At 64.8% G+C, this 57258-nt stretch carries 51 protein-coding genes and 2 pseudogenes (1 of these 53 only partly in view); 39 read left to right on the top strand and 14 right to left on the bottom strand.

Annotation, left to right across the window (positions count from 1 at the left end; translation table 11 throughout):
- Positions 1-253: 253 nt before the first annotated feature.
- The 3 genes from A7X97_RS11360 to A7X97_RS11370 all read right to left on the bottom strand — a co-directional run bounded on the left by A7X97_RS11360 (position 254) and on the right by A7X97_RS11370 (position 4597).
- Entirely contained in the window at positions 254-1462 is a 1209-nt protein-coding gene (locus tag A7X97_RS11360) for an acetyl-CoA C-acyltransferase (protein WP_005409292.1), read from the bottom strand.
- Between the two features lie 69 nt (positions 1463-1531).
- Complete coding sequence (locus tag A7X97_RS11365; protein WP_111007936.1) at positions 1532-3904, bottom strand: 3-hydroxyacyl-CoA dehydrogenase/enoyl-CoA hydratase family protein; 2373 nt, start codon at positions 3902-3904, stop codon at positions 1532-1534.
- A 39-nt stretch (positions 3905-3943) separates the two neighbouring features.
- Entirely contained in the window at positions 3944-4597 is a 654-nt protein-coding gene (locus tag A7X97_RS11370) for a TetR/AcrR family transcriptional regulator (protein ID WP_061477903.1), read from the bottom strand.
- Between the two features lie 342 nt (positions 4598-4939).
- Here A7X97_RS11370 and ndk point away from each other — a divergent pair, with 342 nt between their 5' ends.
- The 13 genes and pseudogenes from ndk (at position 4940) to A7X97_RS11435 (ending at position 21662) form a co-directional block, all read left to right on the top strand.
- Positions 4940-5365 (top strand): nucleoside-diphosphate kinase, encoded by a 426-nt coding sequence (gene ndk, locus A7X97_RS11375; RefSeq protein ID WP_005409295.1) that lies wholly within the window; start codon positions 4940-4942, stop codon positions 5363-5365.
- Positions 5366-5375: 10 nt separating this feature from the next.
- The gene (gene rlmN / locus A7X97_RS11380; protein ID WP_005409296.1) at positions 5376-6581 is read left to right on the top strand and encodes a dual-specificity RNA methyltransferase RlmN; all 1206 of its coding nucleotides are present in this window, start codon (positions 5376-5378) and stop codon (positions 6579-6581) included.
- Positions 6568-7362, top strand: coding sequence for a type IV pilus biogenesis/stability protein PilW (gene pilW / locus A7X97_RS11385; protein ID WP_111007937.1), 795 nt, complete (start codon positions 6568-6570; stop codon positions 7360-7362). The genes rlmN and pilW overlap by 14 nt, the downstream gene beginning before the upstream one ends.
- An 18-nt stretch (positions 7363-7380) precedes the next feature.
- Positions 7381-8250, top strand: coding sequence for a RodZ domain-containing protein (locus A7X97_RS11390; protein WP_111007938.1), 870 nt, complete (start codon positions 7381-7383; stop codon positions 8248-8250).
- Between the two features lie 65 nt (positions 8251-8315).
- Complete coding sequence (locus tag A7X97_RS11395; RefSeq protein ID WP_111007939.1) at positions 8316-8954, top strand: YfgM family protein; 639 nt, start codon at positions 8316-8318, stop codon at positions 8952-8954.
- A complete protein-coding gene (gene bamB, locus A7X97_RS11400) occupies positions 8954-10162 on the top strand; it encodes an outer membrane protein assembly factor BamB (RefSeq protein ID WP_111007940.1) in 1209 nt (402 codons plus the stop codon). Before A7X97_RS11395 ends, bamB begins: the two co-directional genes overlap by 1 nt.
- Positions 10163-10180: 18 nt before the next feature.
- Positions 10181-11578: a ribosome biogenesis GTPase Der gene (gene der / locus A7X97_RS11405; RefSeq protein WP_111007941.1), complete on the top strand. Its 1398-nt coding sequence runs from the start codon at positions 10181-10183 to the stop codon at positions 11576-11578.
- A 184-nt stretch (positions 11579-11762) separates the two neighbouring features.
- Entirely contained in the window at positions 11763-12899 is a 1137-nt protein-coding gene (moeB, locus tag A7X97_RS11410; RefSeq protein ID WP_111007969.1) for a molybdopterin-synthase adenylyltransferase MoeB, read from the top strand.
- Between the two features lie 218 nt (positions 12900-13117).
- Positions 13118-14950: a monovalent cation:proton antiporter-2 (CPA2) family protein gene (locus A7X97_RS11415; protein ID WP_111007942.1), complete on the top strand. Its 1833-nt coding sequence runs from the start codon at positions 13118-13120 to the stop codon at positions 14948-14950.
- Between the two features lie 376 nt (positions 14951-15326).
- Positions 15327-16205: a bifunctional methylenetetrahydrofolate dehydrogenase/methenyltetrahydrofolate cyclohydrolase FolD gene (folD, locus tag A7X97_RS11420; RefSeq protein WP_049402332.1), complete on the top strand. Its 879-nt coding sequence runs from the start codon at positions 15327-15329 to the stop codon at positions 16203-16205.
- A 765-nt stretch (positions 16206-16970) separates the two neighbouring features.
- Positions 16971-18428: an IMP dehydrogenase gene (gene guaB, locus A7X97_RS11425; RefSeq protein WP_032958143.1), complete on the top strand. Its 1458-nt coding sequence runs from the start codon at positions 16971-16973 to the stop codon at positions 18426-18428.
- 103 nt (positions 18429-18531) lie between these two features.
- Positions 18532-20097 carry a glutamine-hydrolyzing GMP synthase gene (gene guaA, locus A7X97_RS11430; protein ID WP_019661318.1) on the top strand — a complete coding sequence of 522 codons (1566 nt, stop codon included), beginning with the start codon at positions 18532-18534 and terminating at the stop codon, positions 20095-20097.
- Positions 20098-20407: 310 nt separating this feature from the next.
- Positions 20408-21662 (top strand): annotated as a pseudogene (locus tag A7X97_RS11435) (tyrosine-type recombinase/integrase).
- Positions 21663-21687: 25 nt separating this feature from the next.
- Here A7X97_RS11435 and A7X97_RS11440 read toward each other — a convergent pair.
- Complete coding sequence (locus tag A7X97_RS11440; protein WP_111007943.1) at positions 21688-22053, bottom strand: helix-turn-helix transcriptional regulator; 366 nt, start codon at positions 22051-22053, stop codon at positions 21688-21690.
- Between the two features lie 419 nt (positions 22054-22472).
- Here A7X97_RS11440 and A7X97_RS11450 point away from each other — a divergent pair, with 419 nt between their 5' ends.
- The 9 genes from A7X97_RS11450 to A7X97_RS11490 all read left to right on the top strand — a co-directional run bounded on the left by A7X97_RS11450 (position 22473) and on the right by A7X97_RS11490 (position 31241).
- Complete coding sequence (locus tag A7X97_RS11450) at positions 22473-22886, top strand: type II toxin-antitoxin system RelE/ParE family toxin (RefSeq protein ID WP_227837157.1); 414 nt, start codon at positions 22473-22475, stop codon at positions 22884-22886.
- Positions 22886-23206, top strand: a complete 321-nt coding sequence (locus A7X97_RS11455; RefSeq protein WP_065199104.1) for a helix-turn-helix domain-containing protein — start codon at positions 22886-22888, stop codon at positions 23204-23206. The genes A7X97_RS11450 and A7X97_RS11455 overlap by 1 nt, the downstream gene beginning before the upstream one ends.
- Positions 23207-23346: 140 nt before the next feature.
- Positions 23347-24081: an RNA polymerase sigma factor gene (locus A7X97_RS11460; RefSeq protein ID WP_196769183.1), complete on the top strand. Its 735-nt coding sequence runs from the start codon at positions 23347-23349 to the stop codon at positions 24079-24081.
- A complete protein-coding gene (locus tag A7X97_RS11465; RefSeq protein WP_111007944.1) occupies positions 24081-24644 on the top strand; it encodes a hypothetical protein in 564 nt (187 codons plus the stop codon). The genes A7X97_RS11460 and A7X97_RS11465 overlap by 1 nt, the downstream gene beginning before the upstream one ends.
- Positions 24645-24689: 45 nt before the next feature.
- Complete coding sequence (locus A7X97_RS11470) at positions 24690-28019, top strand: UvrD-helicase domain-containing protein (RefSeq protein ID WP_218958785.1); 3330 nt, start codon at positions 24690-24692, stop codon at positions 28017-28019.
- An 86-nt stretch (positions 28020-28105) separates the two neighbouring features.
- Positions 28106-28861, top strand: a complete 756-nt coding sequence (locus A7X97_RS11475) for a multiubiquitin domain-containing protein (protein WP_065199100.1) — start codon at positions 28106-28108, stop codon at positions 28859-28861.
- Positions 28836-30017 carry a ThiF family adenylyltransferase gene (locus A7X97_RS11480; protein ID WP_065199099.1) on the top strand — a complete coding sequence of 394 codons (1182 nt, stop codon included), beginning with the start codon at positions 28836-28838 and terminating at the stop codon, positions 30015-30017. Before A7X97_RS11475 ends, A7X97_RS11480 begins: the two co-directional genes overlap by 26 nt.
- Entirely contained in the window at positions 30014-30493 is a 480-nt protein-coding gene (locus A7X97_RS11485) for a ubiquitination-like system serine protease family protein (RefSeq protein ID WP_065199098.1), read from the top strand. The genes A7X97_RS11480 and A7X97_RS11485 overlap by 4 nt, the downstream gene beginning before the upstream one ends.
- A gap of 88 nt (positions 30494-30581) precedes the next feature.
- Positions 30582-31241, top strand: a complete 660-nt coding sequence (locus tag A7X97_RS11490) for a GIY-YIG nuclease family protein (protein WP_065199097.1) — start codon at positions 30582-30584, stop codon at positions 31239-31241.
- A 380-nt stretch (positions 31242-31621) separates the two neighbouring features.
- Here the strand turns inward: A7X97_RS11490 and A7X97_RS11495 are convergent, their stop codons facing one another.
- Together A7X97_RS11495 and A7X97_RS11500 are read right to left on the bottom strand one after the other, a co-directional pair.
- A complete protein-coding gene (locus A7X97_RS11495) occupies positions 31622-31978 on the bottom strand; it encodes a hypothetical protein (protein ID WP_111007946.1) in 357 nt (118 codons plus the stop codon).
- A gap of 548 nt (positions 31979-32526) precedes the next feature.
- Positions 32527-33444, bottom strand: a complete 918-nt coding sequence (locus A7X97_RS11500; RefSeq protein WP_111007947.1) for a LysR family transcriptional regulator — start codon at positions 33442-33444, stop codon at positions 32527-32529.
- A gap of 97 nt (positions 33445-33541) precedes the next feature.
- On the opposite strand from A7X97_RS11500, the gene A7X97_RS11505 reads away from it, so the two are divergent.
- Positions 33542-34381 carry a type 1 glutamine amidotransferase domain-containing protein gene (locus tag A7X97_RS11505; RefSeq protein ID WP_111007948.1) on the top strand — a complete coding sequence of 280 codons (840 nt, stop codon included), beginning with the start codon at positions 33542-33544 and terminating at the stop codon, positions 34379-34381.
- Between the two features lie 93 nt (positions 34382-34474).
- Here A7X97_RS11505 and A7X97_RS11510 read toward each other — a convergent pair whose 3' ends face one another.
- Complete coding sequence (locus tag A7X97_RS11510) at positions 34475-35050, bottom strand: 5' nucleotidase, NT5C type (protein ID WP_111007949.1); 576 nt, start codon at positions 35048-35050, stop codon at positions 34475-34477.
- Between the two features lie 398 nt (positions 35051-35448).
- On the opposite strand from A7X97_RS11510, the gene A7X97_RS11515 reads away from it, so the two are divergent.
- The 4 genes from A7X97_RS11515 (at position 35449) to A7X97_RS11540 (ending at position 40325) form a co-directional block, all read left to right on the top strand.
- Positions 35449-36801 carry a DUF1963 domain-containing protein gene (locus A7X97_RS11515; RefSeq protein WP_181503438.1) on the top strand — a complete coding sequence of 451 codons (1353 nt, stop codon included), beginning with the start codon at positions 35449-35451 and terminating at the stop codon, positions 36799-36801.
- A 91-nt stretch (positions 36802-36892) separates the two neighbouring features.
- Positions 36893-37624 (top strand): hypothetical protein, encoded by a 732-nt coding sequence (locus A7X97_RS11520; protein ID WP_069139953.1) that lies wholly within the window; start codon positions 36893-36895, stop codon positions 37622-37624.
- Positions 37625-37702: 78 nt separating this feature from the next.
- On the top strand, positions 37703-38182 hold the full coding sequence (locus A7X97_RS11525) for a hypothetical protein (protein ID WP_245884991.1): 480 nt from the start codon (positions 37703-37705) through the stop codon (positions 38180-38182).
- Between the two features lie 1360 nt (positions 38183-39542).
- Positions 39543-40325 carry a 3-hydroxybutyrate dehydrogenase gene (locus A7X97_RS11540; RefSeq protein ID WP_111007952.1) on the top strand — a complete coding sequence of 261 codons (783 nt, stop codon included), beginning with the start codon at positions 39543-39545 and terminating at the stop codon, positions 40323-40325.
- Here A7X97_RS11540 and A7X97_RS11545 read toward each other — a convergent pair.
- On the bottom strand, positions 40322-40693 hold the full coding sequence (locus A7X97_RS11545) for a DUF4180 domain-containing protein (RefSeq protein ID WP_072168958.1): 372 nt from the start codon (positions 40691-40693) through the stop codon (positions 40322-40324). The two genes, A7X97_RS11540 and A7X97_RS11545, sit on opposite strands and share 4 nt — an antisense overlap.
- A gap of 143 nt (positions 40694-40836) precedes the next feature.
- Here A7X97_RS11545 and A7X97_RS11550 point away from each other — a divergent pair, with 143 nt between their 5' ends.
- A complete protein-coding gene (locus A7X97_RS11550) occupies positions 40837-42123 on the top strand; it encodes an alpha/beta hydrolase family protein (protein ID WP_111007953.1) in 1287 nt (428 codons plus the stop codon).
- A gap of 54 nt (positions 42124-42177) precedes the next feature.
- Here A7X97_RS11550 and A7X97_RS11555 read toward each other — a convergent pair whose 3' ends face one another.
- From A7X97_RS11555 to A7X97_RS11565, 3 genes and pseudogenes are all read right to left on the bottom strand, one after another.
- Positions 42178-42636, bottom strand: coding sequence for an SRPBCC family protein (locus tag A7X97_RS11555; RefSeq protein WP_088497286.1), 459 nt, complete (start codon positions 42634-42636; stop codon positions 42178-42180).
- Positions 42637-42638: 2 nt separating this feature from the next.
- Positions 42639-42953 (bottom strand): ArsR/SmtB family transcription factor, encoded by a 315-nt coding sequence (locus tag A7X97_RS11560; RefSeq protein ID WP_005416268.1) that lies wholly within the window; start codon positions 42951-42953, stop codon positions 42639-42641.
- An 11-nt stretch (positions 42954-42964) separates the two neighbouring features.
- Positions 42965-43274 (bottom strand): annotated as a pseudogene (locus tag A7X97_RS11565) (SRPBCC family protein).
- Between the two features lie 233 nt (positions 43275-43507).
- Here A7X97_RS11565 and A7X97_RS11570 point away from each other — a divergent pair.
- Positions 43508-44095, top strand: a complete 588-nt coding sequence (locus A7X97_RS11570; protein ID WP_061477881.1) for a TetR/AcrR family transcriptional regulator — start codon at positions 43508-43510, stop codon at positions 44093-44095.
- Positions 44096-44187: 92 nt separating this feature from the next.
- A complete protein-coding gene (locus A7X97_RS11575; protein WP_072168954.1) occupies positions 44188-44688 on the top strand; it encodes a hypothetical protein in 501 nt (166 codons plus the stop codon).
- An 11-nt stretch (positions 44689-44699) separates the two neighbouring features.
- Here the strand turns inward: A7X97_RS11575 and A7X97_RS11580 are convergent, their stop codons facing one another.
- From A7X97_RS11580 to ftrA, 3 genes are all read right to left on the bottom strand, one after another.
- Positions 44700-45116, bottom strand: a complete 417-nt coding sequence (locus A7X97_RS11580) for a chemotaxis protein CheW (protein WP_245884996.1) — start codon at positions 45114-45116, stop codon at positions 44700-44702.
- Positions 45117-45264: 148 nt separating this feature from the next.
- On the bottom strand, positions 45265-45708 hold the full coding sequence (locus tag A7X97_RS11585; protein ID WP_111007954.1) for a BLUF domain-containing protein: 444 nt from the start codon (positions 45706-45708) through the stop codon (positions 45265-45267).
- 95 nt (positions 45709-45803) lie between these two features.
- Positions 45804-46805, bottom strand: a complete 1002-nt coding sequence (gene ftrA, locus A7X97_RS11590) for a transcriptional regulator FtrA (RefSeq protein ID WP_088497289.1) — start codon at positions 46803-46805, stop codon at positions 45804-45806.
- 338 nt (positions 46806-47143) lie between these two features.
- Here ftrA and A7X97_RS11595 point away from each other — a divergent pair, with 338 nt between their 5' ends.
- The 9 genes from A7X97_RS11595 to A7X97_RS11635 all read left to right on the top strand — a co-directional run.
- Positions 47144-49720: a TonB-dependent receptor plug domain-containing protein gene (locus A7X97_RS11595; protein ID WP_111007955.1), complete on the top strand. Its 2577-nt coding sequence runs from the start codon at positions 47144-47146 to the stop codon at positions 49718-49720.
- 116 nt (positions 49721-49836) lie between these two features.
- Complete coding sequence (msuE, locus tag A7X97_RS11600) at positions 49837-50418, top strand: FMN reductase (protein ID WP_088497291.1); 582 nt, start codon at positions 49837-49839, stop codon at positions 50416-50418.
- A gap of 156 nt (positions 50419-50574) precedes the next feature.
- On the top strand, positions 50575-50937 hold the full coding sequence (locus A7X97_RS11605) for a DUF3088 family protein (RefSeq protein ID WP_061477874.1): 363 nt from the start codon (positions 50575-50577) through the stop codon (positions 50935-50937).
- A gap of 14 nt (positions 50938-50951) precedes the next feature.
- Positions 50952-51929 carry an MsnO8 family LLM class oxidoreductase gene (locus A7X97_RS11610; protein ID WP_088497292.1) on the top strand — a complete coding sequence of 326 codons (978 nt, stop codon included), beginning with the start codon at positions 50952-50954 and terminating at the stop codon, positions 51927-51929.
- A 19-nt stretch (positions 51930-51948) separates the two neighbouring features.
- Entirely contained in the window at positions 51949-53292 is a 1344-nt protein-coding gene (locus tag A7X97_RS11615; protein ID WP_111007956.1) for an LLM class flavin-dependent oxidoreductase, read from the top strand.
- Positions 53293-53296: 4 nt separating this feature from the next.
- Complete coding sequence (locus A7X97_RS11620) at positions 53297-54517, top strand: M20 aminoacylase family protein (protein WP_088497294.1); 1221 nt, start codon at positions 53297-53299, stop codon at positions 54515-54517.
- Positions 54514-55065 (top strand): GNAT family N-acetyltransferase, encoded by a 552-nt coding sequence (locus A7X97_RS11625; RefSeq protein WP_065185134.1) that lies wholly within the window; start codon positions 54514-54516, stop codon positions 55063-55065. Before A7X97_RS11620 ends, A7X97_RS11625 begins: the two co-directional genes overlap by 4 nt.
- Positions 55062-56807 carry an amino acid ABC transporter permease/ATP-binding protein gene (locus A7X97_RS22255; protein ID WP_088497295.1) on the top strand — a complete coding sequence of 582 codons (1746 nt, stop codon included), beginning with the start codon at positions 55062-55064 and terminating at the stop codon, positions 56805-56807. Before A7X97_RS11625 ends, A7X97_RS22255 begins: the two co-directional genes overlap by 4 nt.
- A gap of 16 nt (positions 56808-56823) precedes the next feature.
- Positions 56824-57258, top strand: partial view of an ABC transporter substrate-binding protein gene (locus A7X97_RS11635; RefSeq protein ID WP_088497296.1) — the 5' end (the start) only. 543 nt of this gene lie beyond the right edge of the window; the window shows 435 of its 978 coding nt (coding positions 1-435); it begins with the start codon at positions 56824-56826; its stop codon lies beyond the right edge, outside the window.

The raw sequence follows: 57258 nt of genomic DNA on the forward strand, positions 1-57258 counted from the left end.
GGCTGCCTTTTTTGCTTGTTGGGGTCAGATCCCTTTGCGCAGCAAAGGGATCTGACCCCGGCCTTTGACCCTGCCTTTGCTCATCCCTCCGCCGCGGGGGGGGGCTGGAAGGGCCGGGTTGGCAGGGCTGCCCGGGACCGTTGGCGCCATGGATGGCGCCATCGAGCCCCCATGGAAGGGTTCACGGCGTGTCCCGGGCAGCCCTGCCAACCCGACCCACGCCATGAAGCCCAACGAGGCAACGCCTTGAACCTTACAGCGCCTCGAAAATACCCGCTGCGCCCATGCCGGTGCCGATGCACATCGTCACCATGCCGTACTTCTGCTGGCGACGACGCAGGCCGTGCAGCAGGGTCGCGGTACGGATCGCGCCGGTCGCGCCCAGCGGATGGCCCAGGGCGATCGCGCCGCCCAGCGGGTTGACCTTGCTCGGGTCCAGGCCGCAATCGCGGATCACTGCCAGCGACTGCGCGGCGAAGGCTTCGTTCAGTTCAATCCAGTCCAGCTGGTCCTGGGTCAGGCCGGCCTGCTTCAGGGCCTTCGGGATCGCGGCGATCGGGCCGATGCCCATCACTTCCGGGCGCACGCCGGCCACCGAGAAGCTGACGAAACGCGCCAGCGGGGTCAGGCCGTAATCCTTGATCGCCTGCTCCGAGGCCAGCAGCACGGCACCGGCGCCATCGCTCATCTGCGACGAGTTGCCGGCGGTGACGGTGCCGCCGAACTGGCCGTTGCGGAACACCGGGCGCAGCTTGGCCAGGCCTTCAGCGGAGGAATCCGGGCGCGGGCCCTCGTCGGTGTCGGCGATCTTGTTGCGGGTGATGATGCGCTGGCCATCGGCCAGGTCCGGCAGGTGCGAGACGATCTCGTACGGGCTGATTTCGTCCTTGAACTCGCCGTTCTGGATCGCCGCCATGGCCTTCTGGTGCGAGGCCAGGGCGAACGCGTCCTGGTCTTCGCGCGAGACCTTCCACTCTTCGGCCACCTTCTCGGCGGTGATGCCCATGCCGTAGGCGATGGCGACGTGGTCGTTGTCGAACACGCTCGGTGCCATGGCGATCTTGTTGCCCATCATCGGCACCATCGACATCGACTCGGTGCCGCCGGCCAGCATCAGGTCGGCGTTGCCCAGGCGGATCGCGTCGGCGGCCTGCGCCACGGCCTGCAGGCCAGAGGAGCAGAAGCGGTTCACGGTCTGTGCGGCGATGGTGTTCGGCAGGCCGGCCAGCAGCACGCCGATGCGCGCCACGTTCATGCCCTGCTCGGCTTCCGGCATGGCGCAGCCGATGATGGCGTCATCGATGCGGTTGACGTCCACGCCCGGGGCCTGGGCGACGACGCTGCGCAGCACGTGCGCAAGCATGTCGTCGGGGCGGGTGTTGCGGAACATGCCCTTGGGCGCCTTGCCAACCGGGGTACGGGTGGCGGCGACGATGTAGGCGTCCTGGATTTGCTTGGTCATTGCAGTGATCTCTTGAATAGGGGTTGGAAGAGGTTGCCGGCCAGCGGCCGGCACTACCGATGTCTTCCGTCAGTTCCGCAGCGGCTTGCCGGTCTTGAGCATGTGCGCGATGCGGGCCTGGGTCTTTTCCTGCTGGGCCAGTTCGACGAAGTGCTTGCGCTCCAGGGTCAGCAGCCACTCTTCGTCGACCAGGGTGCCGCGATCGACCTTGCCGCCGCACAGCACGGTGGCGATGCGCTCGGCGATCTCGTAGTCGTACGGGCTGATGAAACGGCCTTCCAGCATGTTGACCAGCATCATCTTGAAGGTGGCGATACCCACGTCACCGGCGACCTGGATGCGGCGTGCCGGCAGCGGCGGACGGTAGCCGGCTTCGGCCAGGGCGCGTGCTTCGGCCTTGGCGATGTGCAGGGCCTCGTAGCTGTTGAACACCACCTTGTCGGTGCTGCGCAGCAGGCCCAGTTCCTTGGCGTTGACCGCCGAGTTGGACACCTTGGCCATCGCCACGGTCTCGAAGGTCTTCTTCAGTTCGGCGAACACGTCGCCACCCGGGCCCGCAGCCTGCGAGGCGCGCACCGCCAGTTCCTTCAGGCCGCCACCGGCCGGCAGCAGGCCGACACCGGCTTCGACCAGGCCGATGTAGCTTTCCAGGAAGGCCACGGTCTTGGCGCTGTGCATCTGGAACTCGCAGCCACCACCCAAGGCCAGGCCGCGCACGGCGGCCACCACCGGCACCAGCGAGTACTTGATGCGCTGGCTGGTGCGCTGGAAGTTGGCGACCATCTCTTCGAACTGGTCGACCTTGCCGGCCTGCAGCAGGCCCAGTGCACCGGCCAGGTCGGCACCGGCGGAGAAGGGTTCCTTCTGCTGCCAGATCACCAGGCCCTGGAAGTCCTTCTCGGCGCGGCTGACGCATTTCTGCAGGCCATCCAGCACCTGGTCGGACACGGTGTTCATCTTGGTCTTGAAGCTGACCACGGCGATGCCGTCACCGTCGTGCCACATGCGCAGGCCGTCGTTCTCGAACACGGTCTCGCCCGGCGCGAACTTCTCGCCCAGCAGCGGATCCGGGAAGCGCTGGCGCTGGTACACCGGCAGCGACGAACGCGGCAGCTTGGCGTTGCGCGACGGGCTGTAGCTGCCCTCGGCAGCGTGCACGCCATCGCGGCCATCGAACACCCAGTCCGGCAGCGGCGCGTTGCTCATGCTCTTGCCGGCCACGATGTCATCGGCGATCCACTGCGCGACCTGCTTCCAGCCGGCGGCCTGCCAGGTTTCGAACGGGCCCAGCGACCAGCCGTAGCCCCAGCGGATGGCCAGGTCGACGTCGCGCGCGGTCTCGGCGATGTCGGCCAGGTGGTAGGCGCTGTAGTGGAACAGGTCGCGGAAGGTCGCCCACAGGAACTGCGCCTGCGGGTGCTGGCTTTCCCGCAGCTTGGCGAACTTCTCGGCCGGGTTCTTGATCTTCAGGATCTCGACCACTTCCGGGGCGGCGGTGCGGTCGGCCGGGCGGTAGTCCTGCTTCTCCAGGTCCAGCACGACGATGTCCTTGCCGACCTTGCGGAAGATGCCGGCGCCGGTCTTCTGGCCCAGCGCGCCCTTGGCAATCAGCGCGTCCAGCCACTTCGGGGACTTGAAGAATTCATGCCACGGGTCATTCGGCAGGGTGTCGCCCATGGTCTTGATGACGTGCGCCATGGTGTCCAGGCCGACCACGTCGGAGGTGCGGTAGGTGGCCGACTTCGGGCGGCCGACCAGCGGGCCGGTCAGGCCGTCCACTTCGTCGAAGCCCAGGCCGAACTGCTGGGTATGGTGGATGGTCGACAGGATCGAGAACACGCCGATGCGGTTGCCGATGAAGTTCGGGGTGTCCTTGGCGTACACCACGCCCTTGCCCAGGGTGGTGACCAGGAAAGCTTCCAGGCCTTCCAGCACGGCGGCATCGGTGGTGGTGGCCGGGATCAGCTCGGCCAGGTGCATGTAGCGCGGCGGATTGAAGAAGTGCACGCCGCAGAAGCGGTGGCGCAGCTGCTCGGGCAGCACGTCGGCGAGCTTGTTGATGCCCAGGCCCGAGGTGTTGGAGGCCAGCACCGCGTGGTCGGCCACGAACGGGGCGATCTTCTTGTACAGGTCCTGCTTCCAGTCCATGCGCTCGGCGATGGCCTCGATGATCAGGTCGCAGTCCTTCAGCTGCTCCAGGCCGGACTCGTAGTTTGCCGGGGTGATGGCTTCGGCAAGCGACTTGCTGGCCAGCGGCGCGGGACTCAGCTTGCCCAGGTTGGCGATCGCCTTCAGCACGATGCCGTCGGCCGGACCTTCCTTTGCAGGCAGGTCGAACAGCACGGTGTCGACGCCGGCGTTGGTGAGGTGGGCGGCGATCTGGGCACCCATGACGCCGGCACCCAGCACGGCGGCGCGGCGGACTAGCAGGGAATTGGACATGGTGTAGGGCCTTTGTTGGTCAGCAGTTACTGGGTGGAATCAAACGGAAGCGGGCAGGGCGCTGGCGCGTGCGGCGGCGCGGAACCCGGCTTCGGCGAAATGGATCAGTTCGTGGGCGGCATGGGCACGATGCGCCGCTTCGGTGACACCGGCGGGACGCTTGATCAGCCCGAAGTCGGCCATGGCATAGGTGAGCGAACCGGCCAGGAAGTCCAGGCGCCAGTACAACTCTTCCTTGCTCAGGCCGGGCACGCATTCGCCGATGGCCTTGCCGAATGCACGCAGCACGTGGCCGTAGTGGTCGGACAGGAACTTGCGCAGGTTGTCGTTCTTCTCGGCATAGGCGCGGGCGATCACGCGCACGAAGGCGCCGCCGTTCTGGCGGTCCTGGGCCAGCGCCAGGGCCGGCTCGACGAAGGCGGCCAGCACCGGGCGCAGTTCGCCAGGGTGCTCGGCGCGGGCGCGTTCGAGCTGAGACAGGCGGGCGCCGGTCATCTCGTCCATGCGGCGGCGGAATACCTCGTTGACCAGGTTTTCCTTGGAACCGAAGTGGTAGTTGACCGCCGCGATGTTGACGTCGGCCTGGCTGGTGACCTGACGCAGCGAGGTGCCGGCGAAGCCGTGCTGTGCGAACAGCTCCTCGGCCGCGCCGAGGATCCGGTCCTTGGTCGAGAAGTGTGCGGGCTTGGCCATCGGTGGGCGGACCTTAATCAAACGATTGTTTGATACTAGAACCAGACGGTAGCGTATGGCATTTTGCAGTGCAGCAAAATTGCCCGGGCCGGTCAGATTTCACTCAGGTGGGTGAATGGGTGGATCTGAACCTGTAGAGCCGAGCCCATGCTCGGCTGCTCTTTCCAAAGGTCAGCCGAGCATGGGCTCGGCTCTACAGGAGGGCCGCAGGCCCTCTACCACCCAGCCGCGTTATCTTTTACAATTCGCCTACGTTTATCAGGCTAAGCCCGCGTCCCGACGCGGGTTTTTTTCATGTTACCCTTCGGGCCATCAGCGGCCCGATTCCATTGGAGACATCCCATGGCGCTGGAGCGCACCCTTTCGATCATCAAGCCGGACGCCGTTGCCAAGAACGTCATCGGCGAAATCTACGCCCGCTTCGAGAAGGCCGGCCTGAAGGTCGTGGCCGCCAAGTACAAGCAGCTGTCCCGCCGTGAAGCCGAAGGCTTCTACGCCGTGCACCGCGAGCGTCCGTTCTTCAACGCGCTGGTCGAGTTCATGATCTCCGGCCCGGTGATGATCCAGGCCCTGGAAGGCGAGAACGCCGTCCTGGCCCACCGCGACCTGCTGGGCGCCACCAACCCGAAGGAAGCCGCGCCGGGCACCATCCGCGCCGACTTCGCCGAATCCATCGATGCCAATGCCGCCCACGGCTCGGACTCGGTCGAGAATGCCGCGATTGAGATCGCCTACTTCTTCGCCGCCACCGAAGTCGTCTCGCGCTGAGAGTAATGCCGTGAACGAGGTCGTACAGTCCCCCGCCATCCAGCCGCTGCCGAAGTCGGCACCCACGGCTGGCAAGCAGAACCTGCTCGACCTCGATCGCGCGGGCCTGGAGAAGTTTTTCGTCGAGGTCCTCGGCGAAAAGAAGTTCCGTGCCCATCAGGTGATGAAGTGGATCCACCATCGCTACGTCACCGACTTCGATGAAATGACCGACCTCGGCAAGGTCCTGCGCGCCAAGCTGCAGGCCCATGCCGAGGTGCTGGTTCCCAACATCGTGTTCGACAAGCCCTCCGCCGACGGCACCCACAAGTGGCTGCTGGCGATGGGCGTGGATGGCAAGAACGCCATCGAGACCGTGTACATCCCGGACAAGACCCGCGGCACGCTGTGCGTGTCCTCGCAGGTCGGTTGCGGCCTGAACTGCACGTTCTGCTCCACCGCCACCCAGGGCTTCAACCGCAACCTGACCACCGCCGAGATCATCGGCCAGGTGTGGGTTGCCGCACGCCACCTGGGCAACGTGCCGCACCAGATGCGCCGCCTCACCAACGTGGTGATGATGGGCATGGGTGAGCCGCTGATGAATTTCGACAACGTCGTGCGCGCCATGAGCGTGATGCGCGACGACCTGGGCTACGGCCTGGCCAACAAGCGCGTGACCCTGTCGACCTCTGGCCTGGTGCCGCAGATCGACCGCCTGTCTGCCGAAAGCGACGTGTCGCTGGCGGTGTCGCTGCATGCGCCGAACGACGCGCTGCGCGAGACGCTGGTGCCGCTCAACAAGAAGTACCCGATCGCCGAGCTGATGGCCTCGTGTGCACGCTACCTGCGCGCCAACAAGCGCCGCGAGTCGGTCACCTTTGAATACACCCTGATGAAGGGCATCAACGACAAGCCCGAGCATGCCCGGGAGCTGGCCCGCCTGATGCGCCAGTTCGACAACGCGGTGCAGGCCAAGGATTCGGGCAAGGTCAACCTGATCCCGTTCAACCCGTTCCCGGGCACCCGCTACGAGCGATCGGAAGAAGCGCACATCCGCGCCTTCCAGAAGATCCTGCTCGACAGCAACGTGCTGACCATGGTCCGCCGCACCCGTGGCGACGACATCGATGCCGCCTGTGGCCAGCTCAAGGGCCAGGTGATGGACCGCACCCGCCGCCAAGCGGAGTTCAACAAGACGCTGCAGGCGGGGAAGGGGAGCGATGCCGCGGCCTGACCGCCTCTGGCTGGTTCTGTTCGCGGGCGTGCTGGCCGTTGCGGTCGGCGGCTGCAAATCCCATCCCAAGGCCAAGCTTGGGCCGAGCCAGGCGCCGGTCTATTCGGTGGCTGACCCGGAAAGCGTGCGGCGCGAAGTGCGCTGGCGCGACCTGTTGACCCTGGCGACCCGTGACATGCAGGTCGGCAATCTCGACGCCGCCGAGCGCAAGGTGCGCGAAGCGCTGAAGCTGGCGCCCGAGGCGCCCGAGGCGCCCGATGCGCTGGTGCTGCAGGCCGGCATCGATGACCGTCGTGGCCGCACCCGCCAGGCGGGCGAGAATTTCCGCAAGGCCGCCGAGCTGGCGCCGCAGCGCGGGGACGTGCTCAACAACTACGGTGCCTGGTTGTGCCAGCAGGGCCAGCCGGCCGAATCGCTGGTCTGGTTCGACCGGGCGCTGCAGGCGCCGGGCTATGCCACCCCGGGCGAAGCGCAGGCCAATGCCGGCAGCTGCGCACTGGACGCTGGGCAGCTCGAACGTGCCGAGCGCGACCTGCGCGCGGCACTCGTCGCGGCGCCGGCCAACCCGGTGGCGCTGGAGTCGATGGCCCAGCTGAGCTTCCGCCAGGGCCGCTACATGGAGGCCCGGGCCTTCGCCGAACGTAGGATTGCGGCTGCACCCGCAACGCGTTCCGTGTTACAACTTGCGTCTCAAATCGAAGCGAGGCTGGGCGATCGGGCGGCATCTGATCGCTATCTGCAGCGGATTCGACAGGAATTTCCGCAGGAAGCGGGCTCCTAACTCCAGGGTTGATGCATTGTGATTGATGACCAGACTGTGAGCGCTCTCGAGACTGCGGCCGGCTGCGGCACCCGCCTGCGCCAGGCCCGTGAATCGGCCGGACTGACCCTCGAAGATGTCGGCTCGCGCCTGCGCATGCCGGTCCAGGTGGTCAAGTCCCTGGAAGAGGAACAATGGCAGAAGCTGGGGGCGCCGGTGTTCGTGCGCGGCCAGCTGCGCAGCTATGCGCGCCTGCTCGACGTGGACGTGGGCGAGCTGCTGGAACAGGCCCAGGTCGGCCCGGTGGTTCCGCCCACCCTGGTCAGCCATACCCATACCCCGCGTGCGCGCCGCATTGCCGAGAACCTCGGCCGGCGCGTGCTGTATGTCGGCATCACCGCCGTGCTGGCGGTGCCGGTGTGGTTCGCCACCCGTGGCCACTTCGACGGCAGCGCGACCCCGTCGCCGAGCACCGCCTCGCTGGACGTGATCCCGGCCGCCGTGCCGGTCACGCCGTCCGCAGCCGGTAGCGAGATGGCCGCCCCGGCCGAAGCGACCACGTCCCCGGCCAGCAAGCCGGCGGCCACCCCTTACGTCGCCTCGCTGGCCCCGGTGCCGCGCCCGGCACCGGCCCCGGCTGCCGGCAATGCGCTGGAAATGCAGTTCAGCGGCGACAGCTGGGTCGACATCGGCGGCCCGGACGGCAGCACCGTCGAGAAGGCACTGATCAAGTCCGGCGAGACCCGCAGCTTCACGCCGGGCCAGGTGACCCGGGTGACCCTGGGCAACGCCTCGGCGGTCCAGGTTCAGCAGAACGGCGCTATCGTCGATCTGACCCCCTACCAGCGAGCCAACGTGGCACGCTTTCAGGTATCCTCTGAAGGCTCCGTAGTCCCGGTTTCGCACTGAGGCGCGGTTTCACCACCTTCGATTAAACCCAATGGTCCCTCCCGACGGGCGGGGCGAGAGTACGCATGGCGATCGACGATCTGCTCGACGAGCACGAACAAAGTGAACGCGTCCGCAGCTGGCTGCGGAAGAATGGCGCCAGCATCCTCGGTGGCGTAGTCATCGCCATCGGTGCCATTGCCGGCTGGCAGTGGTACCAGAAGGATCAGGGCAGCAAGCTGGCCTCGGCCAATGTCGAGTACCAGAAGGCCCTGCAGGGCCTGCAGCAGAACAAGCTTGACGACGCCGCCAAGGCGGTCAAGGCGCTCGAAGCCGGCCCGTCCAGCATCTACGGCGACCTCGCGGCGCTGCAGCTGGCCAAGGCCCAGGTCGACGCCGGCAAGAACGAAGAGGCACTGGCCACCCTGCGCAACGTGAAGGTCGAAGGCGACCTGCAGCGCGTGGTCGACCAGCGTGTGGCCCGCCTGCTGGTGGCCACCGGCAAGAGCGACGAGGCCATCAAGCTGCTGGGCAGCGCCACCGACAGCAGCAGCCTGGAAATCCATGGCGATGCGCTGATGGCGCAGGGCAAGCGCGATGAGGCCCGTGCACAGTACGAGAAGGCGCTGAAGACGCTGGACGTGGCAGCGCCGCAGCGGCGCCTGCTGGAAACCAAGGTTATGGACGCCGGCGGCACCGTTGCCGCCCCTGCGGAGTCGGTTTGATGAGTCAGAAGGTCATGATCACCCGCGTCGCCACCGTGCTCCTGATGGGCATGGCCCTGACCGGCTGCGGCACCATGAAGGGCTGGTTCGCCGGCAAGGACGCGGCGGCGAAGAAGGCACAGGAACCGGCTGAGCTGGTCAAGTTCGAGCCGACCGTGAAGGTCAGCAAGATCTGGTCGGTCAACCTCGGCAAGGGCGAGCGTCGCATCGGTGTGCGCCAGGGCCCGGCGGTGGCCAACGGCCACGTGTTCGCTGCGGCGATCACCGGTGGCGTGCACGCCATCGACCTGCAGACCGGCAAGAAGGTCTGGACCTGGGAGCCGAAGAAGGAAAAGAAGAAGGCCAAGCTGCGCTTGTCCGGCGGCCCGGGTGTCGGTGAGAACCTGGTCGTGATCGGCACGCTGGATGGCCAGGTCATCGCGCTGGACATCAACGACGGCAGCGAGAAGTGGCGCGCCCGTGTTCCGGGTGAAGTGATCGCCGCGCCGGCCGTTGCCCAGGGCATGGTCTACGTGCGCAGCAACGACGGTCGTGTGACCGCCTTCGATGTCGGCAACGGCACCCAGAAGTGGTTCAACCCGAGCGAGCTGCCGGCGCTGACCGTGCGCGGCAACGCGCCGGTGGTGACCGGCCCGGGCGTGTTGTTCATCGGCAAGGACGAGGGCGCGGTCGCGGCCCTGGCCCAGCAGGATGGCCGCACGCTGTGGGAACAGAACCTCGGCAACGGCGAAGGCCGCACCGAGCTGGAGCGCATGGCGGACGTCGACGGCGCACCGGTGCTCGACGGCAACACCCTGTACGTGAGCAGCTTCAAGAACCAGACCATGGCCATCGAAGGCCCGACCGGTCGCCCGCTGTGGGCGCGCGACCATGGCGGCGCAGGTGGCGTGGCGGTATCGTCCGGCAATGTGTTCGTGACCGACAACAAGGGCGGCGTGTTCGGCCTGGACAAGGCCAGCGGCGCAGCCATGTGGTCGCAGACGGCACTGGCCCGTCGCTCCCTGACCGGCCCGGCACTGCACGGCGACTACGTCGTGGTCGGTGACTACAAGGGATACGTGCACTGGTTGCAGACCTCCGATGGTGCGATGGCGGCACGGGCAAAAAGTGGCGGCGACGCCCTGCTGGCCCAGCCGGTCGTCGTAGACGGGGTGCTGCTGGTGCAGAACGTGGATGGCAAGCTGACCGCCTTCCGGTTGGCAAACTAAAAAATTGGAGTAATCGCGATGCTGCCTCTGGTCGCCCTGGTTGGACGGCCGAATGTCGGCAAGTCGACTATTTTCAATGCGCTTACGCGCACCCGTGACGCGCTGGTCCATGACCAGCCCGGCGTCACCCGCGACCGCAACTACGGTGTCTGCCGCCTCGACGAGGACAACCATTTCCTCGTCGTGGATACCGGCGGTATCGCCGGGGAAGACGAAGGCTTGGCCGGCGCCACCACGCGCCAGGCCCGGGCGGCGGCTGCCGAGGCGGACCTGATCCTGTTCGTTGTCGATGCCCGCGAGGGTACGTCGGCGCTGGACGACGAGATCCTGGCCTGGCTGCGCAAGCTGTCGCGCCCGACGCTGCTGCTGATCAACAAGATCGACGGCACCGACGAGGAAAGCGTGCGTTCCGAGTTCGCCCGCTATGGCTTCGGCGAGATGCTGACCGTCTCGGCCGCGCATCGCCAGGGCCTGGACGACCTGCTGGACGAAGTGATCCAGCGCCTGCCGGAAGAAGGCAGCGGCGAAGAGCTGGACAACGACCCGAACCGCATCCGCATCGCCTTCGTCGGCCGCCCGAACGTGGGCAAGTCGACCCTGGTCAACCGCATCCTCGGCGAGGAGCGCATGATCGCCTCCGACGTGCCGGGTACCACCCGCGACTCGATCGCGGTGGACCTGGAGCGCGACGGCCGTGAGTACCGCCTGATCGACACCGCCGGCCTGCGCCGTCGTTCGCGCGTGGATGAGGTCGTCGAGAAGTTCTCGGTGGTCAAGACCATGCAGTCGATCGAGCAGTGCCAGGTGGCCGTGCTGATGCTCGACGCCACCGAAGGCGTGACCGACCAGGACGCCACCGTGCTCGGTGCCGTGCTCGATGCCGGCCGCGCGCTGGTGATCGCCATCAACAAGTGGGATGGCCTGACCGAGTACCAGCGCGAGCAGGCGGAAACCATGCTGTCGCTGAAGCTGGGCTTCGTGCCGTGGGCCGAGTCGGTGCGCATCTCGGCCAAGCACGGCTCGGGCCTGCGCGAGCTGTTCCGTGCGGTGCATCGTGCGCACGAATCGGCGAACAAGACCTTCACCACCAGCGAAGTGAACAAGGCGCTGGAAGTGGCTTACGAGACCAATCCGCCGCCGACCATCCGCGGCCATGTCTCCAAGCTGCGTTACGTGCATCCGGCCGGTTCCAACCCGCCGACCTTCATCGTGCACGGCACCCGCCTGAAGGAACTGCAGGAGTCGTACAAGCGCTACCTGGAGAACTTCTTCCGCAAGCGCTTCAAGCTGATCGGCACGCCAGTGAGCTTCATCTTCCGCGAGGGTACCAACCCGTACGAGGGCAAGAAGAACGTCCTCACCGAGCGGCAGGTCAAGGCCAAGCGGCGCTTGATGAAGCACGTCAAGGGCAAGTGATTCACGGGAAGGCGGCCGCAGGGCCGCCTTCTTCGTTCGCGCTCCCACCGGTAGTGCCGGCCGCTGGCCGGCAACCTCGCGTCGTCCGGTGCGTTCATGGCCATGCCGGCCAGCGGCTGGCACTACCCCATGTTTGCAGGTATCGGTCAAGGCGGCCTGCCGCCACGTGCGCGATAATGCGGCCATGAGCATTCAAGAGCTTTCCCCCGCGCAGGCACGCGAGCGCCTGGCCCACGGCGCCGTGCTGATCGATGTGCGCGAGGCGCACGAGCGGGCCGGCGGCATGGCCGAGGGCGCGCGCGGCGTGGCCAAGGGCGAGCTGCAGGCCGACCCGGCCGCGCATCTGCCGCGGCGCGACCAGGAGATCCTGCTGATCTGCCAGAGCGGCAAGCGCTCGGCCGATGCCGCGCAGTTCCTGCTGGAGGCCGGGTACGCCCAGGTCGCTTCCGTGACGGGCGGCACCGTGGCCTGGCGCGAGCAGTCGCTGCCGCTGGTGCAGCCGCTGGCCAGCGCCGCCGACCGTGATTTCTACGATCGCTATTCGCGCCACCTGCTGCTGCCACAGGTGGGCGAGGCCGGCCAGCGCCGGCTGCAGGATTCGCGCGTGCTGGTGCTGGGTGCGGGCGGCCTGGGTGCGCCGGCCGGCTTCTATCTGGCCGCCGCGGGGGTAGGGCACCTGCGCTTCGCCGACCACGACCGCGTGGAGCGCAGCAACCTGCATCGGCAGATCGTGCATACCGAAGCCAGCGTCGGCCAGCTCAAGGTCGATTCCGCGCGCGAGCGGCTGCTGGCGTTGAATCCGTCGATCGAGGTCGAGGCGGTGCCGGAGCGGGTGACCTCTGAGAACGTGGATGCGCTGCTCGAGGGCGTGGACGTGGTGCTGGATGGCTCGGACAACTTCCCGCTGCGCTACCTGCTCAACGACGCCTGCATCAAGCACGCCAAGCCCCTGGTCTATGCCGCCATCGAGCGCTTTGACGGCCAGGTAAGCGTGTTTGACGCTGGCCGCCAGCGTGGCGTGGCGCCGTGCTACCGCTGCCTGTTCCCCGAGCCGCCGCCGCCGGAGTTCGCGCCGAACTGTTCCGAGGCCGGGGTGCTGGGCGTGCTGCCTGGCCTGGCCGGCGTGCTGCAGGCCACCGAGGTGCTGAAGCTGCTGCTGGGCATCGGTGAGCCGCTGGTCGGTCGCCTGCTGCGCTTCGATGCGCTGGGCATGCGCTTCCGCGAGACCGGCATCCGGCCGGACCCGCATTGCCCGGTGTGTGCGCCGGGCGTGCCGTTCCCGGGGTATATCGATTACGCCGCGTTCTGCCGGGGTGGGTGAGGCTGGCCGGGGATTCATCCACGCATGGCGTGGATCTACCGACGCATTAGTAGATCCACGCCATGCGTGGATGGATGTATCGGGTTTCGGGATGATGCTGGGGATCGCTCCCTGCATCGTTCCATCGCCAAGACAATCCGGCGCAACATGCGTGCTATTGCCGTCATCGGCATTGCTCTATTGTTGAACCCGATTCTGGATCTCGGGGAACACACCGCATGGCGGTAGAAGCAGCGACCAGCGAGCTGGTCAAGGTCGTCGCCCTGTTGGGCGCGGCGGTGGTGATGGTGCCTTTGTTCCGCCGGGCCGGCCTGGGCTCGGTGCTGGGCTACTTCGCCGCTGGCCTGGCGATCGGACCGTTCGGGCTGGGCTGGTTCTCCGACCCGCAGGCGATCCTGCATACCGCCGAGCTCGGCGTGGTGATGTTCCTGTTCGTGATCGGTCTGGAAATGCGGCCCTCGCACCTGTGGGGCCTGCGCAAGGAGATCTTCGGGCTGGGCACGCTGCAGATCGTCACCTGTGCGCTGGTGCTGACCAGCATCGCCAAGCTGTTCGGGCTGCCGTGGCAGGTGGCCTTCATCGGCGCCACCGGCTTCGTGCTCACTTCCACTGCGGTGGTGATGCAGCTGCTGGCCGAGCGCGGTGACATCGCGCTGCCGTCGGGGCAGAAGATCGTTTCGATCCTGCTGTTCGAAGACCTGCTGATCGTGCCGTTGCTGGCGCTGGTGGCCTGGATGGCGCCGGGCGCGGGCAGTGCCGGCGGCGATGGTTCGCGTTGGCTGTCGGTGGCGATCGGCGTGGGCGCCATTGTCGGCCTGGTGCTGGTCGGCCGCTTCCTGCTCAATCCGCTGTTCCGCGTGTTGGCCGAGTCGAAGGCGCGCGAGGTGATGACCGCCGCCGCGCTGCTGGTGGTGCTGGGCGCCGCGCTGTTGATGCAGCTGTCCGGCCTGTCGATGGCGATGGGCGCGTTCCTGGCCGGTGTGCTGCTGAGCGAATCGACCTTCCGCCACCAGATCGAGGCGGACATCGAGCCGTTCCGCGGCATCCTGCTGGGCCTGTTCTTCCTCAGCGTCGGCATGGCGCTGGACCTGGGCGTGGTGGCCGGCAACTGGCAGCTGATCCTCGGCCTGGTGCTGGCGTTGATGGCGGCCAAGGCGCTGTGCATCTACGTGGTCGCGCGCATCATGGGCAGCGACCACGCGCAGGCGCTGGATCGGGGCGTGCTGATGGCGCAGGGCGGCGAGTTCGCCTTCGTGCTGTTCTCCGCCGCCGCATCGGCCGGCGTGATCAACCTGGAGATCAATGCCAACTTCACCGCCGTGGTGGTGCTGTCGATGGCGCTGACCCCGCTGGTGGTGCTGCTCTACAAGCGCATCGCGCCGAAGCCGACGGTGAACATGGACGGCGTGGACGAGGCCGATGGCCTGTCCGGCAGCGTGCTGCTGATCGGCTTCGGCCGCTTCGGCCAGGTCGCCAGCCAGTCGCTGCTGGCGCGCGACGTGGACGTGACCATCATCGACAACGATGTGGAGATGATCCAGAGCGCGGCGCGCTTCGGTTTCAAGATCTACTACGGCGACGGTACGCGACTGGACGTGCTGCATGCCTCGGGCGCGGCCACCGCACGTGCGATTGCGGTGTGCGTGGACAAGGCCGAGGCGGCTGACCGCATTGTTGAGCTGGTGTCGCACGAGTTCCCGCAGGCAAAGCTGATGGTGCGCTCGTTCGACCGCGAGCATTCGCTGCGGCTGATCCATGCCGGTGTCGATTTCCAGATCCGCGAGACGTTCGAGTCGGCGGTGCTGTTCGGCCAGGCCGCGCTGGTGGAACTGGGTGCGGACGAGGACGATGCGATCGAAATTGCCGAGCAGATCCGTCGCCGCGACGCCGAGCGCTTCGAGCTGGAGATTGCCGGTGGTGGTCTGAATGCCGGCGCCAAGATGGTGTTCGGCAATTCCGGCCAGGGCGTGCCGACGCCGACGCCGTTCACCGCGCCGAAGCGGGCAAGCAAGACGTTGAACCCGCAGGACGTGCCGGAAGAGGAAGAATAAAGCCCGGTAGTGCCGGCCGCTGGCCGGCAAATGTGCAAACGTTCCGACGACATGAGGTTGCCGGCCAGCGGCCGGCATTACCCGGGTTGGGAATTGCCGAAGCCGGTGGTTGGTAGTGCCGGCCGCTGGCCGGCAGATGCGCGAACGTTCCGGCGTCATGAGGGTGCCGGCCAGCGGCCGGCACTACCGTGTGGGGAATTGCCGAAGCCGGTGGTGGTAGTGCCGGCCGCTGGCCGGCAGATACGGAAACGTTCCGACGTCATGGGGTTGCCGGCCAGCGGCCGGCACTACCGGGTGGGGATTACCCAAGCCGGCGGTGGGCGAGGGGGCCTGAATCAGGGACAATAGCGTCCCCGCCGCCCCACGCCTGCTCCCGATGACCGATTCCGCCCCCCAGCATCCTGCCCGCATCCTTGATGGCCGCCGCATCGCCGAGGACCTGCTCGACAGCCTGAAGGTGCGCGTCGACGCCCGCGTGGCCGCCGGTGGCAGCCGTCCGGGCCTGGCCGTGGTGCTGGTCGGTGGCGACCCGGCCTCGACCGTGTATGTGCGCAACAAGCGCCGTGCCGCCGAGAAGGTCGGCATTGAAGCGCATGACTACGACCTGCCGGCCGGTACCACCGAAGCCGAGCTGCTCGACCTGATCGACCAGCTCAACGCCGATCCGAAGATCAACGGCATCCTGATCCAGCTGCCGCTGCCGGGCATCCCCGACGCGCGCCGGCTGATCCAGCGCATCGACCCGCGCAAGGATGTGGACGGTTTCCACCCGGAAAACGTCGGCCACCTGGCCCTGCGCGAGTTCGGCCTGCGCCCGTGCACCCCGCGCGGCATCACCACGCTGCTGGGCCACACCGACCAGCCGGTGCGTGGCCGCAACGCCACCATCGTGGGCGTGAGCAACCACGTCGGCCGCCCGATGGGCCTGGAGTTGCTGATTGCCGGCTGCACCGTGACCAGCTGCCACAAGTTCACCCCCAAGGACGTGCTGGAACAGGCCGTGCGCAACGCCGACATCCTGGTGGTGGCGGTGGGCCGCCCGGGCATCGTGCCGGGCGAGTGGGTGAAGCCGGGCGCGGTGGTGATCGACGTCGGTATCAACCGGTTGGATGACGGCCGGCTGGTGGGCGACGTCGGGTTTGAGGCGGCGGCCCAGCGGGCCAGCTGGATCACCCCGGTGCCGGGTGGTGTGGGCCCGATGACCGTGGCCACGTTGATGCAGAACACCCTGGAAGCGGCGGAAGCGCTGAGCTGACCTCACCTGGGGCTGTTCTCAGGTGCCTGAGGGATAGTGCGGACCAACGGTCCGCACCCACCAAAGGCGCTTCAGGGCTGGCTCGGGTGATCCTCTCAAGGTGGGTGCCGACCGTTGGTCGGCACAATGCCGGTGCACAGGTATATGAAGGCAGTGCGGACCAACGGTCCGCGCCCACCAAAGGCGCTTCAGGGCTGGCTCGGGTGATCCTCTCAAGGTGGGTGCCGACCGTTGCTCGGCACAATGCTGGGGCACAGGTGTCTGAAGGGCAGTGCGGACCAACGGTCCGCACCCACCAAAGGCAGGCCGATGACTCGCTCCTGGTAGGTGCCAACCAAAGTTGGCACCTACCACAGGCGCTCCAGGGCTGGCCCGAGTGATCCTCTTAAGGTGGTTGCCGACCGTTGGCCGGCGCAATGCTGGGGCACAGGTGTCTGAAGGGCAGTGCGGACCAACGGTCCGCACCCACCAAAGGCAGGCCGATGACTCGCTCCTGGCAGGTGCCAACCAAAGTTGGCACCTACCACAGGCGCTCCAGGGCTGGCTCGGGTGATCCTCTTAAGGTGGGTGCCGACCGTTGGTCGGCGCAATGCTGGGGCACAGGTGTCTGAAGGGCAGTGCGGACCAACGGTCCGCACCCACCAAAGTGGTACGCGGGCCCCTGAACCAATCGCCGCCGGCGCGACACTGCGTCGCATCCACCCCCTGCCACGCGACGCGAAAACAGGGTAAAATGTCGCGCTTCCCCACATCTCGGGTATGCCGATGCTGCGCATCCAGGCTGAAGCACTCACTTACGACGACGTCTCGCTCGTCCCCGCCCACTCGACCATCCTGCCCAAGGACGTCAACCTCGAAACGCGGTTGACCCGAGACCTGAAGCTGAAGCTTCCGATCCTGTCCGCCGCCATGGATACCGTCACCGAAGCCCGCCTGGCCATCGCCATGGCCCAGCTCGGCGGCATGGGCATCATCCACAAGAATCTCAGCCTGGAACAGCAGGCCGCGGAAGTGGCCAAGGTCAAGAAGTTCGAGGCCGGTGTCATCCGCGACCCGATCACCGTCGGCCCGGAAACCACCATCCGCGACGTGCTGGCCCTGACCCAGGCGCACAACATCTCCGGCGTGCCGGTGGTGGGCAGCGACGGCCAGCTGGCCGGCATCGTGACCCACCGCGACATGCGCTTCGAGACCGAGCTGGACGATCCGGTCCGCCACATCATGACCAAGAAGGATCGCCTGATCACGGTCAAGGAAGGCGCCGCGTCTGACGAAGTGCTGCAGCTGCTGCACCGCAACCGCATCGAGAAGGTGCTGGTGGTCAATGATTCGTTCGAACTGCGTGGCCTGATCACCGTCAAGGACATCCAGAAGAACACCGACTTCCCGAACGCTGCCAAGGATCTGTCGACCCGCCTGCTGGTCGGCGCGGCCGTCGGCGTGGGTGGCGATACCGACCGCCGCGTGGAAGCGCTGGTCGCCGCCGGCGTGGACGTGATCGTGGTCGATACCGCGCACGGCCACTCGCAGGGCGTGCTGGACCGCGTCAGCTGGGTCAAGAAGAACTTCCCGAACGTGCAGGTCATCGGTGGCAACATCTGCACCGGCGAAGCCGCACTGGCCCTGCTGGACAGCGGTGCGGACGCAGTCAAGGTCGGCATCGGCCCGGGCTCGATCTGCACGACCCGCGTCGTTGCCGGCGTCGGCGTGCCGCAGGTCACCGCCATCGACCTGGTGGCCGAAGCGCTGCAGGACCGCATCCCGCTGATCGCCGACGGTGGCATCCGCTACTCGGGCGACATCGGCAAGGCGCTGGCCGCCGGTGCCTCGACCATCATGGTCGGCGGACTGCTGGCCGGTACCGAAGAATCGCCGGGCGAGACCGAGCTGTACCAGGGCCGTTCGTACAAGAGCTACCGCGGCATGGGTTCGCTGGCTGCCATGGAGAAGGGGTCGAAGGACCGCTACTTCCAGGACGCCGCCACCGCCGACAAGCTGGTGCCGGAAGGCATCGAAGGCCGCGTGCCGTACCGCGGCCCGGTGGGCGGCATCATCCACCAGCTGATGGGCGGCCTGCGCGCCACCATGGGCTACGTGGGCTGCGCCACCATCGACGAGATGCGCAGCAAGCCCAAGTTCGTGAAGATCAGCGGCGCCGGCCAGCGTGAGAGCCACGTCCACGACGTGACGATCACCAAAGAGCCGCCGAACTACCGCGCCTGACGCGGGCCGAGCAAAGAGGAACGGGGAAGCACTTCCCGTTCCTCTTTCTCCATCTGCCGCCGTAAATCTGATTTCGTTTTCCCTACTGCATTGCCGGGGCGCCATGACCAACATCCATAACGACAAGATCCTCATCCTCGATTTCGGCGCGCAGTACACGCAGCTGATTGCCCGCCGCATCCGCGAGCTGGGCGTCTACTGCGAAATCTGGGCGTGGGACCATAACCCGGCCGAGATCGCCGCGTTCGGCGCCAAGGGCATCATCCTGTCCGGTGGCCCGGAATCGACCACGCTGCCGGGTGCGCCGGCCGCGCCGCAGGAAGTGTTCGACAGCGGCCTGCCGATCTTCGGTATCTGCTACGGCATGCAGACCCTGGCTGCGCAGCTGGGCGGTGCCACCGAAGCGGCGGATCAGCGCGAATTCGGCCACGCCGAAGTGAACGTGATCAACCCGGATGCACTGTTCAAGGGCCTGAGCGACCACGGCGGCGAGCCGAAGTTGAATGTCTGGATGAGCCATGGCGACCACGTCTCCGTTGCACCGCCGGGCTTCACCATCACCGCCACCACCGACCGCATTCCGGTGGCCGCCATGGCCAACGAAGAAAAGCGCTGGTACGGCGTGCAGTTCCACCCGGAAGTGACCCACACCCTGCAAGGCCAGGCGCTGCTGCGCCGCTTCGTGGTGGATGTGTGCGGCTGCCAGACCCTGTGGACCGCCGCCAACATCATCGACGACCAGATCGCCCGCGTGCGCGAACAGGTGGGCGATGACGAAGTGATCCTGGGCCTGTCCGGCGGCGTCGATTCGTCCGTGGTGGCCGCGCTGCTGCACAAGGCCATCGGCGAGAAGCTGACCTGCGTGTTCGTGGATACCGGCCTGCTGCGCTGGCAGGAAGGCGACCAGGTGATGGCGATGTTCGCCGAGCACATGGGCGTGAAGGTGGTGCGCGTGAATGCCGCCGACCGTTACTTCGCCGCGCTGGAAGGCGTGAGCGACCCGGAAGCCAAGCGCAAGATCATCGGCAACCTGTTCGTTGAGATCTTCGACGAAGAGTCGAGCAAGCTGAAGAACGCCAAGTGGCTGGCGCAGGGCACCATCTACCCGGACGTGATCGAGTCGGCCGGCAGCAAGACCGGCAAGGCGCATGTGATCAAGAGCCACCACAACGTGGGCGGCCTGCCGGAGCACATGAAGCTGGGCCTGGTGGAGCCGTTGCGCGAGCTGTTCAAGGACGAAGTGCGCCGCCTGGGCGTTGAGCTGGGCCTGCCGCGCACCATGGTCTACCGCCATCCGTTCCCGGGCCCGGGCTTGGGCGTGCGTATCCTGGGCGAAGTGAAGCGCGAGTACGCCGAGCTGCTGGCCAAGGCCGATGCCATCTTCATTGATGAGCTGCGCAAGGCCGATCTGTACGACAAGACCAGCCAGGCGTTTGCCGTGTTCCTGCCGGTGAAGTCGGTGGGCGTGGTGGGTGACGCGCGGGCTTATGAGTGGGTGATTGCGCTAAGGGCTGTGGAGACGATCGACTTCATGACCGCGCATTGGGCGCATCTGCCGTATGAGTTCCTGGGGACGGTGAGCAACCGGATCATCAATGAGTTGCGGGGGGTTTCAAGGGTTGTTTATGACATCTCGGGGAAGCCGCCGGCTACTATTGAGTGGGAGTGAATTTACGTCCTTCGAGGACTATCGCCAGCTATCGAAAAACTGACGTAACGTATTGATTTAGAAAGAAATACGTCGCGGCAGCTATCGGTGGCTATCGCCGGCCAGCAGAAAAAGTTGGCGGTAGAGCTGACGGTAAAAATCGAGGCCGGATTAAGACGCTCTCGTTCACTATTCAGACTTTTACCGTCTTTGACGGTAAAAGTCTTCTCGGGAATGCTTGTTTTATGCGGCTTTCCGGGCATCAGCAGGTCTCCAGGTCCTTGACGGTAAAGCCTGACGGTAAAGCCGTCACAAGCCGGAGGAAACCTCGATGCGTACTGACGCCGCACTACGAAATCTGAAGCCTAAGTCCAAGATTTATAAGGCTTCTGACCGGGACGGGATGTACGTGACGGTATCGCCCAGCGGTACTGTCACCTTCCGCTACGACTACCGCCTCAACGGACGCCGTGAGACGCTGACCCTCGGGCGCTACGGCCCTGGGGGCATCTCACTGGCGATGGCGCGCGAACTGCTCCTGGACGCGCGCAAAGCCGTGCTCAAGGGCACCTCGCCTGCGCTCGAAAAGCAGCGCGAGAAACGCCGGGTGGTCGCCATCAAGACCTTCGGCACGGCGATGGACACCTGGCTGGCCAATGCACGGTTGGCCGACAGTACCCGCGCCATGCGCAAGCACATCATCGACCGGGACATCCTGCCGGTCTTCCAGAACCGCCTGCTTACCGAAATCCAGGCCGAAGACCTGCGGGCCTTGTGCCACAAGGTCAAGGAGCGTGGGGCGCCGGCCACGGCTGTCCAGATTCGGGACATCGTGAAGCAGGTTTACGTCTATGCCATCGCCCACGGCGAGAAGGTGGACAACCCAGCCGACAGCGTGGGGGCGGCCTCGATCGCTACCTTCGTGCCGAAGGACCGCGCCTTGTCGCCGCTGGAGATCCGGCTGTTCGTGCAGCAGATGGAATCGGTGGCGCTATCCGACCATCAAGCTGGCGTTGCGCTTGATCCTGCTGACGCTGGTGCGCAAGAGCGAACTGATACAGGCTACTTGGGATGAGGTCGATTTCGAGAGCAAGACCTGGACGATCCCGAAGCAGCGGATGAAGGGGCGCAACCCGCACGTGGTTTATCTGTCACGCCAGGCGCTCGACATCTTCGTGACGCTGCACGCTTGCGCGGCCGGCTCAAAGTTCGTTTTTCCTTCTCGTTACGATGCCGAGCGGTTCATGTCCAATGCGACCTTGAATCGGGTCACGCAGCTCGTGGCGGAGGCTGCAAAGACCAAAGGGCTGCCGCTACAACCGTTCACTGTCCATGACCTGCGCCCTACCGGCTCGACGTTGCTGAACGAGATCGGCTTCAACCGCGACTGGATCGAGAAGTGCCTAGCGCACGAGGACGGGCGTTCCTCGCGCTCGGTCTACAACAAGGCTGAGTACGCCGAGCAGCGGCGTCACATGCTGCAAGAGTGGGCCAACCTGGTCGATGCCTGGGGCGGCGGGCAGACCTACGTGCCAACGTTGTTGCCGAAGAACGTCGTCGTGCCGGCGTTGAGCGCGGTGGCCTGATCGGATGAAAGGCCGCTGCGCGGCTTCATTCCTCACTCGAACCCGCCCGAACAGGGCGGGTTTTTCGTAAGTGGACATTCGGTTTCGAGACGCTGCCGCGACGAGCTTGCTTGCGTTGCTCGATCCACGCTTCCACTTCGGCCAAGTCCCACACGACGCAGCGCGGCGTCAGGTTGAAGCGGTGAGGGAACTCGCCGCGCCGCTCCATTTCGTAGATCGTCGTTTCAGCTAGGGGGACGATCAGCCGCAATTCCTGGCGGCGGATGGTGCGCCGAAAGGGAAGGGCACTGCGCTGCTGCTTCGGGAAGTGCGGCAACTCTTCGTAGGCTTTCGTGCCCGGCAGCGGAAGCGCACCGGATGTTTGTGATAGCTGTTCCACTTCGGCCTCCATGAGTACGCTGCATGGAGACATGGTGAAGTTCAGTACCTATCGGGACAACTTGCTGCGGCGTAGTGCGGCGAACTTGGTGCAATCTTGATCTCAATTGCTATGCCGAAAATCCGAAATGGTGTCTCAGATTTTCGATTCGTATCGAGTCGCGGCTACGGTCAAGGAGTTGACCCGATTCGGGCTGCCGCTAAGAAGGTCGCCAGCCAGCGGCGGGACACCATCGACAGCCAGTAAGGATTCCCGCTGTCGTATGGACGGTGACAAGACCCGCACCAGTCAAGGCAACTCCCGCCCGTACCGGCATCGCAAGAGTCCGTCGCGTGCCGTGCCGCCTGGCACGAAGCGGGCCGAGACAAAGCAAGCTTCCGAAGCCATGGACGCCGCCATCCCCTGAGCCGTGGCGCCCGAATTGTCGTGTCATGTTGCCCGATTCGGGTGTGCTTGTGATCTATATCCGGACGGGTATAATTATTACACGGAAACGCAAGCTCTCGAACTGGGAGGGGGCGTCGAAGAAAGACTTCAATGAATTCCCGATCGACGCGCGGAAGAACATGGGCGTGGCGCTGTTCATTGTCCAGTTGGGTGGCACGCCGGACTCGGACAAACCTTGGAAGGGGCTGGGCTCCGGTGTGTACGAATTGCTGGAAGACCACCGGGGCGATACCTTTGGCGCGGTCTATACCGTGCGGGCTGCCGACGCAGTGCATGTGCTCCATGCATTTCAGAAGAAGTCCAAGTGCGGTATCGCCACGCCGCAGACGGATGTTGAATTGATCGAGAAGCGGCTGAAAGCAGTGCTCGCCCGCTATGGGGCGAGTGGGAGAACGTGATGGCTCGCAAAGACAATCCTCAAGGTACCGACAACGTGCTGCACGACCTCGGTTTCGATGATGCAGAGGAACTGTCAGCGAAGGCGGCGCTTGCGCTCAAGCTCAACGAACTGATTGATCAGCGCGGCTTGAGTCAGATGGAAGCCGCAACGATTACCGGCATGACTCAACCCAAGGTGTCGCAAGTACGACGCTACAAGCTCCAGAACATTTCGCTGGAGCGACTGATGCAAGCGTTGGTTTCATTCGACCAATGTATAGAGATTGTTGTGCATCCTGCGAGGCGGACAGACGCAGCGGGTATATCTGTAGCTGCGTGAACAGCGCTCTGGGTTGAACCTACATGAGAATAAGCGACGAGGCAGCACCTGCGGTATGCAGCGTTTCGTAACTTGAATGAGCGATAGGGGGAGGCATGGCGCGGCCATTACGGAAGGTAACGCGAGAAGGAGTTCTCTATGTGCGCCGCACTATTGTTGAGGCGGAGATCGGGGAGTTGGAAAAGCTTGAGCCGAACGAACTCGTGGCGCGCTGCCAACAGTGGCCAGAGTCCGCTCCCGGGGCTGTGAGTCCTGAGGCCCTCCTTTACTTTGTGCGAACGACCGATGCGGCGAGTCCGCATCACGAACCGTTGCTTCGTGCTTTGATGCGCAGCGTACTACACCGGCTGCCGAAACCTGACAATGTTGATGGCACAACGACCGATCTCGCTGAACTAAGCATCCGCGACCGTGTGATGGACACGTTTGTGGATCGCCTCCTAGGCGATCAATCCGAATACGATGACAAGCTTGATTACTTCGAGATCAATTTCAATGGCGCGATGGCGAAGGATCGCTTGGACGCCGGTGCTCAGATCCGGGTCGAACAGAACCGTTCGGCAGAGTTGCTGAACGAAGATGACGAGATCACTGCTGAGGTCGAGCAGGCGGTGGAGCACTATGACCCGTTTGATCCCGATGAACTCGACAAAAAAGATTACCGGCGGCTGCTGAACGGCGCGATTGATACGTTGCCGCTTCTGCAGAAACAAATTATTGAGATGTTGCGCCGAGATATTCCCATCATGTCGAATGACCCGAGCGTTCCCACGATCAGTAAGGTGTTGGGCAAGGCGGAAAAAACTATCCGCAACCAGCGCGACCGTGCTTTCGCGACGTTGCGGCGACGCCTTGAGCGAAAGGAGGGGCTGTGATGAACCAATCGCAAGCAATGACCCGCGACGAAGTGCTCTACGCCTTTGCCGTAGAAGATGCAGGGAATAACGACGCATTGATGCGTTACCTTGCCATGTATCCGCAATACGCACACGAACTGATCGATCTATCCCGGGAGCTTTCCCGTCCTGTATCTCATGAGCCGCTGTCCGCCGCGGATGCGCAGCGTGTGGATGCCGCGGTAGCCCGCTTCCGTGCCGGTGCTGGACGCCGTGAACCTGCGAGTTTCACGGCGCAAGCCTTCAATGTGGCGGCTGAACGCCTGCACCTCCCCAGACTGGTGTTGATCTCGTTTCGGGAGCGCCGGGTCGATCTCGCCTCAGTGCCTGCGCGTTTCCTTGAGCGCTTGGCTGGAGCGCTGGAGAGCACTTTAGATCAACTGCGTACTTTCCTATCACAGCCCCCCCTGGTTTCTGCCGCGCGGCAGAGTAAGTCGCGCATCAAACCAGCCGCAGCGACCAAAGTGTCGTTTGAAAAAATCTTGCGTGACGCCGGCGTGGAGGCCGAGCGCGTGCAAGTGTTGATCGATCGGGGCGAATAAGTGGACGCGGTCGAGCTTGCGCGACAGCGAGCCACCGAACTGCATTTGGAAGCCGTTCGCCAGGGGCGCAATCCCGGGACGCCGTACGCCTTCGCGGTTGCCGAAGCACAATCTCGGGGACTAACGGTCGAAAAATGCGCGCCGGGCACCGATGCGCTGGATGGTGGTCGGGCGTTCTTCGATCGCGAAGCTCGGCTCATCATCCACGAGGACAGCGGGTCGCCTTTTGAGCAGGCGTTCCTCGTAGCGCATGAAATCGGTCACGTCGAGCTGGGTGACGACGAAGAGAACGAGGGTTCCTACGCGATCGACCTAGCCCGCACTAGCGAGGCGGCGCCCGTGGGGCTGGATCGGGTGGTTGACTACAGTCATCGCCAGCGCCGTGAGGTCCAAATGGACCTCTTTGCGCGCGAGTTCTTGCTGCCGCGCCCGGTAGTCAGGGAACTGCATTTGGGACAGGGAATGACGTGTAGCGCCATTGCCACCCGGCTTGGCGCACCGTTTGATGTGGTGGCGCAGCAGATGCTTGACGCATTACTGCTGCCTAGCCAGACCCTCACGCCTCCCCGTCAAACGCCGGATATCCCGATGAACGACGCGCAGCGACAAGCTGCGATGCATCGAGGAGCAGCCTACCTGCTCCAGGCCGGCCCCGGTACTGGCAAGACACGTACGCTCGTCGCGCGGGTGGAGAGCCTGCTAGACGAAGGCGTGGACCCCCGCCGTATCCTGTTGTTGACGTTCTCCAATCGCGCGGCTGCCGAGATGGTCGAGAGGCTCGCTCGTACACGACCCGCTGCTGCGGCCGCGTTGTGGGTTGGTACCTTCCATCGGTTTGGTCTGGACGTGCTTCGGCGCTTTCATGACCAAGTTGAGTTGCCGCCCGATCCGCGACTCATGGATCGCACCGAGGCGGTCGAGTTGCTGGAGTCCGCATTTCCTCGGCTGGGCCTCACGCACTATCGCGATGTCTACGACCCCTCGCAAGTTATCGCTGACATGCTGAGCGCGATATCGCGCGCAAAAGACGAAGTGGTCGACGCCGCGCGGTACCGCGACCTCGCACGCTGCATGCATGACACAGCGACAAGTCCAGAGGAGATCCAGGCGGCCGAGCGTGCACTGGAGGTGGCGACGGTCTACGAGACGTACGAAGAACTGAAACGTCAGGCAGGTTGCGTGGATTTCGGGGATTTGGTTCTGCGGCCCGTGCAGTTGCTGGAGTCGAATGAAGCGCTGCGTTTGCAATTGCAGCAGACCTACGATCATGTGCTGGTTGATGAATATCAAGACGTCAATCGCTCCAGTGTTCGCTTGCTAAACGCACTCAAGCCCGATGGTACGCATCTTTGGGTTGTTGGAGACGGGAAGCAGTCTATCTATCGTTTCCGAGGTGCTTCGTCGTTCAACATTTCCCGTTTCGGTCACGAAGACTTTCCTGGTGGTGTCGTCGGTTACCTGACGCACAACTATCGTTCTGTTCGGGAGATCACTGATACCTTCTCCACGTTTGCTGCAGGTATGCGCGCTGGTGGTACGCACAGTCGGCTCGAGGCTGATCGCGCGTCATGCGGTATCTCGCCGGAATTGCGTCTTGTCGCGACAGGCGAACTCACCAGTGCAGCGTTGGCCGAGAACATCGATCAGCTGCGTCAGGCCGGCTATCAATACCGGGACCAGGCAGTGCTCTGTCGAGGCAACGACAAACTCTCAGAATTGGGGCAGGAACTGGAGCGGTTGGGGATTCCGGTACTATTTCTGGGGAGTCTTTTCGAGCGTCAGGAGGTCAAGGACCTTGTGGCCTTCCTGTCGCTACTGACCGACCGCCGCGCTATGGGGCTAGTGCGCATTGCGTGCTGGCCGGAGTTCGCGATGTCGCTTGAGGATGTGGTGCAGGTGTTTGAGCACTTGCGCACGACTGAGGCGGCGCCGGGCGACTGGACATCAGTTTTCACTCATCTCTCGCCGGCAGGGCAAACCGCGCTCGGTGCGCTCGCAACGGCTGTGGCCGGATTCGACGCCTTGTCTCATCCCTGGACCGTTCTGGCCACGGTTTTACTCGATCGAACGCGTTCGGCGGCGCGCATCGCCGCGTCAAGCAGTGTGGCCGAGCAAGCCCAAGGTATTGCCGTCTGGCAGTTTATGAATTTCGTCCGTGCGCAGCCGGCTGGCCAAGGTTTGCCGATCGCGCGGCTGATGGAGCGCATTCGCCGGCTGCTTAGATTGCGTGATGATCGGGATCTGCGGCAACTCCCGGCCGCAGCGCAGGGGATCGATGCCGTCCGGCTCATGACCATTCATGGCGCCAAAGGGTTGGAATTCCCGGTGGTGCATCTGGCCGGCGCGAACCAGGACAGCATGCCGGGTGCGCATCGACCGCCCAAATGCCCGCCGCCAGAAGGGATGATTGCTGGCGCGGCGACCTCATCGGAGGGGGCGGAGCGTGACGCGCAGGCGCAGGAGCAGGAATGCCTTTTCTATGTGGCGATGTCTCGCGCGCGTGACCGGCTCTTCCTGTATGCGGCGCATGCCAAAGGAAACGGACATCGGCGACCCCTGTCCGAGTTTGTCGATCGGCTCGGCGCGCTGCAGCAGATATCGGTTACCCCCGTGCTTCGCCTGACGCCCGCGCCGGACACCGTGCCATTGCCTATTGTGTTTTCCGGGCCAGTGAGCTTTAGCGCTCAAGCTGCCGCGCTCTACGAATCCTGCCCCCGACGCTTCCTCTATACCCATTTGTTGCAGGTCGGGGGACGGCGACAGGCCACTGCCTTCATGAAGATGCATGAGGCGGTGCGTTCGGTCTGCCAGGCCGTCATCGAGACCGGCCAGACGCCCGACTGGGAGAGCCGCCTGGAAGAGGCTTTGGTGGAGCATGAGTTGCATGAACATGGCTACGCTACAGAATATCGTGCCATGGCGATGGCCATGATCCAGTTCTTCTTAGCGTCGCGCGAGGGCGCCATTGTCGAACCTATGCAAGCCTTGAGTGTGGCCTTCGGCGACCAGCAAATTGTCGTTCGCCCGGACGAGATCCTGCTCAAGGACGGAATTCGGACGCTGCGAACCGTCCGCACCGGCCATGCCCCGCGCAAGGAATCGAAAGACGTGGGCTCGGCAGCCGTGCTTTTGGCTACCCAGCGGGCATTCCCGGGCGCCACGGTCGAAGTGATCTACCTGGCTGATGGCGAGATCAGGCCGCTCAGCCTTACACCGAAGCAGTTGACCAATAGCCACGGCAAGCTCGCGGACATCCTGACCAGCATTCGAGCTGGCCAGTTTGCGGCCGAACGTTCCGAATACACCTGTCCCGGATGTCCCGCCTTCTTCGTGTGTGGCCCGACGCCGACTGGAACGCTCCACAAGACGTTCTGAAAATAATTTACCGGCGGCCTTCCGTCAGTCCGATTAAGCAACTGTAGCCAGGTGCGACCTGGCACATACCTTAAGAGGATTTGACAATGAGTACCCATTACGACGATATCGATGACGTGGGCCAGGCGTTGCGGGAGAACCGCCCGCTGAGGGTGGCCCGCGCCTACCGGATTCACTTTGCCCTTGATGGCGTGGATTTCCGCCCTGTCATGGTGACCGATCCCGTACCGACTGGTCGCCAAATTCTGGCGGCGGCCGGGCTGGATGATCGTGACGACGTCACGTTGTGCGCCATCCTGGCTTCGGGAGACTTCGAGGACGTCTCCCTCAACGAAACGTTTGACCTGCGCGGGCAGGGCGCTGAACGCTTCATCGCGTTTCGTACGGACCGCGACTTCAAGCTCACGCTCGATGGCCGTCAACTGATCTGGGGGCAGTCGTCGATCTCGGGTGAGGCGCTTTACGTCTTGTCGGGCATCGGTGCGGATCAGGCGGTTTTCCTCGAAGTCCGCGGTGGTACGGACCGCATGATCGAGCCCGAAGACCGCATCGATCTCACCGAGCCGGGCGTGGAGCACTTCGTCACGGCGCGCCGCCCGGTGAAGGGATACGTCATCGTCGTGAACTCGCGCGAGGAGCCGGTACCGGAGAAGCGTGTCACGTTCGAGCAGGTGGTGCAGTTGGCGTTCCCCGGCTCACAGGTCGAGCCCAACGTCCGCTACTCCATGACCTATCGTCATGCGGCCTCCAAGCCGCACGCAGGTGAGCTTGCCGAAGGCGGTTCGGTCGAAGTTCAACATCACGGGACGATCTTCAATGTCACGAAAACTGTTCAGTCTTAATGCGGACCTGCGCCAGTTGCGCGAGGAGGGCTACTTCGTGCAAGCCGTGGGCGGTTTGCTGGTGATGCGCGAAGTGCCCTACGTCGATGCCCAGAAGCGGTTGCGCGCGGGAACGCTTGTGTGCCCCCTGGACTTGGCCGGGGATATGACCTGTAAGCCTTCGACTCACGTTATGCATTGGGACGGCGATTTTCCGTGCCGTGCCGATGGCACGCCGCTGCGCGAAATCGCGCACCAGTCCCAGCTCTTCAATCTGGGCCACGGTGTGACGGCCCAGCACGCCTTTTCGAGTAAGCCGGGGCCCGACGGCTATCCGAACTTCTACGAGAAGATGGCTACCTATGCGTCCATCCTCGCGGGCCCTGCGGCGGTGCTGCAACCGGGCCTCAGCCCGCGCATCTTCCGTGCGCCTGACGACACGAAGACCGACACGATGTTCAACTATATTGATACCGCCTCGGACCGCGTGGGCATCGGTAACCTGTCCGAAAAGCTGGAGGGCGAGATCATTTCGGTGATTGGCACGGGCGGCACCGGGAGCTATATAGTGGATCTCGTAGCCAAAACGCCAGTGCGCGAAATTCGCCTGTTCGATGCCGACGAGTTCCTGCAGCACAATGCCTTTCGCGCCCCAGGGGCTCCGTCGCTTGAAGAGTTGCGCGACGCGCCGAAAAAGGTCGATTACCTCAAGGGCATCTACGGCAGGATGCACCGCGGTATTGTCGCGCATCCGGTCAAGCTCGATCACACCAACGTCGAGCTGCTGAATGGCACCACCTTCGCATTTCTCTGTATGGACGCCGGGGAAGACAAACGCGTGGTGGTACAGAAGCTCGAAGCCTTTGGTGTGCCCTTCATCGATGTTGGCATGGGTCTGGAGCTGGTCGACGGTAGCCTGGGTGGGATCTTGCGCGTGACCACCAGCACGCCCGAGAAGCGCGAGCATGTCCATGCCGGACGCATCTCGTTTGCGGGGGGCGGCGAGCGCGACATCTATGCCTCGAACATTCAAGTCGCCGATCTGAACGCGTTCAACGCGGTGCTCGCCGTCATCAAGTGGAAGAAGCTCCGAGGCTTCTATCGCGATCTGGAACGCGAGCACCACTGTACGTACACCACCGATGGCAACCTATTGCTTAACGGGGATCAGGCATGACGCGCATCACGACGCTCGAGCATCGCTTCGTACGCAACGTGCCGAGGGAACTCGTCCCGGGCATCTTGTATGTGTCGATGGACTACGCGACGGTAGTGCATAGCTGTTGCTGCGGCTGCGGCGAACAGGTGGTGACGCCGCTGTCTCCGACCGACTGGAAGATGACCTACGACGGCGCATCGGTCTCCCTGTCACCCTCGATCGGCAACTGGCAACTGCCGTGCCGCTCGCATTACGTGATTCGCCAGGGCCGGGTTATCGAGGCCGGACCTTGGAGTGCGGCTCAGGTTGCGGCTGAACACCGGCGCGACCAGGCAGCCAAGGCACGCTTCTATGGGCGGCAAGACGAGCACGAGCGAGCCGAGGATGGAGACACCGGTCGAGTGGTCTTCGAGGCTACGCCAGCGTCGCGTCGCTCTGGCAACTGGTGGTCTTCCGTCGTTGCCTGGTTCTCGGGTAGTAAGTCGGACAAGTAGTCGGCATGCGGCATCATGGTGTCTTTTACAACAGAGTTCCGGCACGCTTGTCGGCGTGCTGGAGCATTTAGGGAGAGGAGGGCAGCCCATGGTCCCAGGGTATGTCTATATTTTGGTCAACCCGAGTATGCCGGGCTTGATCAAGATCGGGCGAACACTACGCGACGCCCGTACGCGTGCGCGCGAACTTTCGTCCACGAGTGTGCCAACGCCGTTCCAAGTGGCCTTCGAATTGTTTGCTGAACAACATGAGGCGCTGGAAGCGAAAGCACATCTTGCGCTGACCGATTTTCGTGTCGATGCGGCGCGCGAGTTCTTTCGGTATCCGCTCGACAAAGCCATTGCATTGCTACTCGATTTGGCCGAGCCTTCCCAGAGTCCGGCAGCACAGTACGTGGCGGAAGACGTGACACAACGGCTTCGGGAAAGATATCCGGCGTACCTGCGCTCGAATATCGCCTCCGTCAGGATCGTTCAAGTACCTGGCCGTGTCTGGCTGGAGATCACGACGGAGGAAGAGAGCGCCGGGTATCTTGTGGATCAGACCATCCAACGCACGGATTTGGCCTTCATTGCTGACACGGATGAGCCTTTTTTCCGACCGGAAGATGACGTCCGTTTGAACGCGGATAAGCTGGTGAACGAGTACGACGCATACTCAATCGTTATGACGGCGGACCTGTTTCACGACGAGGCGTGCCGGCAGGTCGAGCGAGAGCATCAGGCGCAGAGACGTCGCCTCGCTTGACATATGAGCACCGAACGGTCTTAGTCGTTGCCGTAATCCGGTTCGTACTCGATTTCGCGCTCTTCGAGGTCGTAATGCGTGTCAACGTCCAGGCCAGCCAAGGCCACTTCATCGCTGCCTTCAAGTGCCAAGCCGCAGGTGGGGCAATGAAATTCCAGCGAGTAGTACCCGGTTTCGACAATCTCGAAGCCGGGTTCGGCCCCTGACTGGTCGTCGGCCAGTTCCTCGTAAGCCTCTTCGCCGCCAACGATGCCATACGCACCGCAAGCTGGGCATACCTCTAGCCAATCAGGCGTTGAAGGTTAGCTACTGGCTCGGAGCGGCACTGGTCGAAGTGAGGCTCGACCAACCCTCCCGTAAGTGTGCTCCGATCGAGCAGGTCACTCTGGCCTAACCTCGTGGCAAGCCCACTCAACCAGCCCGCGGCAAGCCAGAAACAACCCATCCACCACCCCCTCATCCAGATGCCGCTCCGGCTCCGCTGCCACCCGGCAGCGGTCTGCCGCGTGTAGCAGCTCCAGCACCGTCAGTGCGCCAACCATCGCGCGCTCACTTCTAGCCAGGCTCACGCGGCGGCCGGGTGAGACATCGGTTTCTGGCCAAGGATGCCCATCTGCACCCTCGCAGCTGCGCATGCGCTTGAGAATGCCGAGCAGGGAGTTCAGGTCGGGCAAGGGAGTGTCGTCGTTGATGGGTTCAACAACGGTGTACGAGGAGAAGGTGTCGGATTCGTTCATGGCGTCGGCTTCCGTGGCTGTGCTTAACAGCGCCACCGTGAAGAGGTGGCGGACGATGCGTGGCTGCAAACCGGAAGAAGCGATGTCATAAACCGGTGGGCCCGAAAGCCCCCACGCACCGCCCGCCAGAAAGGCCGACGGATTGCCCGCCGGCACCGGTTAAGCACGGTGCCGACGGGCAAGCGCAAACTACAGACATCGCTTTCTTCGGGTTTGCAGACCCGAGCCACCCGTTGTCGGTGGCGCGCCATGGTGTTTACGCCGCCTCTCCGAATGCCAATAGAAATTCGCGAAGGAATCGTCGAATCCGAGAGCGAAGAACTATTGTTGCATGCGCCATTCGTGCAGCACGCGACGCCAGCAGACGCATTAGCGCAGCCGCTCTGTTGATGGCGAACCAATGTGGCGCAATCGCCTATGCCACAAGCAAATAGCGCGACAGCCTTCTTTGCAATAGTTCTTAGTCCGCCTCGCCAAGCAACGGCGCGCGATCAGCTGCACACCTCGAAAATCGGTTCAAACCCGACACTGTTAACAAGCTCGCAGCTTCAACCAACGCCAGCCTCAGCCGCATTCCCCACCAACAACTCAATCATCGCCCTTGCCGCCGCCGATTGCCGTCGATGCGGCGCATAGATGACCGAGAACGGCCGTGACCGCCCTCGCAGCTGCGGCAGCACTTCCACCAGCTGCCCACGCTGCAGCCGCTCGCGCACAATGAACTCATAGCTCTGGCAGATGCCGATGCCCTGTTCGGCCAGCGACACCACGCCCAGCACATCGTCGGAGGTCTCGATGGACGAACGCGGCAGCCAGTCCACGTCGTGCCCGTCGTCGCGGAAGATCCACGGCGCCAACCGCCCGGTGCGCGGCATCACGAACGGCAGGCACAGGTGCTGCTGCAGATCGTCCAGCGTCTGCGGCGTGCCGCGGCGCTGCAGGTAGTCCGGTGCAGCCACCAGCAACAACGGCGCATCTTCCAGCTTTCGCCCTACCAGCCCGCTGTCCGGCAGCTGGCCCAGGCGGATGGCCAGGTCGAAGCCTTCGGCCACCAGGTCGACGTTGCGGTTGGTGATGTTCAGTTCCACCTGCACCTGCGGGTACTGCTGCGCAAAGCGCGCCAGCACGGGCGGCAGCCGGTAGTGGCCATAGGTGGTGGGCACGCTCAGGCGCACGCGGCCGGCCAGCGCACCGTCCTGGGCCAGTACGTCGCGCTCGGCGTCGTCGAGCAGGCCGAAGGCGGTGCGCACCTGTTCCAGATAGAGCCGCCCGGCATCGGTCAGGCCCACTCGGCGGGTGGTCCGCTGCAGCAGCTGTCGGCCCAGCCGCGCTTCCAGGCGGGTGACCGCGCGGCTCAGCACCGAGGGCGTGGTGGACAGCGCCACCGCGCCGGCCGTGAACGAGCCGTGCTCGACCACCGCCAGGAACACCTCCACATCGCCCAGGTAGTCGAACTTGCGGCTCATTTGGTTCTCCGGGGAACAGATGTTTTGCGATGGGGCCAATTTATCGCCGCTGGGGCAATGAATAAAGTGGCCGCCATTCCCCGATAGGAGCGACCCCATGAACCTGATGACCCGGCTGGCCGCAGCGCTGGCCCTGACCCTGGCCGCCAGCGGCGCGCAGGCCGCCAACGTGCTGGTGGTGCTGTCTGACGAAAACCACCTGGACCTGAAGGACGGCAAGGTGCTGTCCACCGGCTTCTATCTCAACGAGCTGATGCAGCCGGTCAAGCTGTTGCTGGACGCGGGCCACGAGGTGACCTTCGCCACGCCGCAGGGGCGGGCGCCGACCGTGGATGCGTCCTCGGTGACGCCGGCGTACTTCGGCAACGACGCCGCGCAGCTGAAACTGCACAAGGAACTGCTGGAGAAACTGGCGCTGACCTCGCCGATGGCCTCGCCGGTGGTCAGCCTGGCGCGCGTCGAGCAGCAGGGCTACGCGCGTTTCGATGCGGTGTACATTCCCGGTGGCCACGCGCCGATGCAGGACCTGCTGAAGAGCCCGGCACTGGGTCGGCTGCTGGCCGACTTCCACCAGCGCAACAAGACCACCGCGCTGGTCTGCCACGGGCCGATCGCGCTGCTCTCCACGCTGCCGGATGCGGCGGGTTTCGTGGCAAAGCTGGACGCGGGCGCGATGCCGGCCACGCCGAAGTGGATCTACAGCGGCTACCAGATGACGGTGATCAGCAACCAGGAAGAAGAGCAGGCCAAGCCGTTGCTGGGCGGTGGCGAGATGAAGTTCTACCCGCAGACTGCGTTGCAGCGGGCGGGGGCGAAGTTCAGCAGCAACACCACGCCGTGGACCGGGCATGTGGTGGTGGACCGCGAGTTGATTACCGGGCAGAACCCGGCTTCGGCGCTGGAGGTGGGGCAGCGGTTGGTGGAGCGGTTGAAGTAAGGCGGGGCTGCGCAGCAGGTTGCCAGCCCTGGGCCGAGGGGCCAGCGCCTCGGCCTGTCTATGGAAGTGCCAACGTGGTCGGAAGAGAGGGCATCAGCCCTTCGCGAGCGCTGCCCCTGACAGATCTTCAATCTGGGAAAGCGCGTGACGCGTCGCAGTCCAATCGCCGGCGTGCCTGATCGCTACGCCCCCGGCCGCTGTCCAGGCATCACAGTTCGCTTCGAAATCGTCGATCAGAACATCGCCTGGCTGGTGCATGAAAAGAGGCTTGTGCCTGCCGCCGAGCACAGGCAACACCAGGCAGGTTGCTGACAGGTGCTCGCGGACCCACTGCCGCTTCTGCATGGCAGCGAGTGGATAGTTCGATTTTGGGCAGGCCGTGAGAATCACCGGGTTCAAGTGGTGGATGCTGTGGAAGAACTCCACTGCACCGTGCATCGGCGGAAGGTCGCGGAAGAATGACGGGTGGTTGTTGATGTGCCCCCACATTTCATCGTCGGCAAGCACGCGGTGGTCCAGGCCAAACAGGGCGGGAAATGCCGCGTCGAAGTCGGCCATTACGCCATCAAGATCTACGTAGATGGTGCGTCTGGATGCACTCGATCCACCGGTGTGCTGGTTCGCGAGCGGGTCCATCACCGGCATTGTCTTCACATCATCAGCGTTCATTTGCGCGTTCTCCTCTCAAGAGTGGGCTTTCTGCTTCATCGGTTCCCCAGTAGCGAGGCAAGGTGTTTGGCAATTGCGACAGACGTGGCGGCAATCGCGATGCCGACTACGCCGGCACGGCTGAAGGGGCCGGCGACCCACGGATGCCGTAATCGGCATGCTGGAAATGCGGTTTATGTCGCGGCGCTTCTTCAAAGGCCTGCCGGGTGGCTGACCTGGCCCTTGGCCAGGACGCACGGCCCGCAGCCGCTGGCTCATTTCGCCAACCAAGGAGCAATCTGGCGCGCTGGTGAGTGGATCATCGCCGGGCGCTACAGGCAGGCCGGGTGGTGATATACCTGTGGCGCTCGATCCAGACTCAAAAGGACGTCACCGAAATGGATGCTCAGGCAGATTCAATGTACCACGCCGACCAGCGCGACCACCATGCCGAAGCCGTGCTTGAGGCCTTCTTCGCCAAGCACCGAACCCCGGCCCTGGTGCTGCAGCGTTTCTACCCGCCGGCGGCATTCCCCAGGGTCCGCAGCCGTCTAGGCGGTCTGCCGCAATTGCCCGATGGGATGGATTGGCCGGTTGGCGAGAGTTACGGCGAAGCGGCGCCGATGCACTTCCTGGCGCAGATCGATTGCGCCGAGCTGCCACGCGTGGATCCCGATATGCCCTCGCAAGGCATGCTGTTCTTCTTCGCCATGAACGACGAAGAGCAGATATGGGACACGGACGAACCACAGCAACGCGTGCGAGTGCTGTACGCGCCCGAGGTCGCGGCCGATCAGCACGTGCGTGCGCTGCCGGACGGCATGCGGCCGATTCTGGATGAAGGCCCTTCGGACCATGCGCACCGCAATCCTGCATGGCTGCTGCCTGAGGAAGACGGGCCGTGCGTGCATGTTCAATGGCCCTTGGTGGCGCGGCACATGGATACCTGGCCGGATGAGCTGGAGCTGCCGCCGGGTGAGGAGGATCGGCCGTATTACGAGATCTACCCCTCGCGCCAGGACGAAATGCGGCTGGGTGCGGTGGTGGCGGCCACGGGCCTGTTTCCGCGCGCGGACGCCGCCACGGAATGGGAGCGCCCGCAGTCACCTGCGTGGACGTTCCCGGTGCAATGGCTGCGTTACCAGACCGATTTTCCCCAGGTAGGCATCATCATTGACCGCCTTTCGCGGGTGATCGGTAATGAACGGCGTGCAGGCAAGCGCGGGGGTATTGATTACGCCGATGTACGCGCATGGGTGAAGCGCGCCGCCGCCATTGGTCTGGATGACGCCCCGGATGATGCAACGCGGGAGGCATTCCGTGAGTGGATTATCGGACAGATCAGCGACGACTTCGAGCGTATGACGCTGACCGACCTGGGCATGGGCCGGGCGTTCACCAAGGGACTGCTGGCGGCAGTTGCCTACGCGGCGGGCTCGCCGGCTGCGGCCGCGCGCATACCTGCACTGATGTACCGCCACCTGCAGGACGAACATCTGCCGTTTGATGAAAGCCTGGGCACGTTGCCTGATGGCCGCAAGCGCTGCGCCGAGACGCGGGTGCACCAGATGCTGGGGCACGTACCGCGCTTGCACGGCATCGTGCCCGACGTGGAAGGCGAGGGCGACGCGGTCTGCCTGCTGCAGTTGGCGTGTGACCCGGCGATTGACCTGGTCTTTGGTGATTGTGGCCAGGCCACGTTCTGGTTGAGTCGTGAGGATCTGCGCAACTGCAGGTTTGACCGTGTCGTGGGTGTGGTGGAGTCGCACTGATTGGGCATGGCCAGCCCGGCATGGCACCATGACGGGCTGGCCTCGTCCCTTCGGGCGGGGCCGTTTTCCCAGGGAAGCCCTCGAACACGACATGCGAACGTCCTTCTTCATCCTCTCCGCCCTGTGCCTTGGCTTGCTGTCCGGCTGTGCCAGTGGCCCGGAGGAGCACGCCTCAAGCCGCGAGATCACCAGTGCGTTCGTGGCCGACGACGGCCAGCTGTACCTGCTGCCGCGCTATGACGAGCCGATGCGTTTCAATGCCGCGCCGTTCCGTGAGTACCGCGCGCTGATGGACAGCCCGCTGCGCGAGGCGGTGGCCTGCGCGCAGATGTACTTCCATGAGGATTGGCGTGACCCGGCCAACAAGGCCAAGGTGCATGGCAGCTATGCGCTGCTGCTGCGGCCGGAGCAGGTGACGGCGGAGCAGGCCGCGCAGTTCAAGCTGGAGCGGATTGAGGTCCCCTCGCGTGAGGCCAAGGCCGTGGAGGAGCGGGCGCGCTACTACCTGCCGATGGACCGGACCCGCTACGCGCTGGCGTTTGACCGCGCCTGCAATCTTTCAAGGAAGGGCGGCAGCTATTACAGCGCGCTGTTCGAGGGCGACGGCGAGCGGGTGAAGTTGCCGGATGCTGCGGCGCTGGCGGAGAAGGGAAAGCTGGCACAGCCGATCAATGCACGGGCGCAGCGGATCCTGCCGGAGCGGGAGGACAAGCCGGGCGTGGGTTCGGCGGCGGGCAAGGTGCTGGGGGCGGCGTTGATCCCTGTGGCGGTTCCGGTGTTTGTGTTGAGCCTGCCGTTCCTGGGGCCGGATCATTGGAAGTGATGGGGCGCTGAGGGAGAGCATCCACGCATGGCGTGGATCTACTTGGGCATCGCCTGAACGTTCATCCTGGAGATCTGTGTGCCCAGCACGCTGGAAACTGTTCTGAAGACCGCAGGTTTCATTGTCCTCGCGGCACTTCCGTTGGTGATCCTCTGGTTCACCCTTCGGCGAATGTCAGCGACTGCTCGCTCGTCCGTGAAATCGGGGCTGCGTTTGCATGCTCCGCGCCGGATTTCCGGCAGGTCCATGACCTTGGTGATGGTGGATGGGAAAGAAGATCGGGAGCACTACTTCTTTGATGCGGCGTCCTTTTACCTGCGGCGTGGGCCGGTGCCCACGGCGGTTCCGCTTTCGCAGATCACCTCAGTCACACGAACGTCCGACGTCATCTGTTCGCGCTATGTCTGGCAGGTGTGCTTCAGCAGAGCATCGGGTAGAAAGTGCGTGACGTTCACCAACAACCTGTCGCTGTTCAACCGCGACTTCCTGCTCTTTCTGGAGGCGGTGCGAAAGGCCAACCCGCTCGCGACCGTTGATCGAGCGAGCGTTCTCTTCTAGAGCGTGTTGAAGTTCGGTATGAACAGTGTCACTGCAATGGCATCACAGCGCGCAGCCCATGTTCGACCGATGTGATCGATGAGAGATGGGCGTTTGTTGCGCGGTATCTGATGCCGAAGCATTCTCATGCGTGGCAGTGCAAGTATGATCTGCGATGAACACGCAAAGCCCGTAACATGGAACGAGGTCCGCTCGTTTCTGCGCGCGATGCGAAGCGTGGGCCTTGTCACCTGTGACGAAGACGCATTTGAGACAATTGTCGAGACGATTTACGTTTATGGCATGCGGTCAATCTCTGCGGAGTAGTTCCTGATGATGTGCCGATCGACGCTGGATGTATCCCTGATTCACGCCTACGCGCTTCCTCTCGGCATATGCGTGGCAGCAGCCGTGGTTCTGATCACAATATGGTTTGCATCCCGCTCTGGCGGGGTGCCAGCCAGGAATATTGCGCTCGGCTCGGCGCTGGCCGTTGTTGTCGTAGTTGCCTTTGGCCTCGTATATCAAGCGCGAACAGCGTACATCGCCGTTACAGATGGCCAGCTGATTGGGTCAGCAGCGTTTGTCCGACTGCAGCTCCCGCTTTCCAGTGTCTCGTGGCAGGACGCTTCCGATGCTTCAAGGATCACGCTGCCTCACCGGCAACTTGGGACCAGCACAGGGGGCGTTGAACTTGGCAAGTTCCCCATGCAGAACGGTCGCAACGTCTTCGTGCTGCGCACGGACCGTAGCTCTGTTCTCGTCACAACCAGAGGGGATACTGACTTGATTCTGGACCGACGTCTTCATGAACAGCTCAAAGCATGCTTGGATCAGGTACGTGAGACCGGCGGCCATCGAGGAAGATTGCAATGATCAGCAGGAAGTACTGGTTTACCAGGAAAAAGTACGGATGGGGTTGGGGGATGCCGTGCGCGTGGCAGGGCTGGCTGGTGTACGCAGTCGCATTCGGCCTGCTGCTGGCGGGTCCGTTTCTGTTCTCTCCATTTCGGGAGCCCATCGCGTTTCAGCTCTACACGTGGGCCGTAGTGTTGGTCCTTGTCCTCATCTGCTGGATGAAAGGCGCCCCCCCCGGTTGGCGGTGGGGGGAGTAGAACGGCTGCAGAAGCTATTTTCGGACCTGTTCGATTTCGATCCGCCGGGCAAAGCATGGATGCATTGCCCTATGTGGGAGTCGGACAGTATCGCTAGCAGGCCACGACTGCGCCCCCTCTGAGGTGTACCGTTTTGAATGAACGCTGGACACTTCCCTCCGCGGGTACCCAACGCGTTCTAACCGTTGATTGACCAAGGTAGCGTCGCTTAAAGGGGCGCGCCGGTGAAGCTACACTGGCCACCTACGCCCAATGGAAGCTCACCCATGTTCAGTGGAAAGGTTGCGGTGGTCACCGGCTCCACCAGCGGTATCGGTCTTGGCATCGCCACGGCGCTGGCGCGGCAAGGTGCCGATATCGTGCTGAATGGCTTCGGCGATGCGGCGGAGATCGAACGCATCCGTACCCGCCTGGAAGCTGAGTTCGGCGTGCGGGTGGTGCACGATGGTGCGGACCTTTCCCGGGGCGAGGCAGTGCGCGGGATGATCGAGCACGCCGTCACGACGATGGGCCGCATCGACATCCTGGTGAACAATGCCGGCATCCAGCACACCGCGTCGATCGAGGAATTCCCGGTCGAGAAGTGGGATGCGATCCTGGCGCTGAACCTGTCGGCGGTGTTCCATGCCACGGCGGCGGCGTTGCCGCACATGAAGCAACAGGGCGCCGGCCGCATCATCAACATCGCGTCGGTGCACGGGCTGGTCGGCTCGGTGAACAAGTCCGCCTATGTAGCGGCCAAGCATGGCGTGGTGGGGTTCACCAAGGTGACCGCGCTGGAGAATGCGGGCACCGGCATCACCGCAAACGCGATCTGCCCAGGCTGGGTGCGAACGGCGCTGGTCGAGCAGCAGATCACCGCGTTGGCGGAGAAGGAAGGCACGGATCAGGAGTCCGCCGCTCGCGCGCTGTTGGCCGAGAAGCAGCCTTCGCTGCAGTTCGTGACGCCCGAGCAACTGGGCGGGATGGTGGTGTTCCTGGCCTCGGATGCCGCTGCCCAGATCACCGGCACGGCGCTGCCGGTGGATGGGGGCTGGACGGCGCGCTAGCTGGCCGACACGGGAAGACGCGCCAGCAGGGCATCCCAATCGGCGACAAAGCAGCCGTCGCGGCCGCGGTTGCACTCGGTGATCCATGCATCCAGCGACGGGCTTTGTGCGCGGTAGGCGCTGACGTCGCCCAGTACGGCGAAGTGCAGGCGGTAGTTCACCAGCATCTGCAGCCATTGCCCGGCCATGCCGGAGCGCAGCTCGAAGAAGTCCGCCGAAAGGCGTTGCACCGGCACGGCGATCCACTCGGCCTGGTGCCCGAGGGCATCGCCGACCAGGTTGCGTAGGGCGCCGGCATCGAGCATCGGGCCCTGCGGCTCCACGCGCAGGATGCGGGTGGTGCCGATGTGTTCCAAGTGTGGGTGCATGGCGTTCTGAAGTCCGTATCGTCCTTCCAGTATGGCTATGGCAGAAGGCGACGGCGAGCGGGTGCAACATGAATCTGGCGAACGAACGCGCTAGGCTGCGCCCGGCGCCTGCGCGACGCGGGTTTACTGTAATGGGGACGGGCATGGCAGGGTGGAAGAGTCGTTCGTTGTTGAGCGCGGTGCTGGTGTGTTCGGGCCTGCCGGTTGCAGCCGCCGAGCTGTGCACGGTCAGTGCCTACGATGACGGGCAGGGCAACATCGTGGTGCTGGGCATACCCGCCGCGGCACCGGCCACGGGGCAGCGTTATCTGATGCTGGACGGGCGACGTGGCGCCACCGGCGATGCCAACGCGCCGGTGAGCTGCAGCGGCGATGTGGTCAGCGTCAGCTCGCCTGCGGGGGCCACGCAGCGCTGGCAACGACTGCCCACCCGCGATACCGATGCAACTTTCACCAGTGCCGGAACCAAGCTGGTCGGGCAGTTGATCGAACCCGCCGGTCCGGCCGATCCCAAGCGGCCGCTGGTGGTGCTGGTCCATGGCTCGGAACGCACGATGGCGGTGGCGGCGATCTACCAACGCATGCTGGTGGCGCAGGGAATCTCGGTGTTCGCCTACCAGAAGCGTGGCACCGGCGATTCGGAAGGCGAGTACACGCAGAACTTCGAGCTGCTCGCTGACGACGCAGCGGCGGCGCTTGCTAAGGCGCGGGAACTGGCAAAAGGTCGCTTCGGCCGTGCCGGGTACTTCGGTGGCAGCCAGGGCGGTTGGATCGCGCCGCTGGCGGCCACGCGTTCGCAGGCGGATTTCGTGGCGATCGGTTTCGGGCTGGTGGTCTCGCCCATCGAGGAGGACCGCGAGCAGTTGTTCGACGAGGCGCACCGCCTGCAACTGGATCCGGCGGCCATGAAGCAGGTCGGGCAGCTGTCAGAGGCCACCGCGCAGCTGATGCGCACGCATTTCAGTGAAGGTTTCGAGGCGCTGGCCAGGGTGCGTGCGAAGATCGGTGACGCGCCGTGGGCAAAGATGATCAGTGGTGAATACAGCGGTGACATGCTGCGCATGAGCGACGCTGACCTGCGCCGGATCGGTCGCGCGCGCTTCGACAACCTGGAGCTGATCTGGGACTACGACGCCGAGGCTGCGCTGCGCCGCCTGAAGGTGCCGTTGCTATGGGTGCTGGCCGAGCAGGACCGGGCCGCACCGATTGCGGCCACGCGCACCATCCTGGGGCGCCTGCGCGCGTCAGGGCAGCCGATCGAGACCTACCTGTTCCCCGACACCGACCATGGCATGGTCGAGTTCCGTACCGATGCCGAGGGCAACCGCGTGTCGACGCGGATCACCGACGGCTATCTGCGCCTGCTGGCGGATTGGATCAAGCAGGATGTGCATGGCAGTTATGGACGTTCGCGCAGATTGAGCGATTGACCGGATGGGGAGCACTGGCGGCGGATGGCGCTCCGCCGCCGATAGCGGCACGACTCAGCTCGGCTTCGCAAACACATCCAATCCCTTGCCGGTCTCCAGCAGCGACTTCAGGCTCGACAGCACGATCGGCCAGCCCTGGCGGATGCCGGTATCCATGCCGCTGCCGGGCTCCAATTCGTCGTGGGTGACGGTAAGCCGCACCATGTCCTGGTAGGGCACGATCTCGAAGGTCACACGGCTGTAGGCGTCCGGGTCGTCGGCCTGCGAGGCGGCGGCCCAGGTGATGACCAGCCGCGAGGGCGGGGTGCTTTCCACCACTTCGCCGACCAGCTCGACCGAGCGCGTTTCGTCGGCGCGCACGTGCTGCCAGCGCGAGCCGGGTTTCCAGTCCGAGACGTTCTCGTGGCCCCAGTAGCGACTGGCGATCTCGGGGCGGGTGATGGCCTCGAACACCTTCTGTGGCGTGGACGCGATGTAGATCACGTGGATGAAGCGGGTGGTCTCTGCGGACATCGTCATTCTCCTTCCAGTTCGCGTTTCAGGTCATGCAGCAGGCTCAGGCGCTGCTGCTCGAACTTGCGTACCCAGCGCTCGTAGACTTCATGCAGCGGCACCGGGTTGATGAAGTGCAGCTTCTCGCGGCCACGGCGCACCGTGCTGATCAGGTTGGCGTCTTCCAGCAGGCCAAGGTGCTGGGTGACCGATTGCCGGGCCATGTCCAGGTGTTCGCAGAGCTGGCCCAGGGTCTGGCCGTTGTCTTCGCAAAGCAGGTCCAGCAGCGTTCTACGCGTGGGGTCGGCCAGTGCCTTGAACACCTTGTCTGCATTCATGCGGGGCGTCTTCAGTTCCAGTTGTCGATCCTGATGTCGTGTGGATTGGGCTGACCCTTGCCGGTTTCCAGCAGGGCCTTGAGGCTCAGCAGGAAGACCGCCCACTTGGTGCTGCAGTGGGAGGTGAACTCGACGCGTTCCTTCCAGCCTTCGTGGGTGAACAGGACGATGCAGTAGTCGCCTTCCTGCTTCAGCGCGAAGCGCACGTGGGTGCCGATCCATTCGGCAGGGCCGGCCAGGGACGCCTGGTGGGGTGGCCAGTGCTTGATACACCTGGCTTGCGGGGACCTTGATGCCGACCCGGTGTGCGATATCCACCATTGCAGGTTCCTCGCATGGGCCGGCAGGCGCCGCCCTTGAGTGGACTATATGCAGGTAAATACCTGCATGTCAAAACCGGCCACGAACGCCCGGATGTGGTAGTGCCGGCCGCTGGCCGGCATCCCGGTGGAGTTGGGTGCGTGCAGTGGCCGGCCAGCGGCCGGCACTACCAGATGCTGCCCACCCGGCTGCGGGGAGTTGACAGCGCTTCAACCTACTAGTAGGTTGGCTGCATGAAAGAGTCGCTCTCGCCCAAAGCCCAGGAGATCCTGGCCCACGCCCGTTCGCTGCTGGAGGCCGGTGGCTACAACGGTTTCAGCTACGCCGACGTGTCGGCGCGGGTGAACATCAGCAAGGCCAGCATCCATCACCATTTCCCCAGCAAGGTGGACCTGGTGCGCACGGTGGTTGAGCTGTACCGGGCCGAGGCGCGCGAAGGCCTGGCGCTGCTGGACCGGCAGCTGGACGACCCGCTGCAGGAGCTCAACGCCTATGTGGACTACTGGTCGAGCTGTATTGCCGGTGGCACGTCTTCGTTCTGCATCTGCGCGATGCTGGCGGCAGAGGCGCCGATGATCCCTGCGGAGATTGCCGAAGAAGTACGCGGGCATTTCGAGGATCTGAGTGGCTGGTTGGCGCTCACGTTGGAAAAGGGCGCGGCGCTGGGTCAACTGCGCCTGCAGGGTCCGGTGGCCGATGAGGCCAAGGCGTTCATGTCATCGGTGCATGGCGCGATGCTGGCCGCGCGCGGTTTCGGCGATGCGGCGACGTTTGCTGCGCTGGCACGGCTGGCCATCGCGCGGGTGAGCGCGGCTGCCTGATAGATGTGTGGTGGGCCTGCGGCAACGTAGGCCTTTTCTTTGGTTCAGAAGTCTACCTACTAGTAGGTTCAATCAACCCTTGGAGATGTTCCATGTCGCACTCTCTGTCCACGCTGGGCGTGATCCACACGGCCGTCAGCCTTGTACCGGTGTTCGCCGCCCTGTATGCCTTCATTCGCCATCGCGCGATCGACCCCGCGACACGCTCCGGCAAGCTGTACCTGCTCGGGCTTGTGCTGTCGGTGGCAACGTCGTTCACCGTCTCCAGTACGGGCGGGATCAACCCGGGCCACGCATTCGGAGTGATCGTGCTGCTGATCGCCTTCGGCGGCGTGCTGGCCGGCCGGCTGCGCTGGCTGGGTGGCGCCGCACCCTACGTGTCGACGTTTGCGCTGTCCTTCAGCTTCCTGCTGTCGCTGGTGCCAGGCGTGAATGAAACGCTGACACGGTTGCCGGCAGCGCATCCGATTGCTGCGGCGCCGATGGCGCCGGTGGTGCTGCACACGTTGCTGGGATTGGCGGTGGTGTTTGTGATCGGCTTTGCCGCGCAGTGCTGGCGCATGCGGTTTGAACCGGTTCGCAGGCGCCCTTGAGCAGAGGCGCCTTAGTCCCGCACCGCGAGCGCGGCCAGCAGCGACTGCGGTTCGATCAGCGCAGCCGAACGTGTGGCATCCACCCGAACGTGCCCGCTGCAGAAATTGAACACCCGACCCTCGGCAGGCGCGGATACGTCTGGCGTTGCGTCCGGTGTTTCGATTTCCAGCACTTCATCTACCGCCAGCGCCAGGGTTGCGGTGCCGGCGGTGATCAACAGCATGGCTGGGCTGCCGCCATCGAATGCCGGTTGCCCGCTGAGCCTGCGCAGGTCGGCCACCGGCAACGGCTGCCCCCGTACCTCCAGGCTCCGCCTGCCATGCTGGTCCGCAGGGCCGAAGGTCTCGGGGCCGCGTATTTCCACGGCCAGCTGTACGTCGATCGCGAACAGGGCGGTGCCTGCACGCAGGACGACAACCTCGAACAACTCGGCGGGCGAGGGACGTGTTTCCGTTGAAGGTTGAGCGGGTACAGGCATGCTGTGGATCTGGCAGGAACGATGGGTAACGCGGCTTGAATGATGACGTGTGCAGGGAGTACGCGGCCGCGTGGGACTACGCGCGCAGGGCGGCGGTTCAGCTGGATCCGACGGACGCATGGTGCGCACTGAGCGGGCCGATGCGCGGAAAGTGCGGACGCAGCAGGCCGACGAGCTGATCCATGCCCGGAACGGCATGGCCAAATTCGTCCCATCGCGCATTGACCAGGCCGGACACCACGACCTGCCCGGTGTCGATGCGGGTCATGGCCCAATAGGGAACAGCACGCGCGCTGATGGCCATGTCCAGTACCGGCACGACGGCAGCATGCGAGCGACTGTCATGGATGCGGTGCTTGACCGCCTCCAGGCCGTCGGGCGGACCTTCGACGTACTGGAAAAACCGCTGCCCGTCGACGAGCAGCGCTCCGGTAACGTCCACGCGACGGTCGAACGTGGCAGAGCGGGAGACGATCTGCCGGAGCATTTCATCGGAAAGCCCAGCCGACATGTGGCTGGAGTAGGCAAATGCGTGGAGCATGGAAGGGGCTTCTTGTGACGCCCGTCACTATACGTGGGTCGCCATAGCCTGCCGTGAGCCTTTCCTCACGCATCACCGGGGAGTGATGCGTTGGATCAGCAGCCCACCAACCGATCCGCGCCAATTCCGCCGCGATGCTGGCTGCGGTATTGGGTAGGACTGGCGTCCACCTGGCCGCGGAAGTGCCGGCGGAACGACTCCTGCGAACCAAAGCCGGCCTGCTCGGCAATCCACTGCAGCGGCCGGTCGGTGGTTTCCAGCAGCTCGCGGGCGAATGCCACGCGCTCGCGGATCAGCCAGTCGATGGGTGACAGGCCGGTGGCTTCCAGGAACTGCCGCTGCAGCGTGCGCTGGCTGAGCGCGGCCTGCTCGGCAAGACTGCCCAGCGAGTGCGGCTCGCGCAGGTTGCGGCGCATCCATTCCATCAGTTTTGCCAGACGCGAGGGCTCGCCATTCGGAATGGCGCGGCTGACACGCTGGCTGCGTTCGGCATCACGCCATGGCGCCAGTACCAGCCGCTCGGCCACCAGGTTGGCCACGCGCGCGCCGTAATCCTTGCGCACCATGTGCAGCATCATGTCCATGCCGGTGGCCGAGCCGGCCGAGGTGATGACGTTGCCGGTATCGACGTACAGCACGTCTTCGCGCACATCGATGCGTGGGAAGTCGCGCGCCAGCGCTTCGGTGAGGCGCCAGTGGGTGGTGGCCTGGCGGCCATCGAGCAGCCCAGCCCAGGCCAGCACGAAGGCGCCAGAGCAGATCGAGGTGATGCGTGCGCCACGGACGTGGGCGCGGACGAGTGCATCGAGCAGTGCCTGCGGCGGGCGTTCGCTGGGGTCGCGCCATCCGGGAATGACGATGATGTCGGCGTCATCAACAGTGCTGAGATCGTAGGGCAGCTGCACCTGTGCATTGCCGAGCATGCGCAGTGCACCGGGTTCACCCGCGCACAGCTGGGTGCGGTACCAGGCCACGCCGAGTTCCGGCCGCACAGGCGCGAACAGGCCTACCGCGCAGCCGAATTCGAACAGCCCCTGGCCGTGGCAGGCAACGATGGCGACGAGCGGTGCGGTGGGATCGGCGGGTGGGCTGGGCATGGCTTGATGCTACGGATGCAGACGCGTGGCGCTGCGTGGTGCGAGGGCATGAGGTGATGCCTGCCAGGCATATGGAGCGGTCGCTCCCCTCTTGTAGAGCCGAGCCCACGCTCGGCTCAATACCGGCAGGGTGGATGCATCTGACGCCGTCGCGAAGAGCAGCCGAACGTGGGCTCGGCTCTACAGGCAGCAGCGCACCGTTGCGGCCACCTAACGTCATTACCAGCGGTCATGTGGGTGGCCGGATGTTACGGCTGGGTGACGCGATCGCGCCTGTCGCGGTGGGTGAACAGGCCCTTGAATGGAAGCGTGTTTCCGGCCCACCCCCACGAGCCCCCATGCCTGCTGCCCACGCCCCTGTGCTGAACACTCTCGCCGTCCTGATCGCCAGCGTTCTGGCCGCATCGCCTGGCCATGCGGCTGACGCCGATGCGGATCCTGCTGCCACCGCTGCAACGGCCAACGTGGCAGCGTCCACGCTGGATGCGGTGGTCGTTACCGGGTCGCGCACCAGCACGCGCACGGTGAAGAACAGTTCCACCCCGATCGATGTGATTTCCGCAGAGGACCTTGCTGCGACCGGCCAGGCCAACCTGCTGGAAGCGTTGCAGCGCAGCCTGCCGTCGCTGAGCCAGATCGGTGGCTACCAGAGCGACCAGGAGAGCCTGATCCGTGGCTACCAGCTGCGCAATCTCTCGCCGGGTTACACGCTGGTGCTGGTGAACGGCAAACGCCGCAATGCCAGTGCCTATGTGAGCGGGGCCAACGGCGGCGGTTTCCCCGGCCATGCCTGGGCAGACCTGGCGTTGATTCCAGTCTCGGCGATCGATCACGTGGAAGTGCTGCGCGATGGCGCGTCGGCCATCTATGGTTCGGACGCGATCACCGGCGTGGTCAACGTGATCCTGAAATCGCAGGCGCACGGTGGCGAGCTATCCGTGGAAAGCGGGCAGAGCATTGATGGCGATGGCGCGCGCACCAGCGTGCGTGCCAACGTGGGCCTGCCGTGGGGCGCCGATGGCTTCGTCAACCTGTCGGGCGAAACCACGCGGCAGCACCACGCGATCCGTACCCGCCGCTACATCGATGGCTATCTGAGCTATCCGGCGGTAGATGCCAACGGCAATCTGGTCGCGCTGCGACCGAACAACCGGTTGCCGGCCGGCGCATCGCCGAACCCGGCCGAGGCCAACCGCGATGCCGAGGCCAACACCATCCTCAGTTCGCCATCGTATGCGCTGAAGGCGTTTGCGGTGAACGTGGGCCATGGCCTGGGCGAGAGCGCGCAGTTCTACGCCAATGCCACCGCCAGTGATCGAACCGCGCAGGCGATCCAGAATTTCCGCCTGCCGGCGACCATCTTCACCACCTACAAGGCGCCGGGTGTGCTGAGCGTGTTTCCCGATGGCTTCCTGCCAGTGCTGGAAACCAAGGAGAAGCAGTACACCGGCACCGCAGGTGTGAAAGGCCAGATCGCGGGTTGGGACTACGACGCCAGCCTGACCGGCAACCGCAGCACGGTACGCACCTATACCCGCAATTCGGTGAACTACTCGCTGCCGTACCCCGGTTCGCCCACTGACTTCTATGATGGCAAGCTGGACTACCAGCAGGGCATCGCCAACCTGGACCTGCGCCGTGGCTTCGAGGTGGCGGCATTCGCTTCGCCGCTGGAAGTGAGCGCCGGCGCCGAGTACCAGCACGAACAGTACGAACGCGGCGCCGGGCAGTGGGAGTCGTACATCGGCTTCGGTGCCGCCGCGTTCGTGGGCTACTCCACCGCCGATGCAGTGAAGGCGACGCGCAACAGCAAGGCGGTCTATGTGGGCGCGGCCAGCAACATCACCGCGCGCTGGTACTTGGATGCCGCTGCACGCTGGGAAGATCATTCCGACTTCGGCAGCGTGTCCACGGGCAGACTGACCACGCGCTTCGACTTCACCGACGCGTTGGGTGTACGCGCGACGGTCAGCAATGGCTTCCATGCGCCCAGCCTGGGCGCGCAGTTCTACCAGGCCACCGGCAGCTGCCCGTGCGGTACCACGCTGGTGGCACAGGTGTCTTCGCCGGCGGCGATTGCGTTGGGTGCCACACCGCTGAAGCCGGAAAAGGCCACCAACTACAGCCTGGGCGTGACCTGGGACCCGAGCCCGGCGTTCCACCTGGCCGTGGATGCCTACCAGATCGACATCCGCGGCCAGCTCGGCCAGTCCAGCCAGATCGGTTACAACGCGCAGGACCCGGCGCGTATCACCGACAACAGCGGTACGGTGTTGAGTGCGGCGCAGAAGAACACCATCGATGCGCTGCTGGGTTCAGCCGGCATCAGCATCCTGCCGGGTGATGCGTTCTACGCCAGCTACTTCACCAATGTGGGCGATACCCGCACACGCGGTGTGGAGCTGACCCTGGAAGCGAACCAGGAAACGGCGTGGGGCAAGCTGCGCTGGAGCTATGCGGCCAACGTCGGCCGCACCACGATCCGGAAGGTCAGTGATATTCCGGCGGCGCTGCAGGGGCTGCCCAACATCAACCTGCTGACCAAATCCAGCGAGTACGCACTGCGCTTCCGCACGCCCAGCTACACCCAGGTGGCGGGCTTGGGCTGGCAGAACGGGCGCTGGCGCTCGAATGTCGACTTCACCTACTACGGCCCGATCAAGCGCCTGAACAACGGCGTGGAATACAGGCAGCCGCCGGTGCTGGTGACCAACCTTTCAGGTGCGGTGGAGCTGGGTGCGGGCTGGAGCGCGGCGCTGGGCGTCAACAACGTGTTCGACAAGCGCACGCGCAAGGTGCCGGAGTACGCGCGCAGTGCTACCGATGTGGCCAGCATCGAGACGACGTGGGATTCGGGCGACGTGCTGAGCCGGATCGGGACGTTCTGGTACGGGCGGATCAATTACCGGTTCTGAGGTGGAGCAGCCGAGCATGGCTCGGCTCTACAAAGGCAACAGCAGCCGAGCATGGCTCGGCTCTACAGAACGCGAAAGGCGGCCGGACGGGGTTCGGCATCATCGAGGAGCAGTTCATGTCTTCTGCATTGAAGGTGGTTGCAGTGGTAGGGTCACCGACCAGCTCGGCGACGTCGCGCACGTTGCTGCTGGTGCGGCACCTGTTGGCGTCGTTGCAGCAGCGGGTACACGCCAGCGTGGAGGTGGTGGAGCTGGCGCCGATCGCGCGCTCGCTGGGGCAGTCGTTGTCTCGCGATGAGGCGGAGCCTGCGGTGGAGCAGGCGTTGCAGACGATCGAGGCGGCCGAGCTGCTGGTGGTGGCCGCGCCGGTGTATCGGGGGTCGTATCCGGGGCTGTTCAAGCACCTGGTCGACTTCATCGAGCTGGAGGCGCTGGTGGATACACCGGTGCTGCTGGCGGCGACCGGGGGCAGCGAGCGCCATGCACTGGTGATCGACCATCAGTTGCGGCCGTTGTTCAGTTTCCTGCAGGCGCACACGCTGCCGATCGGGGTGTATGCCACGCCTGCCGACTTTGATGGCGAGCACATCAACAGTGCAGCGTTGCAGGCCCGCGTCGCGCTGGCGACCGAGCGTGCGGCCGGGCATCTGGCCGTGCAGGCGCCGGCGGTACCGGCGCCGCTGCGACGCATTGCCTGACGGCATAACCGACGGCGCTTTGCTTATGGCCAAGGCGCATCTGCATGGCCGGATCTGACCGCCGATTGTCGCCTGGTATCGCCACCGCAAGCACCGGCATCCCTAGCATCGAAATCGAAGCGGCATCGCATTGCCGGCCCTGATGAGGACACTCCCGTGGCGTTGGACGCAGCAAGCAAACCCATCCTGTTCCTGCTCGACCGCGAGTTCGAGGATGGCCAGATTCCTGGCCAGCGTTTCTTCTGCCGGCACAGCCTGCTGCTGGAAGGGGCACTGTCGAGTATCGACGGCCTCGACGCGCAGCTGGATGTGCGCCGCATCGGCTTCGCGCGGCCACGCCGCGAGGTGATTGCCGAGATCGGCGAGCAGGACCAGTCGTTGCCCAAGCTGGTGCTGCCGCAGGGTGTGCGCAGCGAGCTGGCCAGTGGCGTGCATCAGGACCGCCAGTACATCTCCGGTGCCGAGCCGATCCTGGCCGCGCTGAACGGCTTGCTTGGCATTCCTGTAGCCCACCCCTGAGCGAGGACGCGACCGTGAGCTATCTCATCAGTGTGCTGGACAAGAGCCCGGTGGCCGAAGGTGCTTCGCCCGAACAGGCGCTGCGCAACAGCCTGCAGCTGGCGCAGCGTGCCGAGCAGCTGGGTTACCACCGGTACTGGTTCGCCGAGCACCATGCTGCCCCGGCGCTTGCCAGCCCGGCGCCGGAAGTGCTGGCAGCCTGGGTGCTGGCGCAGACCCGGCGCATCCGCATCGGCAGTGGCGGGGTGATGCTGCGCCACTATGCGCCGTACAAGGTTGCAGAGAGCTTCAACCTGCTGGCGGCGTTGGCGCCGGGGCGCGTGGATCTGGGGGTGGGCAAGGCGCCCGGTGGCCTGCCAGCGTCGACCGCCGCGCTGGCGGCGGGACGCCCGGCATTCGCCGATTTCGACCAGCAGCTGCGCGACCTGGAGGGCTATCTGTCCGGTGTCGCGACCGAGGCGCTGGCGCGCCCGATTCCACAGCAGGCGCCTGAGCGCTTCCTGCTCGGGGCCAGCCCACAGAGCGCGAAGCAAGCAGCCGAGCTGGGCTGGCGCTTCGTGTACGCCGCGCACTTCGATGGCGACCCGAAACATATCGAGGCTGCGTTCGACGCTTACCGCAGCGTCTCCTCGCAGCCCCCGCTGCTGGCCACGGTGGCCTTCGCCGCACCGACTGCCGAAGCAGCAGCGCGTCATATCGGCGCGCTGCGCGTCTACAAGCTGCACCTCGGTCCGGGGCAGGCGGTGAACCTGCCCAGCCCCGAGGCGGCTGCCGAGTACGCGCGCCAGGTGGGCGTGGCCGACTTCCGCATCGAGGAAACGCGCCCCAGCGTGCTGTCCGGTGATGCGCAGCATGTGCGCGGCGAACTGGACGCGCTGCACCGGCGTTTCGGCGTGGGCGAATTCATCCTCGACGCGCCGGTGGCCGACCTTGACGCACGCCTGACATCCCTCGAACTGCTGTCGCCTGCGCCGCGCGCGGCGGTGGCCTGACCTGCAGGAGCGATTCCCAATGAGCACGACCCCGCGCCACATTCCGTTCGGCATCATGCTGCAGGGCCCCGGCAGCCACATGCATGCCTGGAAGCATCCGTCCAATCCGGCTGATGCCAGCGTCAACCTGCAGTTCTACATCGACATCGCACGCACGGCCGAGGACAACGGTATCGCCTTCGGCTTCGTGGCCGACGGGTTGTATATCAACGAGAAGTCGATCCCGCATTTCCTCAACCGCTTCGAGCCGATCTCGCTGCTGTCGGCGCTGGCCGCGGCAACGAAGAAGATCGGCCTGGCGGGTACGCTGTCGACGTCCTACAGCGATCCGTTCACCGTGGCCCGCCAGTTCGCCTCGCTGGATCTGCTCAGCGGCGGCCGTGCCGGCTGGAACGTGGTGACCTCGCCACTGGAGGGCTCGGGCCGCAACTATGGCCGGCCACACCCGGAACATGCGCTGCGCTACCAGATCGCCGACGAGTATCTGGAGGTGGTGCAGGGGCTGTGGGATTCCTGGGACGACGACGCCTTCGTGCGCGAGCGCGACAGCGGTATCTTCTTCGCGCCGGAAAAGTTCCGCCGCCTCGACCACAAGGGCCGCTTCTTCCAGGTGGAAGGGCCGCTCAACATCCAGCGTTCGCCGCAGGGCCAGCCGATGATCTTCCAGGCCGGTTCGTCCGACGACGGCATCGCGCTGGCCGGCAAGTACGCCGACGCGGTGTTCACCCACTCGCCGTCGCTGGAGGAAACCCGCGCGTTCACCCGGAAGGTGAAGAATTCGGCGATCGCGCATGGCCGCAGCGGCAATGACGTGAAGATCTTTCCGGGCATCGGCCCCATCGTCGGCCGTACTGCCGAGGAGGCTGAAGCCAAGTACCAGGCGATTGCCGCACTGGCAACGCTGGAGGATGCGCTGGCCTATCTCGGCCGGTTCTTCGACCACCACGATTTCAGCCAGTACGATCCGGACGCGCCCTTCCCGGAGCTGGGTGACATTGGCAGCAATTCGTTCCGCTCCACCACCGACCGCATCAAGCAGGATGCGCGTAAGAAGGGCCTGAGCCTGCGCCAGGTGGCATTGGAGGCAGTGAGCCCGCGACCAAACTTCATCGGTACACCCGAGCAGGTGGCCGATGAGCTGATCCGCTGGTTCGATGCCGGTGCCAGCGATGGCTTCATTCTCGGCTTTGCCGCGCAGCGCGAGGGCCTGGACGATTTCGTGACCCAGGTATTGCCGATCCTGCAGGCGCGGGGCTACCACCAGCGCGCGCTGGAAGGGCAGACGCTGCGCGAGCATCTGGGCCTGCCGTACAAGGCCAGCCGGTATGCGACCGACGCCGAACCGGCGCGGAAGGTGGGGTAGGGCAATGAGCGGAGAAACCGCAGTAGCACCGGGCCAGGCCCGGCGGAGTTCCCCAGCGACTGGCGTGTTGCCCGAAATCGCAGCACGCGCCGAGGCCGCCATTGCGATCCGCCATGACCTGCACCGGCACCCGGAGCTGGCCTTCGAGGAGCATCGCACCAGCGCACGTGTGGCCGAACTTCTGCAGCAATGGGGTTATGAAGTGACCACTGGCCTCGGCGGTACCGGCGTGGTCGGTACGTTGCAGCGCGGGCAGGGCAGTCGTCGGCTGGGGCTGCGTGCCGACATCGATGCGCTGCCGATCCGCGAGGACTCCGGCCTGGCCTACGCCAGCCAGACCGAGGGCCTGATGCATGCCTGTGGTCACGATGGCCATACCGCCATCCTGCTGTCCGCCGCGCATTACCTGGCCCATCACGGCAATATCGACGGCACCCTGCAGCTGGTATTCCAGCCTGCAGAGGAGACGGGTTCGGGCGCGTCGAAGATGATTGCCGATGGCCTGTTCGAACGCTTCCCGGTGGATGCGATCTATGGGCTGCACAACTGGCCGGGCGCGCCGGTGGGGCACTTCGGCTTTGTCGATGGCCCGGCGATGGCGTCGGTGGACTGGGCGCGGCTGAAGGTGATCGGCAAGGGCGGCCACGGTGCCGAGCCGCAGGGCAGCATCGACCCGATCCTGGCGGCAGCGCACATCGTTACCGCGCTGCAGAGCGTGGTGTCGCGCAATGTCGATCCGCGGCAGATGGGCGTGGTCACCGTCGGCTCGATCCACGGCGGCCAGGCCGCCAATGTGATTCCGGACGTGGTCGAGCTGAAGCTGACCGTGCGCGCCTACCTGCCCGAGGTGCGCGACACGCTGCGACGCCGGGTCACGGAACTTGCCGAGCAGACCGCCGCCGCGTTCGGCGCGCGCGCCGAGATTGAATTCCCGCGCGGCTTCCCCAGCGTGATCAACCACCCGCAGCAGACCGCCTACGTCCGCAAGGTGGCGGTGCAGGGCTTCGGCGCCGAACAGGTGGTGCCCGACTTCGCACCGCGCACCGCCAGTGAGGACTTTGCCTTCCTGCTGCAGGCGCGGCCCGGCAGCTTCGTGTTCGTCGGCAACGGCGACAGCGCACCGTTGCACAGCCCACGCTATGTGTTCAACGACGCCGCCATTGCACCCGCTGCCAGCCTGTGGGCACGGCTGGCCGAAGACTATCTGGTGAAGGACGTGGCATGAGCAGCAACGAACGCTTCCTCTACACCTCGGTGGATGACCCACTGGCGCGGCCGCTGTTCGACGGCCTGGAGCAGGAGTACGACAGCCGCTACGCCGACGTGCGTCGACGCATCGGTGGCAGCGCCCGCGAGGAGCTGCAGCGCTATCCGGCGCAGGCCTTTGCGGCCCCGGTGGGCGCCTTCGTGCTGCTGCTGCGCGACGGGGTGGCGATTTCCGGCGGTGCGTTCATGCCGCACCGTGATCCGGATACCGCCGAATTCAAGCGCATCTGGACGCTGCCCGGGCTGCGTCGCCAGGGCATTGCGCGGCGCGTGCTGCAGGAGCTGGAAGAGCAGGCGGCGCGGCAAGGGTATCGGCGGGTGTTCCTGACGACGGGCTTCCGCCAGCCTGAAGCTGTTGGCCTGTACCTCAGCCATGGTTACACCGCGCTGTTCGATCTGGATGCGGATCCCGAAACCATTGCGCACCTGCCGTTCGAAAAGCACCTGCGGGCACCGGCGCCCCCCATCGTGCCTGCACAGACCCAGCTGCAAGGAGCCCACGCGTGAGCACGCCTTCGACCGCGCTGGATGGCATTGCAACCCGGCCGGCGCCAGCGCCGGCGCTGAAGATCGTGCCGGCCCGGCATCCGCTGCAGGTCTTCGGCACGGTGCTGGCACTGGCGCTGATCCTGATCGGGCTGCAGTCCGTGCTGGGCAATCCGCGCTGGGGCTGGGGCACCTTCGCCGAATGGTTCTTCGCGCGCCCGGTGCTTGAGGGACTGGGCCGCACGCTGCTGCTGACCGCGCTCGGTACTGGCCTCGGCTTCGCCTTGGGCACGTTGCTTGCGCTGGTCCGCGTCTCCGGCTCGCCGCTGCTGTCGGCGGTGTCGTGGGGCTACGTTTGGCTGTTCCGCTCGATCCCGCTGCTGGTGCTGTTGCTGCTGCTGAACAATCTGGGCTACCTGTACAGCACCATCGAACTGAGCGTGCCGTTCACCGGCATCAACCTGTTCTCGTACCCGACCACGCAGCTGATCGGTGTGTTCACTGCCGCGGTGCTGGGCCTGACCCTGAACCAGGCCGCGTTCTCGGCCGAAGTGATCCGCGGCGGCATTCTGTCTGTTGACCACGGCCAGTACGAGGCCGCGGCCGCGCTGGGCCTGCCACGTGGCCGCCAGGTGCGCCGCATCATCCTGCCGCAGGCGATGCGCTCGATCCTGCCGGCCGCGTTCAACGATGTGATCGGCCTGGCCAAGAGCACGTCGGTGGTCTACGTGCTGGCGCTGCCTGAGCTGTTCTACACGGTGCAGGTGATCTACCGCCGCAACCTGGAGGTGGTGCCGCTGCTGATGGTGGCCACGGTCTGGTACCTGGTGATCCTGACCGCACTTTCACTGCTGCAGCGACGGGTGGAGCAGCGCTTCGCGCGCGGCCAGCTGCAGCGCGAGCGCTCGGCATCGCACGTGTCATCGCCGCTGCGCGTGCAGAGCGATGCTGCGCAGCGCTCGATCCACCGCCCGCGCATCGCCCCCCAGGTCGAAGCGGGCGAGGGCGCGGCGGTATCGCTGCACGGCGTAGGCAAGGTGTTTGGCGACCAGCCGGTGCTGGAGGATGTGAACCTGGACCTGCGCGCCGGCAGCGTGACGGTGCTGATCGGCCCATCGGGCGCCGGCAAGTCCACGCTGCTGCGGCTGATCAACCACCTGGAGCGTGCCGACAGCGGCTATGTGACCGTCGGCGGCCAGCTGATCGGCTACCGCCGTGACGGTGACACCCTGTACGAACTGCCTGAGCGTGAGATCCGCCGTCGGCGTGCCGAGGTGGGCATGGTGTTCCAGGGCTTCAATCTGTTCCCGCACCTGACCGCGCTGGAGAACATCATCGAGGCACCGATCGCGGTGCGTGGCGTGCCCCGTGTGCAGGCCGAACAACAGGCGCGCACGCTGCTGGAGCGGGTCGGCCTGGCCGACAGGGCCGATGCTTTCCCGCGCCAGCTGTCCGGTGGCCAGCAACAGCGCATCGCGATTGCCCGCGCGCTGGCGCTGCAACCGAAGGTGCTGCTGTTCGACGAACCCACCTCTGCGCTGGACCCGGAACTGGTGGCCGAAGTGCTCAGTGTGATCGAAGAGCTGGCCCGCTCCGGCACCACGCTGGTAATTGTCACCCATGAATTGAGCTTCGCCCGCCGCGTGGCCGACCACGTGGTGATGATGGACCAGGGCCGGGTGATCGAGCAGGGCACGCCCGAGACTCTGTTCGAGCGCCCGCGCCAGCAACGCACCGCCGATTTCCTGGCCAAGACCCTGTAACCCCGGAAGGAACACCATGAGCCCTGCAGCGCCGCGTCGCCCCTCGCGCAGCACCCTGTTGATCGTGGCGGTGCTGGTCATCGGCATTGCCGGCATCGTCTATTCGCGCGTACGCCAGGCACCGGATGCCGGCACCGTGGCCGCGACCAGCCTGGCCGGTGCGAACACGGCCGTGCTGAAGGGCACGTTTGACCCGAAGGCGCAGGCGTTGATCCCCGCCGGCTATCAGTTCGTCACCCCTGGTGCGTTTACCGTAGCCACCCATCCGGGGCAGCTACCGCTGGCCGACTACGGCGCGGACAGCAAGGACGTGGTCGGCATCGAGCCCGACATCGCGCGGCTGATTGCCGATGCGTTGGGCCTGAAGCTGGTGATCGTGCCGGTCGCGTGGGCGGACTGGCCGCTGGGGCTGGAATCGGGCAAGTACGATGCGGTGCTGTCGAACGTGACG

Origin of the sequence: Stenotrophomonas sepilia (assembly GCF_003244875.1) — a bacterium.
In the GTDB taxonomy this organism is placed as follows: domain Bacteria; phylum Pseudomonadota; class Gammaproteobacteria; order Xanthomonadales; family Xanthomonadaceae; genus Stenotrophomonas; species Stenotrophomonas sepilia.

Coding starts and splice junctions, on each gene's coding strand:
- ndk (WP_005409295.1), top strand. CDS start 4,940: ATGGCGCTGGAGCGCACCCTTTCGATCATCAAGCCGGACGCCGTTGCC.
- moeB (WP_111007969.1), top strand. CDS start 11,763: ATGAGCATTCAAGAGCTTTCCCCCGCGCAGGCACGCGAGCGCCTGGCC.
- A7X97_RS11615 (WP_111007956.1), top strand. CDS start 51,949: ATGAGCACGACCCCGCGCCACATTCCGTTCGGCATCATGCTGCAGGGC.
- der (WP_111007941.1), top strand. CDS start 10,181: ATGCTGCCTCTGGTCGCCCTGGTTGGACGGCCGAATGTCGGCAAGTCG.
- A7X97_RS11485 (WP_065199098.1), top strand. CDS start 30,014: ATGACGCGCATCACGACGCTCGAGCATCGCTTCGTACGCAACGTGCCG.
- A7X97_RS11495 (WP_111007946.1), bottom strand. CDS start 31,978: ATGAACGAATCCGACACCTTCTCCTCGTACACCGTTGTTGAACCCATC.
- A7X97_RS11510 (WP_111007949.1), bottom strand. CDS start 35,050: ATGAACGCTGATGATGTGAAGACAATGCCGGTGATGGACCCGCTCGCG.
- A7X97_RS11575 (WP_072168954.1), top strand. CDS start 44,188: ATGTCGCACTCTCTGTCCACGCTGGGCGTGATCCACACGGCCGTCAGC.
- A7X97_RS11540 (WP_111007952.1), top strand. CDS start 39,543: ATGTTCAGTGGAAAGGTTGCGGTGGTCACCGGCTCCACCAGCGGTATC.
- guaA (WP_019661318.1), top strand. CDS start 18,532: ATGACCAACATCCATAACGACAAGATCCTCATCCTCGATTTCGGCGCG.
- A7X97_RS11450 (WP_227837157.1), top strand. CDS start 22,473: ATGTTGCCCGATTCGGGTGTGCTTGTGATCTATATCCGGACGGGTATA.
- guaB (WP_032958143.1), top strand. CDS start 16,971: ATGCTGCGCATCCAGGCTGAAGCACTCACTTACGACGACGTCTCGCTC.
- folD (WP_049402332.1), top strand. CDS start 15,327: ATGACCGATTCCGCCCCCCAGCATCCTGCCCGCATCCTTGATGGCCGC.
- A7X97_RS11520 (WP_069139953.1), top strand. CDS start 36,893: ATGCGAACGTCCTTCTTCATCCTCTCCGCCCTGTGCCTTGGCTTGCTG.
- A7X97_RS11490 (WP_065199097.1), top strand. CDS start 30,582: ATGGTCCCAGGGTATGTCTATATTTTGGTCAACCCGAGTATGCCGGGC.
- pilW (WP_111007937.1), top strand. CDS start 6,568: ATGCCGCGGCCTGACCGCCTCTGGCTGGTTCTGTTCGCGGGCGTGCTG.
- A7X97_RS11585 (WP_111007954.1), bottom strand. CDS start 45,708: ATGCTCCACGCATTTGCCTACTCCAGCCACATGTCGGCTGGGCTTTCC.
- A7X97_RS11465 (WP_111007944.1), top strand. CDS start 24,081: ATGAACCAATCGCAAGCAATGACCCGCGACGAAGTGCTCTACGCCTTT.
- A7X97_RS11595 (WP_111007955.1), top strand. CDS start 47,144: ATGCCTGCTGCCCACGCCCCTGTGCTGAACACTCTCGCCGTCCTGATC.
- A7X97_RS11455 (WP_065199104.1), top strand. CDS start 22,886: ATGGCTCGCAAAGACAATCCTCAAGGTACCGACAACGTGCTGCACGAC.
- A7X97_RS11505 (WP_111007948.1), top strand. CDS start 33,542: ATGAACCTGATGACCCGGCTGGCCGCAGCGCTGGCCCTGACCCTGGCC.
- A7X97_RS11515 (WP_181503438.1), top strand. CDS start 35,449: ATGTACCACGCCGACCAGCGCGACCACCATGCCGAAGCCGTGCTTGAG.
- msuE (WP_088497291.1), top strand. CDS start 49,837: ATGTCTTCTGCATTGAAGGTGGTTGCAGTGGTAGGGTCACCGACCAGC.
- A7X97_RS11370 (WP_061477903.1), bottom strand. CDS start 4,597: ATGGCCAAGCCCGCACACTTCTCGACCAAGGACCGGATCCTCGGCGCG.
- A7X97_RS11360 (WP_005409292.1), bottom strand. CDS start 1,462: ATGACCAAGCAAATCCAGGACGCCTACATCGTCGCCGCCACCCGTACC.
- A7X97_RS11570 (WP_061477881.1), top strand. CDS start 43,508: ATGAAAGAGTCGCTCTCGCCCAAAGCCCAGGAGATCCTGGCCCACGCC.
- A7X97_RS11555 (WP_088497286.1), bottom strand. CDS start 42,636: ATGTCCGCAGAGACCACCCGCTTCATCCACGTGATCTACATCGCGTCC.
- A7X97_RS11500 (WP_111007947.1), bottom strand. CDS start 33,444: ATGAGCCGCAAGTTCGACTACCTGGGCGATGTGGAGGTGTTCCTGGCG.
- A7X97_RS11395 (WP_111007939.1), top strand. CDS start 8,316: ATGGCGATCGACGATCTGCTCGACGAGCACGAACAAAGTGAACGCGTC.
- A7X97_RS11560 (WP_005416268.1), bottom strand. CDS start 42,953: ATGAATGCAGACAAGGTGTTCAAGGCACTGGCCGACCCCACGCGTAGA.
- bamB (WP_111007940.1), top strand. CDS start 8,954: ATGAGTCAGAAGGTCATGATCACCCGCGTCGCCACCGTGCTCCTGATG.
- A7X97_RS11550 (WP_111007953.1), top strand. CDS start 40,837: ATGGCAGGGTGGAAGAGTCGTTCGTTGTTGAGCGCGGTGCTGGTGTGT.
- A7X97_RS11415 (WP_111007942.1), top strand. CDS start 13,118: ATGGCGGTAGAAGCAGCGACCAGCGAGCTGGTCAAGGTCGTCGCCCTG.
- A7X97_RS11625 (WP_065185134.1), top strand. CDS start 54,514: ATGAGCAGCAACGAACGCTTCCTCTACACCTCGGTGGATGACCCACTG.
- A7X97_RS11365 (WP_111007936.1), bottom strand. CDS start 3,904: ATGTCCAATTCCCTGCTAGTCCGCCGCGCCGCCGTGCTGGGTGCCGGC.
- ftrA (WP_088497289.1), bottom strand. CDS start 46,805: ATGCCCAGCCCACCCGCCGATCCCACCGCACCGCTCGTCGCCATCGTT.
- A7X97_RS11440 (WP_111007943.1), bottom strand. CDS start 22,053: ATGGAGGCCGAAGTGGAACAGCTATCACAAACATCCGGTGCGCTTCCG.
- A7X97_RS11545 (WP_072168958.1), bottom strand. CDS start 40,693: ATGCACCCACACTTGGAACACATCGGCACCACCCGCATCCTGCGCGTG.
- A7X97_RS11480 (WP_065199099.1), top strand. CDS start 28,836: ATGTCACGAAAACTGTTCAGTCTTAATGCGGACCTGCGCCAGTTGCGC.
- A7X97_RS11620 (WP_088497294.1), top strand. CDS start 53,297: ATGAGCGGAGAAACCGCAGTAGCACCGGGCCAGGCCCGGCGGAGTTCC.
- A7X97_RS11475 (WP_065199100.1), top strand. CDS start 28,106: ATGAGTACCCATTACGACGATATCGATGACGTGGGCCAGGCGTTGCGG.